This window comes from Nocardioides sp. Z35_8 (assembly GCF_059621125.1).
Window position 1 is genome coordinate 170,687 of record NZ_JCAQIE010000003.1, and the last position, 55,705, is coordinate 226,391.

Annotated in this window: 57 protein-coding genes and 1 pseudogene (2 of these 58 cut by a window edge); 21 read left to right on the forward strand and 37 right to left on the reverse strand. The window is 72.8% G+C overall.

What is annotated here, in order from left to right; genetic code table 11:
- Nucleotides 1-1,054: the 5' portion of a carboxylesterase/lipase family protein gene (locus AC54T2_RS15265; RefSeq protein WP_186341988.1), read on the reverse strand. It extends 413 nt beyond the left edge of the window; only the first 1,054 of its 1,467 coding nucleotides appear in the window; it begins with the start codon at nt 1,052-1,054; its stop codon lies off the left edge, out of view.
- Nucleotides 1,051-1,737, reverse strand: a complete 687-nt coding sequence (locus tag AC54T2_RS15270; RefSeq protein WP_489976107.1) for a TetR/AcrR family transcriptional regulator C-terminal ligand-binding domain-containing protein — start codon at nt 1,735-1,737, stop codon at nt 1,051-1,053. Before AC54T2_RS15270 ends, AC54T2_RS15265 begins: the two co-directional genes overlap by 4 nt.
- A gap of 205 nt (nt 1,738-1,942) precedes the next feature.
- Between AC54T2_RS15270 and AC54T2_RS15275 the strand changes: the two genes are divergently transcribed.
- Nucleotides 1,943-2,581 (forward strand): DUF2867 domain-containing protein, encoded by a 639-nt coding sequence (locus AC54T2_RS15275; RefSeq protein WP_186341986.1) that lies wholly within the window; start codon nt 1,943-1,945, stop codon nt 2,579-2,581.
- A gap of 221 nt (nt 2,582-2,802) precedes the next feature.
- Nucleotides 2,803-3,225, forward strand: a pseudogene (locus AC54T2_RS15280) (GNAT family N-acetyltransferase); the annotation flags it as partial.
- A gap of 77 nt (nt 3,226-3,302) precedes the next feature.
- Here AC54T2_RS15280 and AC54T2_RS15285 read toward each other — a convergent pair.
- The 7 genes from AC54T2_RS15285 to AC54T2_RS15315 all read right to left on the reverse strand — a co-directional run bounded on the left by AC54T2_RS15285 (nt 3,303) and on the right by AC54T2_RS15315 (nt 10,323).
- Entirely contained in the window at nt 3,303-4,196 is an 894-nt protein-coding gene (locus AC54T2_RS15285; protein WP_186341985.1) for an aldo/keto reductase, read from the reverse strand.
- A gap of 771 nt (nt 4,197-4,967) precedes the next feature.
- Nucleotides 4,968-5,336, reverse strand: coding sequence for a cupin domain-containing protein (locus AC54T2_RS15290; RefSeq protein WP_186342304.1), 369 nt, complete (start codon nt 5,334-5,336; stop codon nt 4,968-4,970).
- Nucleotides 5,333-5,659 (reverse strand): hypothetical protein, encoded by a 327-nt coding sequence (locus tag AC54T2_RS15295; protein WP_496666597.1) that lies wholly within the window; start codon nt 5,657-5,659, stop codon nt 5,333-5,335. Before AC54T2_RS15295 ends, AC54T2_RS15290 begins: the two co-directional genes overlap by 4 nt.
- Nucleotides 5,660-5,726: 67 nt before the next feature.
- Nucleotides 5,727-7,307 carry a CHAP domain-containing protein gene (locus AC54T2_RS15300; RefSeq protein WP_186341984.1) on the reverse strand — a complete coding sequence of 527 codons (1,581 nt, stop codon included), beginning with the start codon at nt 7,305-7,307 and terminating at the stop codon, nt 5,727-5,729.
- Between the two features lie 329 nt (nt 7,308-7,636).
- Nucleotides 7,637-8,260, reverse strand: coding sequence for a hypothetical protein (locus tag AC54T2_RS15305; protein ID WP_186341983.1), 624 nt, complete (start codon nt 8,258-8,260; stop codon nt 7,637-7,639).
- A gap of 3 nt (nt 8,261-8,263) precedes the next feature.
- On the reverse strand, nt 8,264-9,262 hold the full coding sequence (locus AC54T2_RS15310; RefSeq protein ID WP_186342303.1) for a potassium channel family protein: 999 nt from the start codon (nt 9,260-9,262) through the stop codon (nt 8,264-8,266).
- Nucleotides 9,263-9,357: 95 nt separating this feature from the next.
- Nucleotides 9,358-10,323 carry a YhjD/YihY/BrkB family envelope integrity protein gene (locus AC54T2_RS15315; RefSeq protein WP_489976110.1) on the reverse strand — a complete coding sequence of 322 codons (966 nt, stop codon included), beginning with the start codon at nt 10,321-10,323 and terminating at the stop codon, nt 9,358-9,360.
- A gap of 110 nt (nt 10,324-10,433) precedes the next feature.
- On the opposite strand from AC54T2_RS15315, the gene AC54T2_RS15320 reads away from it, so the two are divergent.
- Nucleotides 10,434-12,086, forward strand: coding sequence for an acyl-CoA dehydrogenase family protein (locus AC54T2_RS15320; protein WP_496666598.1), 1,653 nt, complete (start codon nt 10,434-10,436; stop codon nt 12,084-12,086).
- 93 nt (nt 12,087-12,179) lie between these two features.
- A complete protein-coding gene (locus tag AC54T2_RS15325) occupies nt 12,180-12,488 on the forward strand; it encodes a hypothetical protein (protein WP_186341980.1) in 309 nt (102 codons plus the stop codon).
- A 23-nt stretch (nt 12,489-12,511) separates the two neighbouring features.
- On the opposite strand, the gene pgm is transcribed toward AC54T2_RS15325, so the two are convergent.
- Nucleotides 12,512-14,155, reverse strand: coding sequence for a phosphoglucomutase (alpha-D-glucose-1,6-bisphosphate-dependent) (gene pgm, locus AC54T2_RS15330; protein ID WP_186341979.1), 1,644 nt, complete (start codon nt 14,153-14,155; stop codon nt 12,512-12,514).
- Between the two features lie 142 nt (nt 14,156-14,297).
- Here pgm and AC54T2_RS15335 point away from each other — a divergent pair, with 142 nt between their 5' ends.
- From AC54T2_RS15335 to AC54T2_RS15350, 4 genes are read left to right on the forward strand one after another with little or no spacing between them, the layout of a single operon-like run.
- A complete protein-coding gene (locus AC54T2_RS15335) occupies nt 14,298-14,648 on the forward strand; it encodes a YciI family protein (RefSeq protein ID WP_496666599.1) in 351 nt (116 codons plus the stop codon).
- Nucleotides 14,649-14,659: 11 nt separating this feature from the next.
- Nucleotides 14,660-15,019 carry a YciI family protein gene (locus tag AC54T2_RS15340; RefSeq protein WP_496666600.1) on the forward strand — a complete coding sequence of 120 codons (360 nt, stop codon included), beginning with the start codon at nt 14,660-14,662 and terminating at the stop codon, nt 15,017-15,019.
- A 31-nt stretch (nt 15,020-15,050) separates the two neighbouring features.
- Nucleotides 15,051-15,404: a YciI family protein gene (locus AC54T2_RS15345; RefSeq protein WP_496666601.1), complete on the forward strand. Its 354-nt coding sequence runs from the start codon at nt 15,051-15,053 to the stop codon at nt 15,402-15,404.
- An 8-nt stretch (nt 15,405-15,412) separates the two neighbouring features.
- A complete protein-coding gene (locus tag AC54T2_RS15350) occupies nt 15,413-16,651 on the forward strand; it encodes an RNA polymerase sigma factor (protein WP_496666602.1) in 1,239 nt (412 codons plus the stop codon).
- Here AC54T2_RS15350 and glgC read toward each other — a convergent pair.
- Nucleotides 16,648-17,895, reverse strand: coding sequence for a glucose-1-phosphate adenylyltransferase (glgC, locus tag AC54T2_RS15355; RefSeq protein ID WP_397180303.1), 1,248 nt, complete (start codon nt 17,893-17,895; stop codon nt 16,648-16,650). The two genes, AC54T2_RS15350 and glgC, sit on opposite strands and share 4 nt — an antisense overlap.
- Before the next feature lie 68 nt (nt 17,896-17,963).
- Here glgC and glgA point away from each other — a divergent pair, with 68 nt between their 5' ends.
- On the forward strand, nt 17,964-19,151 hold the full coding sequence (gene glgA / locus AC54T2_RS15360) for a glycogen synthase (protein ID WP_489976114.1): 1,188 nt from the start codon (nt 17,964-17,966) through the stop codon (nt 19,149-19,151).
- A gap of 300 nt (nt 19,152-19,451) precedes the next feature.
- Here glgA and AC54T2_RS15365 read toward each other — a convergent pair whose 3' ends face one another.
- On the reverse strand, nt 19,452-20,888 hold the full coding sequence (locus AC54T2_RS15365; RefSeq protein WP_186341972.1) for a glycine hydroxymethyltransferase: 1,437 nt from the start codon (nt 20,886-20,888) through the stop codon (nt 19,452-19,454).
- A gap of 102 nt (nt 20,889-20,990) precedes the next feature.
- On the opposite strand from AC54T2_RS15365, the gene AC54T2_RS15370 reads away from it, so the two are divergent.
- The 5 genes from AC54T2_RS15370 to AC54T2_RS15390 all read left to right on the forward strand — a co-directional run bounded on the left by AC54T2_RS15370 (nt 20,991) and on the right by AC54T2_RS15390 (nt 25,371).
- Nucleotides 20,991-21,590, forward strand: coding sequence for a DUF5701 family protein (locus tag AC54T2_RS15370; protein ID WP_496666603.1), 600 nt, complete (start codon nt 20,991-20,993; stop codon nt 21,588-21,590).
- Between the two features lie 308 nt (nt 21,591-21,898).
- Nucleotides 21,899-23,611 (forward strand): nitrite/sulfite reductase, encoded by a 1,713-nt coding sequence (locus AC54T2_RS15375; RefSeq protein ID WP_496666604.1) that lies wholly within the window; start codon nt 21,899-21,901, stop codon nt 23,609-23,611.
- Nucleotides 23,611-23,775 carry a hypothetical protein gene (locus AC54T2_RS15380; protein WP_489976118.1) on the forward strand — a complete coding sequence of 55 codons (165 nt, stop codon included), beginning with the start codon at nt 23,611-23,613 and terminating at the stop codon, nt 23,773-23,775. Before AC54T2_RS15375 ends, AC54T2_RS15380 begins: the two co-directional genes overlap by 1 nt.
- Nucleotides 23,772-24,515 (forward strand): phosphoadenylyl-sulfate reductase, encoded by a 744-nt coding sequence (locus AC54T2_RS15385; RefSeq protein ID WP_186341968.1) that lies wholly within the window; start codon nt 23,772-23,774, stop codon nt 24,513-24,515. Before AC54T2_RS15380 ends, AC54T2_RS15385 begins: the two co-directional genes overlap by 4 nt.
- Before the next feature lie 112 nt (nt 24,516-24,627).
- Nucleotides 24,628-25,371, forward strand: a complete 744-nt coding sequence (locus AC54T2_RS15390; protein ID WP_186341967.1) for a sirohydrochlorin chelatase — start codon at nt 24,628-24,630, stop codon at nt 25,369-25,371.
- A gap of 51 nt (nt 25,372-25,422) precedes the next feature.
- On the opposite strand, the gene AC54T2_RS15395 is transcribed toward AC54T2_RS15390, so the two are convergent.
- The 11 genes from AC54T2_RS15395 to AC54T2_RS15445 all read right to left on the reverse strand — a co-directional run bounded on the left by AC54T2_RS15395 (nt 25,423) and on the right by AC54T2_RS15445 (nt 33,405).
- Nucleotides 25,423-26,118 carry a DNA alkylation repair protein gene (locus AC54T2_RS15395; protein ID WP_496666605.1) on the reverse strand — a complete coding sequence of 232 codons (696 nt, stop codon included), beginning with the start codon at nt 26,116-26,118 and terminating at the stop codon, nt 25,423-25,425.
- A 3-nt stretch (nt 26,119-26,121) separates the two neighbouring features.
- Nucleotides 26,122-26,508 carry a DUF3037 domain-containing protein gene (locus AC54T2_RS15400; RefSeq protein ID WP_186341965.1) on the reverse strand — a complete coding sequence of 129 codons (387 nt, stop codon included), beginning with the start codon at nt 26,506-26,508 and terminating at the stop codon, nt 26,122-26,124.
- Entirely contained in the window at nt 26,505-27,293 is a 789-nt protein-coding gene (locus AC54T2_RS15405; protein WP_186341964.1) for a HipA family kinase, read from the reverse strand. The genes AC54T2_RS15400 and AC54T2_RS15405 overlap by 4 nt, the downstream gene beginning before the upstream one ends.
- A complete protein-coding gene (locus tag AC54T2_RS15410) occupies nt 27,290-28,141 on the reverse strand; it encodes a PPK2 family polyphosphate kinase (protein ID WP_496666606.1) in 852 nt (283 codons plus the stop codon). Before AC54T2_RS15410 ends, AC54T2_RS15405 begins: the two co-directional genes overlap by 4 nt.
- A 43-nt stretch (nt 28,142-28,184) precedes the next feature.
- The gene (locus AC54T2_RS15415; protein WP_496666607.1) at nt 28,185-28,673 is read right to left on the reverse strand and encodes a phosphoribosyltransferase; all 489 of its coding nucleotides are present in this window, start codon (nt 28,671-28,673) and stop codon (nt 28,185-28,187) included.
- A gap of 61 nt (nt 28,674-28,734) precedes the next feature.
- Nucleotides 28,735-29,562, reverse strand: coding sequence for a regulatory protein RecX (locus AC54T2_RS15420; RefSeq protein WP_186341961.1), 828 nt, complete (start codon nt 29,560-29,562; stop codon nt 28,735-28,737).
- Nucleotides 29,552-30,604 carry a recombinase RecA gene (gene recA, locus AC54T2_RS15425; protein WP_186341960.1) on the reverse strand — a complete coding sequence of 351 codons (1,053 nt, stop codon included), beginning with the start codon at nt 30,602-30,604 and terminating at the stop codon, nt 29,552-29,554. The genes AC54T2_RS15420 and recA overlap by 11 nt, the downstream gene beginning before the upstream one ends.
- Nucleotides 30,605-30,822: 218 nt before the next feature.
- The gene (locus tag AC54T2_RS15430; protein ID WP_241005391.1) at nt 30,823-32,046 is read right to left on the reverse strand and encodes an MFS transporter; all 1,224 of its coding nucleotides are present in this window, start codon (nt 32,044-32,046) and stop codon (nt 30,823-30,825) included.
- Nucleotides 32,047-32,072: 26 nt separating this feature from the next.
- On the reverse strand, nt 32,073-32,267 hold the full coding sequence (locus tag AC54T2_RS15435) for a DUF3046 domain-containing protein (RefSeq protein ID WP_186341959.1): 195 nt from the start codon (nt 32,265-32,267) through the stop codon (nt 32,073-32,075).
- Nucleotides 32,264-32,881 carry a class I SAM-dependent methyltransferase gene (locus AC54T2_RS15440; protein WP_496666608.1) on the reverse strand — a complete coding sequence of 206 codons (618 nt, stop codon included), beginning with the start codon at nt 32,879-32,881 and terminating at the stop codon, nt 32,264-32,266. Before AC54T2_RS15440 ends, AC54T2_RS15435 begins: the two co-directional genes overlap by 4 nt.
- Entirely contained in the window at nt 32,878-33,405 is a 528-nt protein-coding gene (locus AC54T2_RS15445; protein ID WP_489976125.1) for a DinB family protein, read from the reverse strand. Before AC54T2_RS15445 ends, AC54T2_RS15440 begins: the two co-directional genes overlap by 4 nt.
- A 43-nt stretch (nt 33,406-33,448) precedes the next feature.
- On the opposite strand from AC54T2_RS15445, the gene AC54T2_RS15450 reads away from it, so the two are divergent.
- The gene (locus tag AC54T2_RS15450; RefSeq protein ID WP_496666609.1) at nt 33,449-33,937 is read left to right on the forward strand and encodes a GNAT family N-acetyltransferase; all 489 of its coding nucleotides are present in this window, start codon (nt 33,449-33,451) and stop codon (nt 33,935-33,937) included.
- A gap of 154 nt (nt 33,938-34,091) precedes the next feature.
- Here AC54T2_RS15450 and AC54T2_RS15455 read toward each other — a convergent pair whose 3' ends face one another.
- From AC54T2_RS15455 to AC54T2_RS15465, 3 genes are read right to left on the reverse strand one after another with little or no spacing between them, the layout of a single operon-like run.
- The gene (locus tag AC54T2_RS15455) at nt 34,092-34,892 is read right to left on the reverse strand and encodes an ABC transporter permease (RefSeq protein WP_186341956.1); all 801 of its coding nucleotides are present in this window, start codon (nt 34,890-34,892) and stop codon (nt 34,092-34,094) included.
- Between the two features lies 1 nt (nt 34,893).
- On the reverse strand, nt 34,894-35,745 hold the full coding sequence (locus tag AC54T2_RS15460; protein WP_241005390.1) for an ABC transporter permease: 852 nt from the start codon (nt 35,743-35,745) through the stop codon (nt 34,894-34,896).
- A gap of 1 nt (nt 35,746) precedes the next feature.
- Nucleotides 35,747-36,673: an ATP-binding cassette domain-containing protein gene (locus AC54T2_RS15465; protein ID WP_489976127.1), complete on the reverse strand. Its 927-nt coding sequence runs from the start codon at nt 36,671-36,673 to the stop codon at nt 35,747-35,749.
- 149 nt (nt 36,674-36,822) lie between these two features.
- Between AC54T2_RS15465 and AC54T2_RS15470 the strand changes: the two genes are divergently transcribed.
- From AC54T2_RS15470 to AC54T2_RS15485, 4 genes are all read left to right on the forward strand, one after another.
- Nucleotides 36,823-37,578, forward strand: a complete 756-nt coding sequence (locus tag AC54T2_RS15470) for a YqjF family protein (RefSeq protein ID WP_241005389.1) — start codon at nt 36,823-36,825, stop codon at nt 37,576-37,578.
- Between the two features lie 133 nt (nt 37,579-37,711).
- Nucleotides 37,712-38,074, forward strand: a complete 363-nt coding sequence (locus tag AC54T2_RS15475; protein ID WP_241005388.1) for a YciI family protein — start codon at nt 37,712-37,714, stop codon at nt 38,072-38,074.
- A gap of 25 nt (nt 38,075-38,099) precedes the next feature.
- Nucleotides 38,100-39,404, forward strand: coding sequence for a sigma-70 family RNA polymerase sigma factor (locus AC54T2_RS15480; RefSeq protein WP_489976128.1), 1,305 nt, complete (start codon nt 38,100-38,102; stop codon nt 39,402-39,404).
- Nucleotides 39,405-39,524: 120 nt separating this feature from the next.
- On the forward strand, nt 39,525-41,630 hold the full coding sequence (locus tag AC54T2_RS15485) for an alkaline phosphatase family protein (RefSeq protein WP_496666610.1): 2,106 nt from the start codon (nt 39,525-39,527) through the stop codon (nt 41,628-41,630).
- A gap of 178 nt (nt 41,631-41,808) precedes the next feature.
- On the opposite strand, the gene AC54T2_RS15490 is transcribed toward AC54T2_RS15485, so the two are convergent.
- From AC54T2_RS15490 to AC54T2_RS15535, 10 genes are all read right to left on the reverse strand, one after another.
- Complete coding sequence (locus AC54T2_RS15490; RefSeq protein ID WP_496666611.1) at nt 41,809-42,585, reverse strand: MBL fold metallo-hydrolase; 777 nt, start codon at nt 42,583-42,585, stop codon at nt 41,809-41,811.
- A gap of 144 nt (nt 42,586-42,729) precedes the next feature.
- The gene (locus AC54T2_RS15495) at nt 42,730-43,053 is read right to left on the reverse strand and encodes a hypothetical protein (protein WP_489976131.1); all 324 of its coding nucleotides are present in this window, start codon (nt 43,051-43,053) and stop codon (nt 42,730-42,732) included.
- A gap of 195 nt (nt 43,054-43,248) precedes the next feature.
- A complete protein-coding gene (locus AC54T2_RS15500; RefSeq protein WP_496666612.1) occupies nt 43,249-45,117 on the reverse strand; it encodes an FtsX-like permease family protein in 1,869 nt (622 codons plus the stop codon).
- Entirely contained in the window at nt 45,114-45,863 is a 750-nt protein-coding gene (locus tag AC54T2_RS15505; protein ID WP_496666613.1) for an ABC transporter ATP-binding protein, read from the reverse strand. The genes AC54T2_RS15500 and AC54T2_RS15505 overlap by 4 nt, the downstream gene beginning before the upstream one ends.
- Before the next feature lie 111 nt (nt 45,864-45,974).
- Entirely contained in the window at nt 45,975-46,652 is a 678-nt protein-coding gene (locus AC54T2_RS15510) for a response regulator (protein WP_277395317.1), read from the reverse strand.
- Nucleotides 46,649-47,896, reverse strand: a complete 1,248-nt coding sequence (locus AC54T2_RS15515) for a sensor histidine kinase (protein WP_496666614.1) — start codon at nt 47,894-47,896, stop codon at nt 46,649-46,651. The genes AC54T2_RS15510 and AC54T2_RS15515 overlap by 4 nt, the downstream gene beginning before the upstream one ends.
- 233 nt (nt 47,897-48,129) lie before the next feature.
- Nucleotides 48,130-48,405: a Fe-S cluster assembly protein HesB gene (locus AC54T2_RS15520; RefSeq protein WP_186341949.1), complete on the reverse strand. Its 276-nt coding sequence runs from the start codon at nt 48,403-48,405 to the stop codon at nt 48,130-48,132.
- A gap of 73 nt (nt 48,406-48,478) precedes the next feature.
- The gene (locus tag AC54T2_RS15525) at nt 48,479-49,072 is read right to left on the reverse strand and encodes a hypothetical protein (RefSeq protein ID WP_496666615.1); all 594 of its coding nucleotides are present in this window, start codon (nt 49,070-49,072) and stop codon (nt 48,479-48,481) included.
- Between the two features lie 73 nt (nt 49,073-49,145).
- A complete protein-coding gene (locus tag AC54T2_RS15530) occupies nt 49,146-49,850 on the reverse strand; it encodes a glycoside hydrolase family 16 protein (RefSeq protein ID WP_496666616.1) in 705 nt (234 codons plus the stop codon).
- Between the two features lie 66 nt (nt 49,851-49,916).
- Nucleotides 49,917-50,141 carry a hypothetical protein gene (locus AC54T2_RS15535; protein ID WP_186341946.1) on the reverse strand — a complete coding sequence of 75 codons (225 nt, stop codon included), beginning with the start codon at nt 50,139-50,141 and terminating at the stop codon, nt 49,917-49,919.
- 138 nt (nt 50,142-50,279) lie between these two features.
- Between AC54T2_RS15535 and AC54T2_RS15540 the strand changes: the two genes are divergently transcribed.
- Complete coding sequence (locus AC54T2_RS15540) at nt 50,280-54,824, forward strand: ATP-dependent helicase (RefSeq protein WP_496666617.1); 4,545 nt, start codon at nt 50,280-50,282, stop codon at nt 54,822-54,824.
- Nucleotides 54,817-55,608, forward strand: coding sequence for a DNA-formamidopyrimidine glycosylase family protein (locus AC54T2_RS15545; RefSeq protein ID WP_496666618.1), 792 nt, complete (start codon nt 54,817-54,819; stop codon nt 55,606-55,608). Before AC54T2_RS15540 ends, AC54T2_RS15545 begins: the two co-directional genes overlap by 8 nt.
- A gap of 6 nt (nt 55,609-55,614) precedes the next feature.
- Here the strand turns inward: AC54T2_RS15545 and AC54T2_RS15550 are convergent, their stop codons facing one another.
- Nucleotides 55,615-55,705: the end of a helix-turn-helix domain-containing protein gene (locus AC54T2_RS15550; RefSeq protein WP_186341943.1), read on the reverse strand. Its footprint extends 206 nt past the window's final position; only the last 91 of its 297 coding nucleotides appear in the window; its start codon lies beyond the right edge, outside the window; the stop codon is at nt 55,615-55,617.

Genomic DNA, 55,705 nt, shown 5'->3' on the forward strand with positions numbered 1-55,705 from the left:
CCTGGAGTGCGACCGCCCGCTGAGGGTAGCCGGGATAGGCGGCAACGACCCGCTCGTAGTCCGCCCCGCACCGGCCCAGTGCGGCCCGCAGCACCGACGGGCTCGTCGGCACGGTCAGGTCGAACTGGAACAGCGTGCACTCATCTCGATTGCTGCCGATGATCAGTGGCACCCGGTGCCCGTCCCCGGCCGCCAGCGCGTCCAGCGGGTTGACCGGCAGAAACTCCCCGTCGACGACCGGCGAAACCGCATACGTGCCTGGGTTGGCGTGCAGGGCCCCCTGCAGCGCTTGGTGCCCGGCGTCGAGCAGGGCCTTGACCGGCGCGGTGGCCAGCGCCTGCCTAGCGGTCTCCCGGCCCACACCGAGACACCCGATGAACCGCCGGGCGAACCGCTGGGCCTCCACGTCACCGATGGCCGCCCAGTCGGCCGCGGTGCTCTGCGCGATCGCCCGGTGAAATAGCCCCTCGGCCGACGGGGTCACCATCAGCGTGAGCACCGCGTCGCCGCCCGACGATTCGCCGAAGACGGTGACATTGTCCGGGTCGCCGCCGAACGCGGCGATGTTGCGCCGCACCCACCGCAGGGCAGCCACTTGGTCGCGCAGCCCCAGGTTGGCGTCGAAGCCGAACTCGCTGAAGTCGAAGTACCCGAGCGCGCCGAGCCTGTAGTTGATCGACACCACGACCACGTCGCCGCGCGCCGCCAGCGACTCGCCGGTGTACCGCGCGCCGGTGTCGAAGACATAGCTGCCCCCGTGGATGTACACCAGCACCGGCCGGGGCCGCGATGACGGCTCCAGCGGCGCGGTCACGTTCAGCGTTAGGCAGTCCTCGCCGGTCGGCCGCAGTCCTACCATCGGGTTGCGCCGCTGCGCCGCAGCGCTGCCGAAGCGCGTGGCGTCGCGCACTCCCGTCCACGGCCGTACCGGCTGGGGAGCGCGAAGCCGCAGCTCCCCGACCGGCGCTGCGGCGTACGGGATGCCGCGCCATTGCCGCGCGCGCTTGCCGACCCGGCCGCGGACGATGCCGTCCGCCGTCTCGACGTCAGTCACGCCGGTACCCGGCCGCTCGCGACCTGGTGGGCGCGACCGACCGGACCAGCGCGTTCGGTCAGGTCTTGGCCGTTCTGCGGCAGAGTTTGTGCGCTGATGAGGGCGAGTGTCGCGTCGAGAAGCGCGGAGGTCAGGGCGGGGAGCTGATCTGGGGATTCGGACAGCAGGAACAGCCAGGCGAAGACGGGGCCGACCAGCAAGGCGTTGAGGGTCGCTAAGTCGGGACGCGTGGTGAGTTCACCGCGTGCGGTCGCGCGGTCCAGGACCTCCGCAAGGGTCTGGCGCTGGGCTCCGAGGTACTTCGCGTCGAACCGGTCCTGCAGTGCGGGGTCGGCGTGAATATCGGCCAGCAGACCTGGAATCGTCCCCGGCGGCGGCGTGGCCATGCTGTCAGCGATTTCGGCGAGCACGGCGGCTAGGTCGGCGCGCAGCGATCCGCGATCAGGTGCAGCGGCCAGGAACCGATTCGGCATGAGAACGTCAAAGATCATTTCCTGCTTCGTGGCATGGCGCCGGTAGATCGCAGCCTTGCCCACGGCGGCTCGCGCCGCCACCTCGGTCACCGTGAGCCGCGTGTATCCCACCTCGGTCAGCAGCTCTCGAACGGCGCAGGCGACGGCCTCGTCGACGCGACTGTCTCGGGGGCGCCCCCCTTGGTTGCGGGCTTGCTTCTCAACGGACATGGATGCAGGATACGAAACTAGGAGTTCCGATACAACCAGTTCCATAAACGTTTGGCCTATTGCGTCCCAAAGGGGCCGTCCGCGGTAGTGGCATGGCTTCACGCCGACAGTGCTGGTCGCCACCGACGACCGGTGCGCGCTGGCGGCGACGCCATCGCCGGGCCCTACCCGACCGGGTGGGCCCACCGCTCGAGAGGAATGACCGATGCGAATCCCGAAAGCAGCCCACACCGCACAGCCCTGGCGGATCCACGAGTTCACTCACGACTTCAAGATCGAGGACGTGTGGTCCTTCCGCGCGCCCGGCGCTGGGCCCGACGACTTCTTGGTGATGCTCAATGCGCTCAGGACGGCATACGACAACCGCAAGGATCCTGCTCCGGTTCGTTTCCTGTTCGCGGTGCGCTGGAAGCTGGGTGCCCTGCTCGGCTGGGACGCCCCTCGGGCGGGCCTGGGTGGTCGGGTCGTCTCGCTGCGGGACCGCCTCCCACACGACCTCGCGCAGACCGCGACCCATGCCGCCCCCTGCACCGACCCGTTCACCGAGGTCTACCAGCTCGACAACGAAGCGGCCCGCGAACTGGCCAACAAAACCGTCCACGACATCATGCATCTGGGCTGGGTGCCATCCGGTGACGGCGCATACGAACTGCGCATGGCGGCCCTGGTCAAACCCAACGGACTGTTCGGACGGCTCTACATGGCCGCCATCGCTCCATTCCGTTACCTCATCGTCTACCCGGCACTGACTCGCCAATGGGAACGTGCCTGGCTTGACCTCGGCCGCCCACACCGACACGCCGTACAGACCGCAGGCAGAGAAGCCGGCAACGCGGATTCCTAGCACGAAGCGAGCGCACGACGCAGGCTATGTCGACGTGCCGTCGCCCCAATCCTGCAACAGCATCGGTCGGACTGCTGCACGGACAGGTGACAGGGTTGGGACACGCCCCGCGTGACGGTCCCGCACTGGTCACGCTCGCGTCAGAGCCACGCTCGGATCGCGGTTCGCGCTCGTGGGAGGGTGTGCTCATGACCGACGGAGCGGCGCAGGGCCCCGAGATCATGCTGGAGACGGATCGCCTGCTGGTCCGGCCGTGGCGGGTTTCCGAGGCCGCCGCTCAGCGTCAGATGTGGGCCGAACGTGATCCACGAGTGCCGCCCCATCGCCGCATCGACGCCAACGGGCGCCCCACGGTCGCAGACTTCGAACAGGCGATTCGTGCCGCCGAGCCGTCGCAGGTCTCCTTGCTCGCAGTCGAGCGGAAGAGCGTTGATGTGGCGATCGGATACTGCGGCCTCGTCGACAGCGGACGCGGGGCGGAGGAACCGGAGCTGGCCTTCGAGTTCCTTCGCCGCTTCTGGGGCAACGGGTACGCGACGGAGGCGTCGTGGGCGGTGCTGGACTGGGCCAGATCGTCAGGCTACGAGCGGCTGTGGGCCACGGTGTGGGAGTGGAACACTGCCTCTCGCCGTGTGCTGGCAAAGGTGGGATTCACGGAGACGGAGCAGGAGGAAGCCGAGTACGGGACGGACGTCGCGGATGGGCGGGCTTGTTGTCGAGTTCAGGATCCAGTGCTCCCGAGCTCAGCAAGCTCCTGGGGCGAGAGCCGCAGACCGCCGGCGGCTACGTTCTCCTCTAGGTGCGCGACGCTGCCGGTGCCGGGGATGACCAACATGTGGGGTCCTTGCTGAAGCGCCCAGGCGAGGCGGACCTGTTGGGTGGTCGCTCCGCGCGCCCGGGCGGCGGCTTGAACGGCAGCGTTCGCCTCCGTGGTCGCCCCCTGCTCACGGGCCGTTCCGGCGAGCGTGAAGAACGGGACGAACGCGATGTCGCGCTCGCCGCAAACGCGTACGACTTCATCATGCTGGCGCCGATAGTCGAGACCATAACTGTTCTGCAGACACACAACGGGGGCGATCGTCTGTGCCTCATCGACGTGATCAAGGGTGGCCGCGGATAGGCCGAGGTGCCTGATCAGACCCTCGGCCCTCATCTCCGCGAGCGCGCCGAATTCGTCCGCCAAGGTGCCATGGCCAGGGCCGGTCAGCCTGAGGTTGACGACGTCGAGATGGTCGCGTCCAAGACGGCGCAGGTTTTCCACCACCTGCGACCGCAACGCCGACGGCGTCCGGGCCCACCCCTCTTCGCCGGGTCCAACCTTGGTAGCTATCACCAAGTCATTCGGATATGGCCACAACGCTTCCCGAATCAGGTCAGTCGCCCATCTGGGAGATCCCGTTCCTACGCCAAGAGTTCCACCGGGTGAGACGTAGAACGCTGCGGTATCGAGATGATTGATCCCGAGCTCGATCGCGCGACGCAACAGTGCGACAGCCCGCGATCGATCGCGGTGAACGGTGATCCGCATGGTGCCGAAGCCCATCCTCCGCACCATCAGATCGCCCCCCAGCGACCAGGACCCGGCCGAGGAGACGCCGTCTTCGACAGTCAGCATTTTGTGTGACTGCTGATGACGCATTACCGAGCGCCGTCATAGGGGTGGCACCGCGTGGGCGAGCCGGCAGACCCATCAACGCCGCAGGTGACGTGTCGAGCGAGGTGCACGGATTCGGCTTCGTTCACTTACATAGCTCCCGTTGTTTGCTGGATACCTGGTCACCACTCGAGCCAAGTCGAGTCGCGCCCTATCGGGACACAAGTCGATTCGGGCCGTCGTCGCGTCGCCCGGACGCGGGCTCATGCGGGGGTAGCAGAGGCAGAGTCTCCGGCAGGACAGGGGCCTTGCGGCAAGCCCCCCACTGTGCTAGATGATAGTTGGAGGGGAGTTCGCATTTGGTGCTGTGGTGCTCCGCGGTTGGGATCTGCCGAGGCGCCCTGCGACTTCCGACGCCATGCTCGTCACCGACAGGCGTACGTCGTCGCCGCCAGCCCAGCCGTTCGTGTTCGAGTTCTCTGCTCGCGTCAGCACGCTCCCCCGGCTTCCGACTCACCCGCGTCCGAACCAAAGCGGATCGCCGCCAAGGCCGGTGTCGCGGCGACACCGCCGAGGCGCTGACCGCCCCGGGCGCACCGGTTGTCCCGCATCCGACACCCCAGCGGGACAACCGGCCACCGATCAGCCAACACTCAGACCGCTGCATCTGCAGAGGTTCGCTTACGGGATCCCGGAAAGCGACTGGACGGACGTTCAGCGTGTCAACGGTCCGTGAACGGCAGCCGCCGCGGAGCGTGACCAGTACGGGATCGGCAATCGAAACGCTTCGACCTATACCAGTGAGTCGTCGTACGCGGCTGTAAGAGTGCCACCAGCGCTTCCGGTGTTCACTACGCCGACGGGTTCGATGAGCACGGCGTGGACCTCGCCGTCAGCGATTGGGCAGTGCTCAACGCCGCGCGGAACGACGAACATCTGGCCAGGACGAAGAGTGACGTCGCCATCGCGCAGTTGGATGGTCAACTCGCCGTCGATCACGAGAAACAGCTCGTCAGTGTCGTCATGGGTATGCCACACGAACTCGCCCTTGAGCTTGACGACCTTGACCTCGTAGTCGTTCAACCGCGCCACCACCTTCGGCGACCAATGCTCGGAGAACGACAAGAACTTCCCAGCGAGGTCTATGGGTACGTTGGTCATGGGCAAGTGTGACACACCAGGTCGGTCAGGCTCGGTCCGTAAGCGGATGGTGAACTGGCTTGCTTGGCGCCAGGCCGAGAGGTCATTCGTCGCCAGGTTCGACAGGGCTTCGGCCATGACCTTGTCGCGGTTCTTGGCCGCGTGTTGGTAGGGCCGTGCTGCTTGATCTCGCGACGTCGGTCAGTGAGCCAGCCCTCGGCATCCTCAGCCGTCTCGAAGGTGACCCGCGCCTTGTGTCGAAGGGTGTCGGGGCCGAGGTAGGAGGCCTGCCACCGTCCAGATGGGAGCTTCCGGATGGCTCCGAAACCGCGCCTGCGGGCCATCCCTGGATCCCCCTCGCGTGCAAATTCGAACCCAGTATCGCCCACCAGCACCGCACGAGAGGCCGGCTCAGCCCTTGCCGCCCGGCACCACGAGCGTCGAGCGCGAGACCGCCGGCCGTACGAGGTCGGTGCCCGCGAAGCGGACGACCACGGGCCTGGTGCCCGGCGCGACGTCGCGGACGACGACGCGGGCCGTCCCTGCGACCAGCTCGCCCTCGACGGTGCGGCGGCCGATGGTGACGGTGATCGCGCCGGACGGCTTGGGTGCTCCCACGGCCCTGACGCGCAGGTCGACGACCACGCGGCCCCGCTTGACCTCCGGGCGGACCCGCAGGGTGGGCACGGCCCTGACGGGGGAAGCCACCGTGAGGGTCTCGGTCGTGGCCCGGAAGTGGCGGCGCGTCATCGTGACCTCGACCGCCAGCGCGTGACCGACGTCGCCCTTGCGGACGGTGTACGTGGCCTTCGTCGCCTTGGCGATGCGTCGCCCGTCGCGGAGCCAGCGGTAGGTGGCGGACGCGTCGCCCGGCTTGGCGCGACCGGGCTCCACGACGAGCCGGCGCCCCACCTGGGCCCTGCCCGTCACCCGGGATGGGCTGAGCAGCGTGACCGGCTTGGCCTGGACGGCCGCGGTCGCCGGTGCGTTCGACCTGGACTTGCGGTAGCCGTTCGCGCTCGCCGTGACGCGTGCGCTGATCTGCTGCCCGATCTGGTCACGGGTGAGGGTCAGGGTGTTGCCGGTGGCGTCGGCGAGGGGCTTGCCGTCGGCGTACCACTGGGTCGTGGACTTCTTCGGCTGCGGGGACCACGTCGACGGGGTGAGCGTGAGGGTCGAGCCGACCTGGGGCTCGCCCTGGATCGTCGGCAGCTGGGTGCGTGCGAAGGTGCCGGGTGCGACCGGAGGGGTCGCCAGGGCCGCGGCGCCGGGGGTGTAGCCGTCCAGCTGCGCCGTCACCTCGGCGGTCAGGGTCTTGCCCTTGACGTCGGGCGTGGGCACGTAGGCGGACCCGGTGGCTCCGGGGATGGCCGCTCCGTCGGCCAGCCAGCGGAAGGTGATGCTCGAGGGCGCGGGCGTCCAGGATCCGACGGCCACCTCGAGCGGCGAGCCGACCATGGCCGACCCGGCGATCGTGGGGGGCGAGGTGGGCTGCACCACGCGGTCGTTGAAGTGGATGAACCCGCTCGGCCAGCCGCCGCCGGTCTTGGTGATGCGGCGCCAGTAGAAATCGCCGCCCCAGTAGTCCTCGGAGACGATGATCTCGGTGTCGGAGATGACCTGCTCCACGATGGCGACGTGCCCGTTCCCGCCGGCCGGCGTGACGTGCGGCCGATACCAGGCGACGGAGCCGACGGTGGGCGTCTGGTCGGTGATGGCGGCCATCGCGACGCCCCAGTTCGACGCGTTGCCGTTGCCCTCCCACGGGCGGACGTCGGGCATGCCCGACTGGATGAGCCGGTAGGCCACGTAGTTCGTGCAGTTGTGCCCGGCGTACATGCGCCAGTACTGCTTCGAGGAGACCTGTCGGTAGCCACCGTCGCCGTACCCCGCGGCCGCGCACCCCTGGTAGCCCGAGCACAGGTAGGTGGACGACGCGAGGGTGATCCGACCCGCGGTGGTCGGCACGACCAGGGCGAGCAGGACGAGCAACCCGGTGAGGAGCTTGGCCGTCCCGAGCGCCCGACCGACGACGTTCCGGACGGTCGTCAGGCGTGCTCGAACCGGGTGTGACTCGTGAGACTCGTGTGACGTTTGGGGCACAAGCGACGATCGTATGGGTCAAATGTCAAGCGCGCCACGCCGATGGGTGAACATCAAACGTGTAATTCGTCGCTCCAGCGGGAATCGACCGCCTCCCGGGGCGGACTTGGTGGGGAAGTCTGACACCTGGAGGCCGTTGCAACCCCCTCCAGGTGTCGGAGTCCCCGCTCGAGCGGGGACTCCGACGGGCGCGAGCGACCTCCGACCACGCCGCCACCTCAGAACCCGTAGCCGAACTCCTCGATCGTCCGGCGGAAGCGGGCGGCCACGATGTCGGCGTCCCCGGGGCCGTAGAGCTCGCGGTAGTGAGGCCCGCTCCCCTGCTTGGCGTGGGGCAGGTCGAGCTCGATGCCGAGGCGCGACGACAGGTCCGCCACCGCGGCGGGCAGCTCCTCGTAGCGGTAGACCCGGTCGACGACGACCCGCCCACCGAGCCGGTAGAGCCGCTCGTTGAGGGCGAGGCGCTCCATCCGCTTCGGGGTGCGGACGAACTCGGCGAAGGTCTTGGTGAACGACGGCTTGCGCGCGCTGTAGCGGTAGGACGAGGCGACCACGTCGAACGGGTTGCGCTCCACGGCGAAGGTGAAGTAGTCGTCCCACGTCTCGCGCCCGATCACCTCGATGACCCGGCGCGCGCCCATGTGGGCGTACGAGCTGGGCTCGGTGTCGTCGTTCTGCGGGCCCACTCCCCCGGCGGCCGCGCGCAGCTCCTCGTCCTCGGGGCTGATCCGGGTGACGATGTCGTCGGGGCCGCAGTGGCGCGACAACGCGATCTCGAGGCTGGTGCCGGCGGTCTTGCGGGTCTTGACGAACACGAAGCGGTGTCGGTGCGAGGCGATCACGGCTCAGTCGTCCTCGTCGGCCAGTTCCTCGCCGTGGGTGCCCGGGCGCGGCGCCCACGGCAGCTCCTTGGCCGGGCGTACGACGATGAGCCGGTCGCCGCGCGCGAGCAGGGACACCACGGGGTCGAAGTAGCGGTAGACCTTCTCGTCGCGGATCACCGCGATGACCTGGTCGGGCAGCCGCTGGGGCTGCTTGCCGACCTCGGCGACGAGCAGGTCGCGCTCGGCGACCTCCAGGCCCTCGCCGTAGGTCATCAGGTCCTCCATCACCGAGCCGAGCATCGGCGACATCGACGACAGGCCGAGCAGCCGCCCGACCGCGTCGGAGGAGGTGATGACCGAGTTGGCCCCCGACTGGCGCATCAGCGGGACGTTCTCCTGCTCGCGCACCGACGCCACGATCCAGGCGTCGGGGTTGATCTGACGGACGGTGAGGGTGACGAGCACGTTGGAGTCGTCGCGGTCGGTGGTGATGATGACGTGGGTCGCCTTCTCCACCCCCGCCTGGCGCAGCACCCCGCGCCGCGTGGCGTCGCCGACGATGGCCACGAGCCGGTCGCGGTTGGCCTCCTCGACGGGCACGGGCTCGGGGTCGACCACCACGATCGACCTGCGGTCGTAGCCGTTGCTGACGAGGGTGTCGATCGCGCTGCGGCCCTTGGTGCCGTAGCCGACGACGACGACGTGCTGGTCCATCTTCTTGTTCCTCCACCGGGAGACCCGGAACATCTCGCGTCCCTGCGAGGCGAGGACCTCGAGGGTGGTGCCGATCAGCAGCACCAGGAAGGCGATGCGCGCCGGCGTGATCACCAGCGCGTTGACCAGCCGGGCCTGCTCCGACTCCGGTGCGATGTCGCCGTAGCCGGTCGTGCTGAGCGTGACGGTCGTGTAGTAGAACGCGTCGAGCAGGGTCAGGTCGCGGCCGGGGTGCGCGTTGTCGCGGTAGCCCTCGCGGTCGAGGTAGACGAGCAGGACGGTGCCGAACAGGATCGCGGCCGCCATCAGGATCCGGCGGCCGAGCTCCCACCAGGGAGACCGTTCGGTCTCCGGGAGGGAGACCCGGCCGACGCCGGGCTCCACGCTGTCAGCAGACACGGTCAGGAGTCTCGCACGCTCCTCCGCTCCCGCAGCCGCTGCACCATCTCGAGCCGCGCGCGCGTCGTGCTCTTCTGCGGGTAGACGGTGTCGAACGCCGCGTTGACCGCCGCCCCTATGAGCACGGATAGGGCCAGCAGGTAGAGCCACAGCAGCACGGCGATCGGCGCCGCCAGCGGCCCGTAGATCGACCGCGACTCCGCCGCGGTGACGGTGAGCACCCAGCGCAGCGTGTAGGACCCGGCGATCCAGCAGAACAGCGCGAAGACGGCGCCGGGCAGGTTGAAGCTCCAGTTGGTCCGCACCGGGACCGACACGTGGTAGAGCGTGGCGAGGAAGCAGATGCACACCGCGAGCACGACGGGCCAGTAGAGGCTGTTGACGAAGTCGAGGCGCTCGGGCACCACCCGGTCGACCAGGCTCGGGCCGGCGACGACGAGCGGGATGCTCACCGCGCCGGTCACCATCGCGAGGACGTAGAGCACGAACGACAGCGCGCGGGTGGCGACGATCCCCCGATGCCCGCCGAGGCCGTGCATGATCGTGATGGTGTCGACGAAGACGTTGAGCGCGCGCGAGCCCGACCAGAGCGCCAGGATGAACCCGATCGAGATCACGTCGTAGCGCCCGCCGTCGAGGACCTGGTCGATCGTCGGGCGGATGATCGTGTTGACGGCCCTCTCGGTCAGGCCCTGCCGCGACATCTCGAGGACGGCATTGCGCACGTCCTCCACCTGGGTGTCGGTGAACCGCTCGCTGACGAAGCCGACCGCGCCGGCGAGGGCGAAGATCAGCGGCGGCACCGACAGCACCGCGAAGAACGCCGCCTCCGCGGCCAGGCCGGTGACGCGGTGCCGCAGGCACGACCCGACGCTCGTGACGATGATGCGCCAGGCCTGCTCCCGCCACCGGCGGAGGAGGACCTCGACGCGGCGCGGGGCAGGGGTGTCCTCCCGCGCCTCGACCATACGGCCACGCTATCGAGCCGGCACGCCCGGCCACCGGACCCACGCGGCGGTTCCGCGTGCGACGTGACCGACCCCTCGTGGAGGGAGGAGCGGGGCCCTACCGTGGCGCCATGAGCGAGCGCCCCATCGTCGACCTCCGGACCGCGACCAACCAGGCGCCGCCCCTCGTCGGGCACAACGTGGTCACCTCCGACGTCGCCCTCACCGACGCGCTGGCCCGACACGGCGCCCCCGGGCTGGTCGACGAGCTCGCCCCGCTGGGCGCCGAGGCGGGCACCGCCGAGGCGCGCGAGCACGGCATGCTCGCCAACCGCCACCACCCCGAGCTCGTGCCGTACGACCGCTGGGGCAACCGCATCGACGAGGTCGCGTTCCACCCCTCGTGGCACTGGCTGATGGAGCGCGCCGTCGGCCACGGCCTCCAGGCCGCGCCGTGGGAGCAGCAGGAGGCCGGCGACCCGCACGCCCACCTGCGGCGCGCGGCCGGGTTCTACGCGTGGTCCCAGACCGAGCCGGGGCACGGGTGCCCGATCTCGATGACGTACGCCGCCGTGCCGGCGCTGCGGGCCGACGAGGCGCTCGCCGAGGAGTGGACGCCGCTGCTGGCCTCACGCTCCTACGACCCGGGTGTGCGCAGCCGGTCGGCCAAGGCCGGCGCGCTCGCCGGGATGGGCATGACGGAGAAGCAGGGCGGCTCCGACGTGCGGGCCAACCAGACCCGCGCGACCCCGACCGCCGACGACGGTTGGTACCGCCTCGACGGCCACAAGTGGTTCACCTCCGCGCCGATGAACGACGTCTTCCTCGTCCTCGCCCAGGCCGAGGGCGGCCTCACCTGCTTCGTCGTGCCGCGCGTGCTGGACGACGGCACCCGCAACCGGATCGACGTCGTGCGGCTCAAGGACAAGCTCGGCAACCGGTCCAACGCCTCCAGCGAGCTCGAGCTCACCGGCACGCTGGCCCGGCGCCTGGGCGACGAGGGCCGCGGGGTGCGGACCATCATCGAGATGGTGGCGGCGACCCGGCTGGACTGCATGCTGGGCTCGGCGGCGCTGATGCGCCACGCCCTGGCCGAGGCGTCCTGGCACGTCGCGCACCGCTTCGCGTTCGGCAGGCTGCTCGCCGACGCGCCGCTCATGCAGAACGTCGTGGCCGACCTCGCCGTCGAGTCGGAGGCGGCGACCGCCCTCGCGATGCGCCTCGCCGCGGCCGTCGACCGGCCCGGCGACCCGCACGAGGTGGCGCTGCGCCGCATCGCGCTCCCGCTGGCCAAGTTCTGGGTGTGCAAGCGCACCCCGGCGATGGTCGCCGAGGCGCTCGAGTGCCTCGGCGGCAACGGCTACGTCGAGGACTCGGGCCTCCCGCTGATGTTCCGGGAGTCGCCGCTCAACTCGGTCTGGGAGGGCTCGGGCAACGTCAACGCGCTCGACGTGCTCCGTGCCCTCGGCCGCGAGCCCGAGGTGCTCCACGCCTGGATCACGGAGGTCGGTGCGGCGCGCGGCGGCGACAGCCGGCTCGACCGGGCGGTCGACGACACCCTCGCCCTCCTTGGCGAGGCTGCCGGTGTCGAGGCGGGCGCGCGGCGGTTGGCCGGCCGGATGGCCGCGTGCCTCCAGGGCTCCCTCCTGGTGCGCTTCGCGCCGGGCGAGGTGGCCGACGCCTTCTGCGGCAGCCGCTTCGGCACGTCGTACGGTGGGACGTTCGGGATGCTGGAGAGCGGATCCCTCCGCGCCGTTGTCGAGCGGGCGACCCCGATGCTGTGACAGGCTCGTCGCGCGCACCGTCAGGACCAGCCCGACGGTGCGCCTAGCCGGGTCCGCGCTGTGGGAGCGCGGGCATGCCGGGAGGGGGAGGCCATGTCGGCCAAGGGCAGCACGTTGTTCACCGTCGGGACCCTGCTGCGGCACGCGCAGGACGCCGGCGCCGCCGTGCGACTGCTCGTCCAGGGCACGTGGCTCGAGGGCCGCATCGTCGGCGCCGACGGGCTCGGGGTGGTGCTCGACGACGGCAACGCCCAGCAGGTGCTGGTCCGTCTCGACGCGATCGTGGCGGTCAGCTTCTCCCGCACCGACATCGACGACCCCGACGGCAAGGACGGCCAGGACGCGCGGTCGCACGGGCGACGGCGCCGCGACCCGATCGAGGCGGGTCCGGTCGGCGGCTGACCTCGCCACCCCGCGGGTGCTCCTCAGCCCAGCGCCGCGCCGACCACCTGACGGGCCTCCTCCTGCACCTGCGCGAGGTGCTCGGGCCCCCGGAACGACTCGGCGTAGATCTTGTAGACGTCCTCGGTGCCGCTGGGCCGCGCCGCGAACCAGGCCGACTCGGTCGTCACCTTGAGCCCGCCGATCTTCGCCCCGTTGCCGGGCGCCTCGGTGAGCTTGCCGGTGATCGGCTCGCCCGCGAGCTCGGTCGCGGCCACGTCGTCGGGGGTCAGGGCGGCCAGCCGGGCCTTCTGCTCGCGGTCGGCCGGTGCGTCGATGCGCGCGTACGCCGGGTCGCCGTGGCGCTCGACCAGCTCGGCGTAGTGCTGGCTGGGCGTGCGACCGGTCGCGCCGAGGATCTCGCTCGCCAACAGCGCGAGCACGATGCCGTCCTTGTCAGTGGTCCAGGTGGAGCCGTCACGCCGCAGAAACGACGCCCCCGCGGACTCCTCTCCCCCGAACCCGAACGACCCGTCCATCAGCCCGGGCACGAACCACTTGAAGCCGACGGGCACCTCGACCAGCGGCGCGCCGATCGACGCAGCGACCCGGTCGATCATCGAGCTCGAGACCAGCGTCTTGCCGATCCGGGCGCCGTCGGGCCAGCCGGGACGCGCCCCGCCGAAGAGGTGGGCGATGGCGACCGCGAGGAAGTGGTTGGGGTTCATCAGGCCCGCGTCGGGGGTCACGATGCCGTGCCGGTCGGCGTCGGCGTCGTTGCCCGTGGCGATGGCGTACTCGTCCTTGCGGCCCACCAGCGAGGCCATCGCGTAGGGCGAGGAGCAGTCCATCCGGATCTTGCCGTCCCAGTCGAGCGTCATGAAGCGCCAGGTCGGGTCGACGAGCGGGTTGACCACCGTCAGGTCGAGCCGGTGCCGCTCCGCGATCTCGCCCCAGTAGGCCACGCTCGCCCCGCCGAGCGGGTCGGCGCCGATGCGCACGCCGGCGTCCCGGATCACGTCGAGGTCGAGGACGGTCGGCAGGTCGTCGACGTAGGTGCCCAGGAAGTCGTAGGACCCGGCGGCGGCGCGGGCCTTGGCGAACGACACGCGGCGCACGCCCGCGACGTTGCCGCGGATCAGCTCGTTGGCCCGCGCGGCGATGACGCTCGTGGCGTCGGTGTCGGCCGGGCCGCCGTGGGGCGGGTTGTACTTGAATCCACCGTCCTGGGGCGGGTTGTGCGAGGGGGTGACCACGATGCCGTCGGCGAGCCCCGCACCGGTCGTACGCCCCCGGTTGGCGCGGATGATCGCGTGGCTGACCGCCGGGGTCGGGGTGAAGCCGTCGCGGTCGTCGACCAGCACGGTGACGTCGTTGGCGACCAGCACCTCCAGCGCCGTGGCCCACGCCGGCTCGGACAGCGCGTGGGTGTCGCGCCCGATGAACAGCGGGCCGTCGTAGCCCTGCTCGCGCCGGTAGTCGCAGATGGCCTGCGTGGTCGCGGCGATGTGCATCTCGTTGAACGAGGTGGCGAGCGAGGTGCCGCGGTGCCCGCTGGTGCCGAAGGCGACCTGCTGCGACACCTCGTCCGGGTCGGGCTCGAGGTCGAAGTAGGCCGTCACGAGGTGGGAGACGTCCACCAGGTCCTCGGTGCGGGCGGGCTGTCCGGCTCTCTCGTGGGTGGCCATGGCCCCATCTTGTCGGGTTTCGCGGTGGGTTCGGCAAGACCCACCCGAGAATGTGCCGTGTCGGCTGTCGATCCGGACGGGGGCCGTCCGTCAGAGTGGTGAGGCCGCAGCCGCGGCCCACGACACGAAGGAGCCACCGGCGATGAGCCGATACCTGATCCTGCTGCCCGCCCCCGAGGCGGCGTGGGACGACCTGCCGCCCGAGGAGCACGAGATGGGGCACCGCTCGCACGGCGAGTACCAGCGCGACCTCGAGGCCGAGGGCCACATCCTCGTCACCGGCGGCCCGCTCGAGCCGTCCGTGCAGGCGACGTCCATGCGCCCCGACGGGGCCGGGGGCGCGCTGGTCACCGACGGGCCGTTCAGCGAGACCACCGAGCAGGTGGTCGGCTTCTACCTCGTCGACTCCACCGACGAGACGGCACTGCGCGCGACGTGCGAGCGGTTCGCCGCCCGCGGCGAGCACATCGAGTTCCGCCGGATGGCGGAGTGAAGGGGACCGACATGAGCCGCTACGTGCTGTTCATCGCCTACGAGTCCTCGGAGTGGGACGCCGCGAGCGAGGAGGTCCGCGAGTCCTACTACCGCGACCACGAGGCGTTCTCCGCCTTCGTCGCCGAGCACGGCACCGAGCACGCCTCGGGTGCCCTCGCCGACGCCGAACGGGCGACGACGGTGCGACACCGCGGCGGCGCCCGCGACGGCGAGATCGTGGTGACCGAGGGCCCGTTCGCGGAGACCGCCGAGCAGCTGGGCGGCTATTACGACGTGGAGCTGCCCGACCTCGACCACGCCGTCCGGGCTGCGGCGCTGCTGCCCGCCACGTACTCGGTCGAGATCCGACCCACCATCTCCATCGGCTGAGCGCCGTGACACGACGACGAGAGGACGAGCGATGAAGTACCTGGTGCTGTTGATGGACGACGGCGACGAGTTGCCCTGGGACGAGCAGACCGACGACGAGAAGGCCGCCACCATGGCGAAGTTCGGCGAGTTCGACGCGGCCTGCGCGGCGCGCGACGGCGTGGAGATCCTCGCCGGCGAGGCGCTCGCCGGCCCGGAGTCGGCGACCACCGTCCGCCCGCGGGGCGGGCGGCTGCAGGTGAGCGAGGGCCCCTTCGCCGAGGCGGTCGAGGCGATGGGCGGCTTCTACCTGGTCGAGGCACCCGACCTCGACGTGCTCCTCGAGGTGCTCCCGGCCCTGCCCGCCTACGACCTGCACGTGCAGCCCGCGGTGGACATGGGCTGAGCGACCGCATGACCCTCCCCCAGGACCCCCTCGCCGAGGTCGTGCGCGAGGAGTGGGGCCGCCTGGTGGCCCTGCTCCTCGCGCAGTTCCGTCGCCTCGACCTCGTCGAGGACGCGCTGGGCGACGCCGTCGAGGCGGCCAGCCGCACCTGGCCGCTCGACGGGGTGCCCGCCAGCCCGCCCGCCTGGCTGATGACCGCCGCGCGCCGCCGGGTGCTCGACCGGCTGCGCACCGAGGACGTGGCCCGGCGCAAGGAGCAGCTGCTGCTCGTCGACGCCGAGCAGCACCAGCAAGGAGCCCGCACGATGGCCGACGCCGGCAGCCTGGTCGAGGACGACGTGCTGCGCCTGGTGCTGATGTGCGCCCACCCGGCGCTGGCGCCGGAGGCGGCCAGCGCCCTCAGCCTCCGGCTGGTGCTCGGCGTGCCGACCGCCGACATCGCACGGCTCTTCCTCGTGCCCGAGCCGACGATGGCCGCGCGGATCACCCGGGCCAAGAAGCGCATCGTCGGGGCCGGCATCCCCTTCGGGGTCCCCGACGCCTCCGTGCTGCCCGACCGGATGGACATGGTCGCCCAGACGGCCTACCTCGCCTTCACCGCCGGCTACGCCCCCGGCACGGGCCCCGACCTGCTGCGCGCCGACCAGGCCGGCGAGGCGATCAGGCTGGTGCGCGTGGTGCTCGCCCTGCGCCCTGGCGAGCCCGCGCTCGTCGCGCTGCTCGCGCTGATGCTGCTGCAGCACTCGCGGCGCGACGCCCGGGTGCGCGACGGGCGGCTGGTGCTGCTCGCCGACCAGGATCGCGACCGCTGGCACCACGACGACATCGCCGAGGCGACGCGGCTGCTCGCCCACCCCGTCCTGACCGGCGCGCTGACCGCGCTCGCCGCGTCCTACGTCCTGCAGGCACGCATCGCCGCCGAGCACGCCACCGCGCCGAGCACCGAGGACACCCGCTGGGACCGCGTCGTCGGCCTCTACGACCTGCTGCTGCGGGTGGCGCCGTCGCCCTCGGCACGGCTGGCGCGAGCGGTCGCGGTCGCCGAGCAGCACGGGCCGGCCGCCGGGCTCGAGGCGCTGGAGGGCCTGGAGATCCCCGCCAGCCACCGTCCGGCCGCCGTGCGCGCCGAGCTGCTCTCCCGCGCCGGCGACACCGACGCGGCGCGGGCGGCGTACGACCAGGCCATCGCCGCCTGCCGCAACGAGGTCGAGCTGGCGTTCCTCGTGGCCCAGCGCGACGCGCTCTAGTCCTCCGGGACCGACTGCTGCTTGGCCAGGACGGTGAGTCCCTCCTCGACGACGAACCCGCGAGCGCGGTCGGCGTCGTGGTCGACGCCGATGTGCACGCCGGGAGGCACGACGACGCCCTTGTCGAGGATCGCGTTGCGCACGACCGCTCCCTCGCCGACCCACACCCCGTCCATCAGCACCGAGTCGGACACCTCCGCGCCGTCCTTGACCCACGCGGCCGGCGAGAGCACCGACCGGTTGACCCGGCCGCCGCTGATCACCACGCCCGGCGACAGGATCGAGTTGAAGGTCGACACCTGGGCGCCGCTCGCGCCCTCGACCAGCTTGGCCGGCGGGTGCGGGCCGTAGCTGGTGTAGATCGGCCACGCGGTGTTGTAGAGGTTGAAGACGGGCAGCGGCGAGACCAGGTCCATGTGCGCGTCGTAGTAGGAGCGCATCGTCCCGACGTCGCGCCAGTAGCCGCGGTCGCGGTCGGTCGCGCCGGGGACCTCGTTGTCCTTGTAGTCGTAGACGGCCGACTCCGACTTGTCGACGAACCACGGCACGATGTCGCCGCCCATGTCGTGCTTGGACTCGTCGCGATCGGCGTCGCGGGTCACGGCGTCGCGCAGCGCGTCGGCGTCGAAGACGTAGTTGCCCATGCTGGCCAGCACCTCGTCGGGCGCGTCGGGGAGGCCGACGGGGTCGGTCGGCTTCTCGAGGAACGCGCGGATCCGCGACGGGCTGGCCGGGTCGACGTCGATCACGCCGAACTGGTCGGCCAGGCCGATCGGCTGACGGATCGCGGCGACGGTGCAGCCGGCGCCGGACTCGACGTGGTCGGCGACCATCTGGGCGAAGTCCATGCGGTAGACGTGGTCGGCGCCCACCACGACCACGATGTCGGGCCGCTCGTCGGTGAGCAGGTTGAGCGACTGGAAGATCGCGTCGGCGCTGCCGAGGTACCACCGCTTGCCGACGCGCTGCTGCGCGGGCACCGGGGTGACGTAGTTGCCCAGCAGGTTGGACATCCGCCAGGTCGTGGTGACGTGCCGGTCGAGGCTGTGCGACTTGTACTGCGTCAGCACGACGACCTTGAGGTAGCCGGAGTTGACGACGTTGGACAGCGCGAAGTCGATCAGCCGGTAGATGCCGCCGAACGGCACCGCGGGCTTGGCCCGGTCGGCCGTCAGCGGCATCAGGCGCTTGCCCTCACCCCCGGCCAGCACGACGGCGAGCACCTTCTTGCGCGGGGGCGTGATGGCCATGCCCCGAAACTAGCCGTCCGGTGGGGACGCGGTCGACCACCCCCGGGGACTACCTTCACCTCATGCGCATCGACGTCCTCAGCAAGGAGTACCCACCGGAGGTCTACGGCGGCGCCGGGGTGCACGTCGCCGAGCTGGTCCGCGCCCTGCGGGTGCTGCCCGACGTCGACGCCCGGGTGCGCTGCTTCGGCGCCCCCCGCTCCGAGGCCGGCACCACGGCGTACGCCGAGCCCGACTCGCTCGCCGGGGCCAACCCGGCGATCCGCACGCTCGGCGTCGACCTCGCGATGGTCGACGACTGCGACGGCGCCGACCTGGTCCACTCCCACACCTGGTACGCCAACATGGCCGGCCACCTCGCCGGGCTGATGCACGGCATCCCCCACGTCGTCAGCGCCCACTCGCTCGAGCCGATGCGGCCGTGGAAGGCCGAGCAGCTCGGCGGCGGCTACGCGCTGTCGAGCTGGGTCGAGCAGACGGCGTACGAGGGCGCTGCGGCCATCGTCGCGGTCAGCGCGGCGATGCGCGACGACGTGCTGCGCAGCTATCCGGCCGTCGACCCCGCCCAGGTGCACGTCGTGCACAACGGCATCGACACCACCGAGTGGGCGCCGCTCGACGACCCCGACCGGGTGCGCGAGCTCGGGGTCGACCCCGACCGGCCGAGCGTCGTGTTCGTCGGCCGGATCACCCGGCAGAAGGGCCTGCCGCTGTTCCTGCGGGCGGCCGCCGCGCTGCCCCCCGAGGTCCAGCTGGTGCTGTGCGCGGGCGCGCCCGACACCCCGGAGATCGAGGCCGAGGTGCGGGTCCTGGTCGAGGACCTCGCCGCCACCCGCTCGGGCGTCGTGTGGATCCCCGAGATGCTCCCCCGCACCGACGTCGTGGCGCTGCTGACCGCGGCGACCGTGTTCGCCTGCCCGTCGATCTACGAGCCGCTCGGCATCGTCAACCTCGAGGCGATGGCCTGCGAGACCGCCGTCGTCGCCACCGCGACGGGCGGCATCCCCGAGGTCGTGGTCGACGGCGAGACCGGGTGGCTGGTGCCGATCGAGCAGGCCACCGACGGCACGGGCACCCCCCTCGACCCCGAGCGCTACGTCGCCGACCTCGCCGCCGCGCTCACCGATGCCGTCAGCGACCCCGACCGCGCCCGCGCCTTCGGCGTCGCCGGCCGGCGGCGCGCCGAGGAGCACTTCAGCTGGGGCTCCATCGCCGCCCGCACGCTCGAGCTCTACCGCTCCCTGATCTGACGGCAGTCGAGTCGGCGCATCCTGACCGCCAGATCGAGTCGAGTCGGCGCATCCTGACCACGAGATCGAGTCGAGTCGGCGCACCCTGACCGCGACGTCGCGGCGAGTCGGCGCATCCTGACCGTCGTCCGCTCAATCTGACATGTCGTGGGCGTTAGGACGAGCCGACTCGACCCCGCCAGAGCGTCACAACGAGCCCGCTCGACCCCGCCAGAGCGTCACAACGAGCCCACTCGACCCCGCCAGAGCGTCACAACGAGCCCACTCGACCCCGCCTGAGCGTCACGACGAGCCCACTCGTCAGCCGAGGACGAGGCCCGGGTAGAGCGGGTGCTTGTCGAGCATCTCGGCCGACCGCTTGGTGACGCGGTCGGCGACGCCGTCGCCGAGCACGTACGACGCCTTGCTGGGCCCGCCGGCCTTGGTGGTGCCTGCCCGGGTGTTGGCCAGCACGTCGACGATGAGCTCGGCCACGGTGTCGAACTCCTCGTGGCCGAAGCCGCGGGTGGTCAGGGCGGGGGTGCCGAGCCGGACGCCGGAGGTGTACCAGGCGCCGTTGGGGTCGGCGGGCACCGAGTTGCGGTTGGTCACGACGCCGGCCTCCAGGAGCGCGGACTCCGCCTGGCGGCCGGTGAGGCCGAACGACGACACGTCGAGTAGGACGAGGTGGTTGTCGGTGCCGCCGGTGACGAGGGTGGCGCCGCGGGTGAGGAAGCCCTCGGCCAGCGACTTGGCGTTGTCGGCGATGCGCTGCGCGTAGTCCTGGAACGCGTTGGTGCGGGCCTCCGCGAACGCGACGGCCTTGGCCGCCATCACGTGCGCCAGCGGGCCGCCGAGCACCATCGGGCAGCCACGGTCGACGTCGGCGGCGAACTCCTCCTGCGCCAGCACCATGCCGCCGCGCGGGCCGCGCAGCGACTTGTGCGTCGTGGTGGTGGTGATGTGGGCGTAGGGGACGGGGTCCTCCTCGCCGGTGAACACCTTGCCGGCCACCAGACCGGCGAAGTGGGCCATGTCGACCATCAGCACGGCGCCGACCTCGTCGGCGATCTCGCGCATCCGGGCGAAGTTGACCCGGCGCGGGTAGGCGGAGTAGCCGGCGACGAGCACCAGCGGCTTGAACTCGCGCGCCTTGGCCGCGACCGCGTCGTAGTCGAGCAGCCCTGTCTCCGGGTCGGTGCCGTACTGCTGCTGGTGGAACATCTTGCCGCTGATGTTGGGCCGGAAGCCGTGCGTGAGGTGGCCGCCGGCGTCGAGCGACATGCCGAGCAGGCGCTGGTTGCCGAACTCGTGGCGCAGCCGCTCCCAGTCGGCCTCGCTGAGCTCGTTGACGTTCTTGGCCTGCATCTTCTCCAGGTAGGGCGACTCCACCTTGTTGGCCAGGATCGACCAGAACGCGACGAGGTTGGCGTCGATGCCGGAGTGCGGCTGCACGTAGGCGTAGGGCGCCCCGAACAACTCGCGGGCGTGCTCCGCGGCCAGCGACTCGACGGTGTCGACGTTCTGGCAGCCGGCGTAGAAGCGGTGGCCGACGGTGCCCTCGGCGTACTTGTCGCTGAACCAGGTGCCCATCGTGAGCAGCACGGCGGGCGAGGCGTAGTTCTCCGAGGCGATCAGCTTGAGGGAGGCCCGCTGGTCGGCGAGCTCCTGCCGGGTGGCCTCCGCGACGCGGGGTTCGACCGAGGCGATGACCTCGAGGGCCTGGGAGTACGCACTGCTGATCAGGGAGTCCGTCATGGCGACAGCCTAGAGCCCGACCGGGCCCGGACCGCCCGCCACTCGCGCGCGCTGGACACCGCGGCACGGGAACCCCGGCGACGGGTGGCGCGTTGGACCCGCATGGCCCTCCCCTCTCCGTCCGACCAGGCCGAGCGGCTCGTCCGGCTCGGCGTCCACGACCTCTCCGGGACCGCCCCCGACCGGCTGCGGGAGGTGGCCGCCGGCGCGCCCTCAGGCGCGCTCCTGGTGACGTCGGCGCCCGCCTCGGCGCTGGCCCCGCTGCTGCGGCGCGGGGACCTGGCCGGCTTCGTCGTCGAGGACATGACCGACGTGGACGCGTTCGCCCCCGTCGAGGAGGTGCCACCGATGCCCTACGTCGCGATCGGTCTCGACCGGGGCGAGGCGTTCCTCGGCCGCACCCCCGCCGAGTCGGTGCCCGAGATCGTCGCCGCGGGCCGCTCGCCCCTCACCCTGGCCGAAGGCCTCCACTGGGTGCTGCAGGAGCCCGACGTGCTGGAGCGCAACGCCTGCTTCATGGCGCCCGGCTCGCGACTGCGTCGCGCCAACGGGACGTACGACGCCCGCACCCCCGCGCTGTGGATCAGCAACGGCACCGGCCGCGACGGCGCGCAGCGCCGCGGCGCCACCAAGCTGGGCTGGTGCTGGTGGGGCAACCACCACACCTGGCTCGGCGTCGCCTCATGCGCGAGCCGCGGCTGAGGACTGGACCACCGGTGTGACCTGGGTCGCACTCCAGCTGCGCGGGGGCGTGACGAACCGGGGCGCGTCTCACATCGTGGCGCTTGGTCTCGATATACGAGATTCCGCCTTGTGGAACATCTGTCCAAGCCCTGAGACTTCTTGACATGGTCACCGCCTGCACCCACGCACACCTTGTGGTCCGACGTCATGTCGACCTCATGCGCGTGGGCAGCGCGACCTGTTGGCATCGCTGAACGCCGCCCAGCACCTCCCCCTCCGCGCTCACCGTCGCGCGCGGCACCATCAGCGAACAGGACTCTCCTGACATGCCCGACCTCCGGTTCACGCCCCAGGCCGCCCAGCGCACCGAGATCCCGCGCCCCAAGCGCGCCGAGGGCCAGTGGGCGCTCGGCTACACCGAGCCGCTCAACAAGAACGAGCAGTCCAAGAAGGACGACGACCCGCTCAACGTGCGCGATCGCATCCTCCACACCTACTCGCGCCGCGGCTTCGACTCGATCGACCCCGCCGACCTGCGCGGCCGCTTCCGGTGGATGGGCCTCTACACGCAGCGCGCTCCCGGCTTCGACGGCGGCAAGACCGCCCAGCTCGAGGAGGAGGAGCTCGACGACCGCTACTTCATGATGCGCGTGCGCACCGACGGCGCGGTCCTCGACGCGGCCGCCCTGCGGGCACTCGGCGAGGTGTCGACGGCCTACGCCCGCAACACCGCCGACATCACCGACCGCAACAACATCCAGTACCACTGGATCGAGATCGAGGACGTCCCGGCGATCTGGGAGCGGCTCGAGGCCGTCGGGCTCAGCACGCTGGAGGCGTGCGGCGACAGCCCGCGACCGTTCCTCGGCTCCCCCGTCGCCGGCATCGCAAAGGACGAGATCATCGACGGCAGCGAGGCGCTGGCCGAGATCAAGCGCCGCGCGCTCGACAACCCGGAGTTCTCCAACCTGCCCCGCAAGTTCAAGACCGCGCTGACCGGGCACCCCAGCCACGACGTCGCCCCCGAGGTCAACGACGTGTCGTTCGTGGGCACCGTCCACCCCGAGCACGGCCCCGGCTTCGACCTGTGGGTCGGCGGCGGCCTGTCCACCAATCCCATGCTCGCGCACAAGCTCGGCGTGTGGATCCCCCTCGACGAGGTCGCCGACGCGTGGGAGGGCGTGGCCGGGATCTTCCGCGACTACGGCTACCGCCGGCTGCGGTCCAAGGCCCGCCTCAAGTTCCTCCTCGCCGACTGGGGCAAGGACAAGTTCCGCGAGGTGCTGGAGAACGAGTACCTCCACCGCGCGCTCGTCGACAACCCCTCCCCCGAGGCTCCCGTCACCCAGGGCGACCACATCGGCATCCACGAGCAGAAGGACGGGCGCTACTACATCGGCGCCGCGCCGGTGGTGGGCCGCATCGACGGCACCACCCTCACCGCGCTCTCCGAGGTGGTCGAGCGCCACGGCGCCCGCGGCGCCCGGCTCACCGCCTACCAGAAGCTGGTGGTGATCGGTGTGGCCGCCGAGGACACCGAGGCGTTCGCCGACGACCTGGAGCGGATCGGCCTCACCGCGCGCCCGAGCAACTGGCGCCGCTCCACGATGGCCTGCACCGGCATCGAGTTCTGCAAGCTCGCCATCGTCGACACCAAGGAGCGCGCCCGCCGCCTGGTCACCGAGCTCGAGAAGCGCTTCCCCGACCTCGACACCGCCATCTCGGTCAACGTCAACGGCTGCCCCAACGCCTGCGCGCGCACCCAGATCGCCGACATCGGCCTCAAGGGCCAGCTCGTCATGGACACCGACGGCCGCCAGGTCGAGGGCTTCCAGGTGCACCTCGGCGGTGCCCTCGGGCTCAACCCCGCGATGGGTCGCAAGCTGCGCGCCCACAAGGTCACCAGCGCCGGCCTCGACGACTACGTCTCCGCCGTCGTGTCGGCCTACCTGCGCGACCGCACCGACGGCGAGCGCTTCGCCACCTGGGTCGCCCGCGCCGACGAGGTGCTGCTGCGCGGGGAGCCGGTGGCGTCCTGATGTCCGAGCGAGCCGTGCCCTTCCACTGCCCCTACTGCGGGGACGAGAACCTGTTCCCCCGCGAGGGCGCAGGTGCCTGGGAATGCCGCTCGTGCCTGCGCAGCTTCACCGTGCAGATGACCGGGATGATCCCGCACCCCGGCACCGACGGAGGCGCGCCGTGAGCCTCTCGACCCGCGCCGCCCGCGCGTTCAAGGGCACCCACACCGAGGGGCGTACGCCCGAGGAGCTGCGCGAGCTCGTCTCCCACGTCGGCGCCGAGCTCGAGCTCGCCCCCGCCGAGGTGATCATCGAGTGGGCCGTGGCGACGTTCGGCGAGCGGTTCGCCATCACCTCCTCGATGGGCGACGCCGTGCTGGCACACCTCGCCTCCACGGTGGCTCCCGGCATCGACGTGGTCTTCCTCGACACCGGCTACCACTTCCCGGAGACCATCGGCACCCGCGACGCCGTCGAGGCCACGCTGCCGGTCAACCTGCTGACCATCACGCCGGTCCAGAGCGTCGCCGAGCAGGACGCCGCGCACGGCACGGACCTCTACCGCACCGACCCCGACCTGTGCTGCGCGCTGCGCAAGGTCGCGCCACTCAACGAGGCCCTGTCGCGCTACGACGCCTGGGCCACCGGCCTGCGCCGCGCCGAGACCCACAACCGGGTCATCGCGCCCGTCGTCGGCTGGGACGCCCGCAAGGGCAAGGTCAAGGTCTCCCCCCTGGCCCGCTGGAGCGACGAGCAGGTGGACCGCTACGTCCTCGACCACGGCGTCCTGGTCAACCCCCTCGTCCACGACGGCTACCCGAGCATCGGCTGCCGGCCCTGCACGCGCCGCGTCGCCCCCGGCGACGACCCGCGCAGCGGGCGGTGGGCCGGCACCGGCAAGACCGAGTGCGGGATCCACGCATGACGTCACCCACGACCCTCGAGACCATCTCCCGCTCGACGCAGCGCGACAACGTCGTCCCGCCGCAGCACCACACCCTGATGCACCGCTCCACTCACGAACGGAGGCACGCCTGATGGCTGCTCCTGCTCTGGTTGCCCTGGCCCACGGAAGCCGGGACCCGCGTTCGGCCGCGACGATCAAGGCGCTCGTCGCCGAGGTCAAGGCGATGCGACCCGACCTCAAGATCGAGACGGCGTTCCTCGACCTCTCCAAGCCGAGCTTCGACACGGTCGTCGACCGGCTGGTGAAGGCGGGCCACGACGAGATCGTCGTCGTCCCGCTGCTGCTCACCGAGGCCTACCACGCCAAGGTGGACGTGCCCGAGGCCATCGCCGCCGCGATGGCCCGCCACGACGGGGTCCGGATCCAGGCCAGCCGCATCCTCGGCATGGAGGCCGCCTTCCTCGAGGTGCTCGACCTGCGCCTGCGCGATGCGCTCAAGGCCGCCCGGGTGCGTGAGCTCGACGCGCTGGTGCTGACGGCGGCCGGGTCGTCCGACCCGCTCGCCAACCAGGCGGTCGCCCGCATCGCCCGCACCTGGGGCGCGCGTCACCGGCTCCCGGTCACCGCGGCCTTCGCCTCGGCCGCTCCCCCGGCCGCCGGCGAGGCGGTGCGTGCGTTCCGTGCCGAGGGCAAGCGCCACGTCGCCGTCGCGTCGTTCTTCCTCGCTCCCGGCAGGCTGCCCGACCGGGCCACCGAGCTGGCCGTCGAGGCCGGTGCCGTGGCGGTCTCCGACCCGCTCGGGGCGCACCCGGCGGTCGCCCGCGCGATCCTCGCCCGCTACGCCGTGGGCGCCGTGGAGCTCGTCCCCGTCTGATCCGGCACGACGTCGTCGCGGTCGGTCGCTCGGGCGACCGGTCACCCGAGGTCAGGTGAGGTGCTTGAGCGCCTCGCGCCGCGACAGCCCGCTCAGCCGGTCGGCGTGGTCCTGCACGAAGGTGCGGACCCACGCCGGGTCGGTGCGCGCATGCTGTCGCAACGCCCACCCCACCGCCTTGCGGACGAAGAACTCGCGCCCGTACGTCGTGTCATCGAGGTTGGCGACGAGCACCCGCTCCAGCAGGTCGGTGTCGGTCTGCTCGCCGTGGCGCAGCTGCGCCAGCACGGCCGTACGCCGCACCCACAGGCTGTCGGGGTCTACCGACCAGCCCTCGACGACCGGCGTGGCCGCACCCCGGTGGTCGAGCAGCACCTGGCCGACGGGCTGCGAGGCGATCTCGTCGACGACGTCCCACCAGGAGCCGAGCCGGACGAGGTGCTCGAGCAGGGGCAGCAGGTCGGGGTCGAGCCACGCGCGGTAGGCCGGGTCGCGCAGCAGCGCGACCGCGGCGTACCACTCCTCGCGGTGCTCGACGTCCTCGAACAGCTCGAGCACCGCGGCCTCCCACTGCGCCCGGTCGACGAAGCGGTGCTCGACCAGCAGGGGCCGCAGCAGGGCCCTGAGCTCCGGCGCCGTCAGGCCGGCGAACGGCAGCGCGGACTTCATGTAGGCCTGCTGCTGGGCCGCGCGCACCGGGTCGCCGGCCACGGCGAGGGCCGCCCGCACCGCACCGACGTACGTCATGGGCTAGCCGACGAGCCGCTCGCGCAGGTGGGCGAGCTGTCGCGCCGGGTCGGCGGTGAGACCTCCGTGCACCGGGCCCGGCTGCAGCACCGTGCTCCGCGGCGCCTTGAGGAACCCGAAGCGCTGCCCCAGCGACTGCCGGGCCGCCTCGCCGGCGCGCTCGTCGCCGCGGCACACCCGGTCGGCGAAGGTGAGGGCCTCGCACACGTGGTCGACGTCGATGCCGGGGTGGAGGGCGCGGAGCCGATCGGCGTCGACCGACCACGAGGCGTCGAGGTAGTCGGCGGCCTGGCAGTGCAGCACGACGCCGACGTTGACGAACTCCTCGCGCTCCGGGCGGGGCACGCACCGCAGCACGACGTACTGGTAGGCCATCCGGCGAGCGGTCATCGTGCGACCTCCGGCAGCCACTGGCGGGTGCCCAGGCGCGCGAGGAGGAACTCGACGTACGCCTCGCGCAGCGCACCGGGCGTCTCCGCGCCGGGCACCGGCTCCAGCCACACGTCGGGGACCGCGGCCAGCACGTCGACGAAGGCGTCCCGGTCGAGCCGGGCGGCGATCTCCTCGTCGAGCTCGCGCGCCCGGCCGGCGCAGGTCTCGAACACGTGGCCGGCGGCGTCCCACGGCTGCGCGGCGAACCGCGCCGGGTCGGTGACGCCCGAGCGCCAGCCGTGGTGGAAGTAGAGCGAGGCGCCGTGGTCGATCACCCAGAGGTCGCCGTGCCACAGCAGCAGGTTGGGGTTGCGCCACGAGCGGTCGACGTTGGCGGTGAAGGCGTCGAGCCACAGCACCCGCGCCCCCTCGTCGTCCGCCGTGCCGACCTGGCCGTCGACGCCGAACGAGCCGGGCAGGAAGTCGATGCCGAGGTTGGGCCCGACGCTGGCGTTGAGCAGGTCCTGGACCTCCTCGTCGGCCTCGTAGCGCGCGAGCTCGGGGTCGAGGTCCAGCACGACCAGCCGCGGGGTGCGCAGGCCGAGGCGGGTGGCCAGGCCGCTGACGATGACCTCGGCGACGAGCACCTTCGCGCCCTGACCGGCGCCGCGGAACTTGCACACGTAGGTGCCGAGGTCGTCGCCCTCCACGACGCCGGGCAGGCTGCCGCCCTCGCGCAGCGGGGTGACGTAGCGGGTGACCTGGACCGTCGGGAGGGGGCCGGTGACTGCGGTGCTCGTCACCGGACCGGTGCCTCCTCGGCGAGCCGCCGGATCTCGGCCGCGACGTCGAAGCGGGCGGCCGGCCAGTGCAGGTCGAGGCCGCGCAGGGTGTCAAGGAGGATGTGGGCGATCGCCAGGTTGCGATACCACTTCTTGTCCGACGGCACGACGTACCACGGCGCGGCGTCCGTGCCCGTGCGCTCGAGGGCGATCTCGTAGGCCTGGCGGTAGGCCGACCACATCGTCCGCTCGTCGAGGTCGCTCGTGTCGTACTTCCAGTGCTTGTCGGGGTTGGCCAGCCGCGCCGCGAGGCGGTTGTTCTGCTCGGCGGCGCTGATGTGGAGCATGCACTTGACGACCGAGACGCCCTCGTCGGTCAGCCGGGCCTCGAAGTCGTTGATCGCGCCGTAGCGGCGCTCGATCTCGGCGGGGTCGGCGAAGGAGCGGACGCGGCCGATGAGGACGTCCTCGTAGTGGGAGCGGTCGAAGACCCCGATGTAGCCGGCCTCCGGCAGCCCCTTCTCGATGCGCCACAGGAAGTCGTGCGCGAGCTCCTCCTCCGTGGGCGCCTTGAAGCTGGTGATGCGGATGCCCTGGGGGTCGACCAGGCCAATGGTGTGGCGCAGCACGCCGCCCTTGCCGCTGGTGTCCATGCCCTGGAGCACCAGCAGGATGCGCCGCTGGGAGCCGGCGGTGCGCTCGGCCCACAGCCGCTCCTGGAGGTCGGCCAGCTCGACCTGCATGTCGGCGAGCGCGGCCCTGCCGTCGGTCTTGGTGCCGTCGAAGCCGGGCGTGGCGTCGGTCGCGATCGTCGTGAGGTCGACGGGTCCGCCCGGCAGGCGGAGCGCGTCGGCGATGGCGGGTCTCATGGGGTCATCATGGCCCACCGGCGCCCGTACGACGGCGTACGCGTCAGTGCGCCATCGCGTCGGGATCCACGACCGGCGGCAGCACCGACCAGGGGAAGTCGATCCAGCGCTCGGTGACCCGCCACGAGTAGTCGGGTCGGATGACCGACTGGGGCTTCTCATAGATGACGACCGTGCGCACCTCGGCGACGTGTCCCTCGGAGAACGCGTGGACGAGCTCCAGCGTGCGCCCGGTGTCGGCGACGTCGTCGGCCACCAGCACCTTCAGGCCCGACAGGTCGACGGCCGCCGGGGTCGGGGGGAGCATGATCGGGACGTCGAGGCGCTGGTCGACGCCGGTGTAGAACTCCACGTTGACCACGGAGATGTTCTTCACCGCCAGCGCGTATCCGAGCCCCATGCCGAGGGCGAGTCCGCCCCGGGCGATCGCGAGGATCATGTCGGGATGGAACCCCGAGTCGGCCACCTCCTGGGCCAGCTCGCGCGTCGCCGTGCCGAACAGGTCGTAGGTCAGGACCTCGCGCTCGCTCACGGCACCATCCCACCAGAGGCGGTCGCCCGTGGGAGAGGCGGGCCCGCAGCCCGGCCCCGGGTCAGAAGTCGGGGTGGGGCTCGTCGACCTCGGCTGCCCCGGCCAGCGCCTCGCGGACGACGGAGAACGCGAGGCCGGCGGGGTAGCCCTTGCGAGCGAGGAGGCCGGCCAGGCGGCGGGTGGCGACCTGGGGGTCGAGCCCTGCCATCGAGCGCAGCTTCTTGTCGACGAGCGCCCGGGCGGCGATGCGCTGGTCGTCCTCGTCGATCTGCTCGAGCGCGGCCTTGGCGTCGTCGTCGCCGACGCCCTTGCGCCGCAGCTCCTGGGCCAGGGCGCGTGGGGCGAGGCCGCGACTGCGGTGCCGGCTCTCCACCCACTGCCGGGCGTAGGCGGCGTCGTCGATCAGCCCGACCTCGGTGAAGCGGTCGAGCAGGCCGGCGGCGAGGTCGTCGGGCACGCCCCGCTTGGCCAGCTTGTCGGCCAGCTCCTGGCGCGAGCGCGCCTGCCCGGTGAGGGTGTCGAGGAGGATCCTGCGGGCCACCGCCTCGGGGTCGGCCTCGACCTCCGCGGCGGCAGCCTCCTCGCGGGCGAGCCTGGCCGCCTCGCGCTCCTCCCAGGTGCGGGTGCGTCCGCGACCACCCGAGCGACGGCCACCTCGACCCCCACCTCGATCGCTGCCGCGCCCAGCGCGATCGCCTCGGGCAGGGCGATCGGTGCCGGGCTCCGGGGTCTCGGCGCCGGTCCCGGTGGGCGTGGGTGGGACCTTCCCCACCCACGCCTCCACGCCGAGGCCGACGTCGCCGACCCACGACGGGGCCGGCCGGGTCTCCGGCCCGACCGCACCCGACGAGGGTCCGGATGCGGAGCCGGGCGCCCGGTCAGAAGTCATTGACCCCGATGGGCTCGTCGCTCAGGTCGTCGGCGGGCTTGTCGACGGCGGGAGTGACGCCCAGCTTCTCGAGGATGAGCTTCTCGATCTCGTTGGCGAGGTCGGGGTTGTCCTTGAGGAAGTTGCGCGAGTTCTCCTTGCCCTGGCCGAGCTGGTCGCCCTCGTAGGTGTACCAGGCGCCGGCCTTGCGGATGATGCCCGCCTCGACGCCAACGTCGATGAGACCGCCCTCGCGGCTGATGCCCTTGCCGTACATGATGTCGAACTCGGCCTGCTTGAACGGCGGGGCCACCTTGTTCTTGACGACCTTGACGCGGGTGCGGTTGCCGACCATGTCGGTGCCGTCCTTGAGCGTCTCGATGCGACGCACGTCGAGGCGCACCGAGGAGTAGAACTTCAGCGCGCGACCACCGGTCGTGGTCTCCGGCGAGCCGAACATCACGCCGATCTTCTCGCGCAGCTGGTTGATGAAGATGGCCGTGGTGCCGGAGTTGTTGAGGGCACCGGTCATCTTGCGCAGCGCCTGGCTCATCAGGCGGGCCTGGAGGCCGACGTGGCTGTCGCCCATCTCACCCTCGATCTCGGCGCGGGGCACGAGCGCGGCCACGGAGTCGATGACGATCAGCGACAGCGCGCCGGAGCGGACCAGCATGTCGGCGATCTCGAGGGCCTGCTCACCCGAGTCGGGCTGCGAGACCAGGAGCGCGTCGGTGTCGACGCCGAGCGCCTTCGCGTAGTCGGGGTCGAGCGCGTGCTCGGCGTCGATGAAGGCGACGATGCCGCCGGCCGCCTGCGCGCTGGCCACCGCGTGGAGGGCGACCGTCGTCTTTCCGGAGGACTCCGGACCGTAGATCTCCACGACGCGCCCGCGCGGCAGGCCGCCCAGGCCGAGTGCGACGTCGAGGGCGATCGACCCCGTGGGGATCACCTCGAGCGGGGCACGCGTCTCGTCGCCCAGTCGCATGACCGAGCCCTTGCCGAACTGCTTCTCCACCTGAGCGAGCGCGGCATCCAGGGCCTTCTCGCGGTCTGCACCAGCCATTGCAGTGTCCCGTCTTGTCGTCGTGTCGTGAGAGGTACGTCTGCGACGCTAGGGCGAGCCACCGACAGTCCCTGATCAGGACGGTCGAACGCTGTGGACAACCTCGCCCCTCGTCATACCTGTGGAAGCACAGTAGCCCGAACAGGTGTTCGATGTCGGCTCCGGGTGCGGCGTGTCGCGCCCGGTTCGTGAGTGGGCGGGGCGGGGTCGGGAGCAGGTCAGGCGTGGCGGTGGGTGAGGGTGCCCGCGACCAGCACCGCGCCCGCCAGCAGCGCGGCGAACATCGCGAGCACCGGATAGCCGAGCGAGCCGACGATGACGCCGGCGAGCGCGCCTCCCCCGGCGGCGGTGAGCGACATCGCCATGTCGGAGGTGCCCTGCACGTCGGTGCGCGCCTCGATGGGCGTGCGGTCGGCGATCACCGTCGACGCCGCGACGGTCGCGCACGACCAGCCGACGCCGAGCAGGAACAGCCCCGCGAAGATCTGCCACGACGTGCCCTGCGGCGACAGGCCGCACAGCGCGAGCGAGACCAGCAGCACGACTCCCCCGGCGACCAGGACCGCGGCGCGGCCGTAGCGGTCGGCGGCCCAGCCTACGAGCGGCGAGAAGGCGAACATGCCGAGCACGTGCACCGAGATCACGAAGCCGATGACCTCGAGGTGCGCACCGCCGTGCTCCATGTGGAGCGGCGTCATGATCATCACGGTGACCATGGCGGCGTGGGCGCAGGCCATCGCCACCACCGCGGCGCCGACCGCCGGCACGTCGCGTACGACGACGACGAACCGACGCCACGACCGCCCGCGCGGCTCGCGGTCGTCGGGCGCGGCGCCGGCCTCCTGCTGCGCGAGCAGCAACGGGTCGGGGCGCAGCCGCCACCAGACCCACCCCGCCGCGAGCACGAGGACGACGGCACCGATGGCGAAGCCGCCGGTCAGCTCGGGCACGCCGATCGACCGGGCGACGCTCGCGCCCACGCCGGTGAGGTTGGGCCCGGCGACGGCGCCGATCGTGGTGGCCCACACCACGACCGACAGCGCTCGGGCGCGGTGCTCCTCAGTGGCGAGGTCGGTGGCGGCGTAGCGCGAGCCGTTGTTGACCGCCGTCGTGGCGCCGAGCAGCACCGCGCCGAGCAGCAGCACCGCCATCGAGTCGACGACGCCGGCGACGACCGCCAGCACCGCGCCCGCCGCGCCCGCGAGGTAGCCGAGGACGAGCCCGACGCGTCGTCCGCGGCGTCGCATCACCCGCGCCAGGGAGTAGGCCGCCGCAGCCGTGCCGAGGACCTGGAAGGTCTGCGCGAGGCCGGCCATCGTCTCGCTGCCGGAGATGTCACGAGCCAGCAGGGAGGCCGTCGCCACGCCGATGGTCACGCCGACGGCGCCGACGGCCTGCGAGACGACGAGGGTGCGCACCGTGCGCCGCTGCACGTCGGCCACGGAGAGGCCAGCCTCCAGCCGGGTGGTCACCGCTCGCTGTCCGGGAGCTCGAGGTGGCGGCGCACCGCGGACCAGACCTGCTTGGGAGGGATGCCGGCGTCGAGCGCCTCGCGCGTCGTGCGCCCGTCGAGTTCGCGCACGACTGTGAGCTCGGCCCAGGTGCGCGAGTAGTCACGCCCGAGGACCTGGTCGAGCCGCGCCCAGAGCTCCGTGTGCCTCATGGGGACACCCCATCACGGACCGCCGACACCTCGAGCCACGACTCCGACCGCTTGCCCGAGATCTCGCCGCGCACCTCGACCTCGGCCCAGCCGGCACCGAGGACGACGGCGCGCAGGGCGTCGGCGCGCCAGTAGGTGAAGTGGCGCCGGTGGCGGATCGACCCGTGCGTCGACCACCCCTCACCGTCACCCTCCTTGAGGGAGATCCGCAGCAGCCCGCCGGGCCGGGTGACCTCGGCGAGGCGCCCGAGCACCGTCGGCAGGTCCGCCCGGGCGACGTGGAGCAGCGAGGCGTTGGCCCACACGGCGTCGTACGGGCCCTCCGGCGAGGTGAGGTCGTCGACGAGCGGGTCGAGGAGATCGGCCTGCCACCCCCGCTGGCGCAGGAGGTCGACGAAGCCCTGCGAGACGTCCGTACGCCGCACCCGCAGGCCGAGCTCCTCGACCAGCCGGGCGTCGCGACCCCCGCCGGACCCGATCTCCAGCACCCGGGCGCCCGGAGCCAGCCGGTCGACGAAGTCCTCGATGTCGGCACGGACCGAGGCCGGCATGACCGGTGACGCGTCGGCGTACGCCGCGGCGTCGAGGTCGTAGGCCCGGACCGTCTCGTTCACCCGAGCCCGGCCCCCACGTCGTGCAGGTGGTGCACGACGTCGTGCAGGTGGTAGGTGCCGAGGGAGGCGACGGTGAAGCGGTCGCCGTTGGAGCGCAGCCCGGGGCGGTCCGCGGCCGCGCCCGTCACACCGGCGTAGAGGTCGGCCACGTCTCCCGCCGCGCGCACCAGCTCGGCGGACACGACGGCCGGCTCCTGACCGGCGTAGTCGCTCTCGACGGCGGTGGTGTCCTGGTCCCAGTTGGCGAAGGTCGGCTCGTCCTCGGTCAGCATCAGCCGCAGCCGCTCGGCGAACAGCACGTGCACGTCGCGGACGTGGCAGCCGTACTCGAGGACCGACCACACGTCGGCGGCGGGCCGCCGGCGCGCGTCGCCGCGGGCGAGCGCCCGGGCCCACTCCGCGGCGCTCGCGCGCACCAGGTCGGGGAGGTCGGCCAGCCCCTGCGCTGCCGGGTCGAACCCGCACTCCGGGCACGACCGCTCCAGGACCCAGGTCCAGTCCTTGGTGTCGGGCGTGATGCTCATGCGTGCCATCCAACCAGCCGCCGGACGGGGGACAATGGCCGGAATGGACATCCGTCGCGCACTTCCCGCCGACCTTCCCGCCGTCGCGGCGATCTACGCCCGCGAGGCGCGCGAGGGCCATGCCACCTTCGACCTCGAGCCCCGGCCGATGGAGCTGTGGGAGGAGCGGCTGGCCGCCTCCGGGCCGCGCGACCACTTCCTGGTCGCCGAGCACGAGGGCGCCGTCGCCGGCTACGCCACCTCGTCGCCGTTCCGGCCCAAGCCGGCCTACTCCCACACCCGCGAGACCACGGTCTACGTCGCGCCCGGGCACCAGGGCCGCGGCGTGGGCCGGCGGCTGTACGACGCCCTGCTGGCGCGGCTCACCGACGACGGCGTGCACCTCGTCGTCGCCGCCGTCGCCCTGCCGAACGACGCGAGCCTCGCGCTGCACCGCGCGTGCGGCTTCGAGGAGGTGGGCGTGATGCGCGAGGTGGGCCGCAAGCACGACCGCTGGATCGACGTGGCGTGGCTGCAGAGGGTGGTGGGCTGACCAGCGGTCAGCCCAGGCCGAGGCGCTGGGCGGACACCTCGCGCATCTCGACCTTGCGCACCTTGCCGGTCACCGTCATCGGGAACTCCTCGACGACCATCACGTCACCGCGAGCGTAGGCGTCCATCGTCCGAACCTAGCCCGCCGGAGCACCTCAGGTCAGCAGCAGCTTGTCGAGCCGGCGGCGCACGACGAGCAACCCGACGATGCCCATCGCGACGAGGTAGACCACGGAGACCGCCGACTCCCAGGTCACCACGCCCGTGGTCAGCTCGCGGCACAGCACGACGCCGCGGTAGAGCGGGGTGGCCTCCACGACCCAGCGGAGCACACCGTCGCCGAACGCCTCGATTGGGAAGAACGTCGCCGAGAAGAGGAACAGCGGCATCTGCGCGAGCTGGATCTTGTCGAAGTCCTGCCATGACGTCATCCACGTCGTCAGGGCCATGCACACGGCCGAGAACGCGAACGCGATCAGGATCGCGGCCGGCAGGGCGAGGACGGCCCACCAGGTGTCGGTCAGGCCCATCAGCGCCATCACGACGAGGAACGCGGCGGAGTAGACCGAGCCGCGCATCAGGCCCCACGTGATCTCGCCGCGCGCGATGTCGCCGGTGGAGAGCGGCGTGGCGAGCATCTGGTCGTAGAGCTTCTCGTAGCGCAGCTTGAAGAACACGTTGTAGGTCGAGTCGAGCAGCGCGCCGTTGAACGCCGACGTGGCGAGCATGGCGGGTGCGACGAACTCCGCGTAGGGAATCGCCTCCCCGTGGAACTCGAACGTGTCGATGAGCTTGCCGACGCCGATGCCGATGGAGAAGAGGTAGAAGACGGGCTCGAGGAAGCCGGTGATGAAGAGCTTCCACGCGTCCTTGTAGACGACGTAGTTGCGCAGCACCAGCACCTTGGTGGCGGCTGCGGGGGTGAGCGGGGCGGGGATCGGGTCGACGAGTGCCATCTCAGACCTCCAGCCGACGGTCGAGGTGGCGCACGGCGAGGAACCAGCCGACGACGGTGAGCGAGACCAGGACCACGACGTGCACGGCGACGAGCGACCAGTCGACCTGGCCCACGCAGAACATCCGCGACAGCGAGACGCCGTGCCACAGCGGGGTCAGCCGGGCGAGCCACTCGAGCACCGGGCCGAGGTTGCTGATCGGGAAGAACGCCCCGGAGAACAGCGTCAGCGGGATCACGCCGAGGCGGAACAGCAGGCCGAATCCCTCCTCCGACCGCAGCCGCGCGCTGTAGGCGAAGACCAGGGTCGCGAAGGCGCAGCCGACCAGCACCTGCGACACCCACGCCAGGATCGGCCCCCACCACGTGGTGAAGACGCCGAACGGCGCGAGGACCAGCATGAAGACCGCGCAGGCCGAGGCGACCCGGAACACCACGAACGCGACGAAGGCGTTGACCAGGTCGCGCACGGCGAGCGGCGTGGCCAGCTGGGCGTAGAAGGTCTTGTGCCACTTGATGGCCCCCATGACGGGGTACGTCGACTCGTTGACCGCGATCGTCATGGCGTGCGAGGCGACGAGGCCGGGGACGACGAAGGCGAGGTAGGACGTCGCGCCGTCGAGCCGGTCGGGGTCGGCCTCGATGAAGCCACCGAGCAGCACGCCCATCGCGACGACGTAGAGCAGCGGGGTGAGGAAGCTGCTCACCACTCCCCCGCGCCAGGTGCGCTTGAGGACGGTGAGCCAGTAGTCGTACTGGCGGGCCATGCCCTCCCACGCCGACAGGGCGCCCGTCGGCGCCGGTCGGGCGGTGGTCACGGCGGCGCCGTCGGGGGCCGTGTGCGGTGTCGTCACGTCAGTCCGCCAGGCTCCGGCCGGTGAGGCGCAGGAAGACGTCCTCCAGGGTGGAGCGGCGCACCAGCGTCGCGATGGGGTGCAGGCCGCGGTCGATGACGGCCGCGACGACGTCCTCGCCGTGGTCGCTGTAGACGAGCAGCCGGTCGGGCAGCACCTCGACGCGCTCGCCGAGGTCCTCGATCTTCTCCGCGAGGGCCTCGTGCTCGCCGACCCCGAAGCGGAGCTCGGCCACCTCGCGGGTCGAGTGGGCGTCGATGAGCTCGCGCGGCGACCCCTCGGCCGCGATGCGCCCCTTGTCCATCACGACCAGGCGGTCGCACAGCTGCTCTGCCTCGTCCATGTAGTGGGTGGTGATGACGAGGGTGACGCCGGCCTGCTTGAGCCGGAAGAGCTGGTCCCACAGGACGTGACGCGCCTGCGGGTCGAGGCCGGTGGTCGGCTCGTCGAGCAGCAGCAGGTCGGGCCGGTTGATGAGGCTGCGGGCGATGGTGAGCCGGCGCTTCATGCCGCCCGAGAGGTTCTCGACCTTCGCCTTGGCCTTGTCGGTGATCTGCGCGAACTCGAGCAGCTCGTTGGCCCGCTCGCGGCAGGTGGCCCGGTCGATGCCGAAGTAGCGGCCGTAGATGTAGAGGTTGTCGAAGACGTTGAGCTCGTTGTCGAGCGTGTCCTCCTGCGGGCAGACGCCGAGCCGCCCGCGGATGGCCGGGCCGTCGGTGGCGGGGTCCATGCCGAGGATCCGCAGCTCGCCGCCGCTCACCGGGCTGACCGAGGCGATCATCCGCATCGTGCTCGACTTGCCCGCGCCGTTGGGGCCGAGGAAGCCGAACGCCTCGCCCCGGCGCACCTCCACGTCGATGCCCTTGACGGCTTCGAAGTCACCGAAGGACTTGCGCAGTCCCCGCGCCGAGATCATCGCTTCTGTCACAGGGGTCGACCCTAGAACAGCACGGGCCCGCCCGACCAACCCGTCACCCACAGGTCGCGCCTCCGGGCCCGCTGCTCGACGCCTGCCGCGGTCGGGTCGAGCCGCGCCGGACTCCTGAGGGCGGGCTCGGCCCGGCCTAGGGTGGGGCCGTGGACGAGGCATGCGTCGAGCCCGTGTCGCCGGAGGCTCCGGCCCTGGCGGGCACCGTGATGATGAGCCAGCAGTGGCGCGACCTCACCTTCCTCCACTGGGCGCTCGACCCCGCCGACGTGGCCCGCCGGATGCCGCCCGGGGTCCGGCCCGACACGTTCCGGGGGCGGACCTACGTCGGGCTCGTCCCGTTCCGCCTGGTCGACGCCGGGGCAGGGCGGGGTCCGGCGGTCCCGTGGCTGGGCACCTTCCTGGAGACCAACGTGCGCCTCTACTCCGTCGACCGCACCGGGCGGCGCGGCGTCGTCTTCCTCGCCCTCGCCGCCGAGCGGGCCGCGGTGGTGCTCGGGGCCCGCTCCGCCCTGGGCCTGCCCTACCGCTGGGCGCGGATGCGCCACCACCGCGACGGCGACGTGCACACCTACGACGCGCGCCTGCGCGGGGCCGGTGCGCGGCCGGCCAGCCACGTCGTCGTACGTGCCGGAGCGCAGCGCGCGCCCACCGACCTCGACCACTTCCTCACCGCCAGGTGGGGACTCCACACGCGGTGGTGGGGACGCACCCTCCACGTCCCCAACCGGCACGAGCCGTGGCCGCTGCACGACGCCGAGGTGCTCGCTCTCGACGACGAGCTGATGGCGTCGCTGGGGCTGCCGGGCCTCGCCTCGCGCCCGCCCGACCACGTGGCCTTCAGTCCCGGCGTGCACGCGGACTTCGCGCTACCGGGCGACGCGGCCCGCCCGCGTCCGCGCTGACGCCTCTTGGCAGGCCGGGCGGGCCGGCGGAAAGATGTGGGACACCGATGTCGAAGCGCGTCGCGCCCGTTCGACGTACGTGCGAGAACACACCGACCCGCACACAGGAGGAGCGATCACGATGCCGCGTTTCATGGGATTCGTCAGGATGGAGGAGAACATCGACATGCCGCCGCAGTCGTTGTTCGACGCGATGGACGTCTTCATCGGCGAGCGGGCCGCCAACGGCTCGTTCCTCGACGGGGGCGGGCTCTACGGCACGGAGGACGCCGTCAACTTCGTCGTCCGCTCGGGCGAGGTGACCCGCGTCGACGGGCCCTACGCCGAGGGCAAGGAGGTCGTCGGCGGCTGGTCGCTGATGGAGTACGCCAGCCTCGAGGAGGCCGTCGCCGACCAGCGCCTCTTCGCCGAGCTGCACGCCAAGCACTGGCCGGACGCCACCGTCGTGGCCACGCTGCGCCAGGTGTCGGAGGGCCCTGAGGCCCCCGGCGACTGAGTCGGGACCGCACTACGCTGGCCGCGTGCCGGCAGGGACGACGTACGACGACCCCTCGGGGCCCCCGGGGCCGGAAGGGGTCGTGATCGCCACGTGGCGGGCCGAGTCGGCCCGCCTCGTCGGCGCCCTCACCCGGATGACGCGCGACGTCGACCTCGCCGAGGACCTCGCGCAGGACGCGCTCGTCGCCGCGCTGGAGCAGTGGCCGGTGTCCGGCGTCCCGGACAACCCGTCGGCGTGGCTGATGACGACGGCGAAGCGCCGCGGCGTCGACCACTTCCGGCGTGCCGACACGCTGCGGCGCAAGGTCGCCGAGCTCGAGCACGCGCGGGGCGGGGAGGAGGCACAGGTGCCCGACCTCGACGACCAGGTCGACCACATCGAGGACGACGTCCTTCGGCTGGTCTTCCTCTCCTGCCACCCCTCGTTGACGCCCGAGTCGCGTGCCGCCCTCACCCTGCGCCTGGTGGGCGGGCTCACCACGGCCGAGATCGCCCGCGGCTTCCTCACCAGCGAGTCGACGCTGGGCCAGCGGATCTCGCGCGCCAAGCGGACGCTCGCCGAAGCCGGCGCCGAGCTCGAGCTGCCCACCGGCGCCGAGCGGACGGCGCGACTCGACGACGTGATGGCCGTGGTCTACCTGATCTTCAACGAGGGCTACACCGCCACCGCCGGCAGCGACTGGATGCGCCCCGACCTGGCGGCCGAGGCCACCCGGCTGGCCCGGATGCTCGCCGACCTCGCCCCCGACGAGCCCGAGGTGCTGGGCCTCCAGGCGCTGCTGGAGCTGCAGGGGTCGCGCACGGCCGCCCGCCTCTCCCCCGACGGCACGCCCGTGCTGCTCGACGACCAGGACCGCACGCAGTGGGACCAGCTGATGGTGCGGCGCGGGCTCGCCGCCCTGCGCGCCGCCTCCCGCCTGGCCGCCGGCGGCGCGCCGGTCGGCCGCTACTTCCTGCAGGCCTCCATCGCCGCCGAGCACGCGAGCGCCGCGCGGGCCGAGGACACCGACTGGACCAGGATCGCGGCGTTGTACGACGTCCTGGCACAGGCGGCGCCCGGACCGGTCGTCGAGGTCAACCGGGCCGTCGCCCACGGACGGGCCCACGGCCCCGCGGCCGGGCTGGCGGTGCTGGCCGCCGTCGACCCGTCGGCGCTGGGCGCCTCACCGCTCCTGCCGAGCGTGCGGGGCGACCTGCTCGAGCTGGCCGGGCGGCACGCCGAGGCGGCCGAGGCGTTCACCCGGGCGGCCTCGCTGACCCGCAACGAGGGTGAGCGCCGGGTGCTGCTGCGGCGGGCCGCGGGCAACGAGGCACGCTCCGCCGAGTGACCCCGGCCCGGCGAGGGCGTTCCGCTGGAGCGCCCACCGGGACATGATGGGACGACCCGGCGTTCGGACGATCGGGCGTTCGGACGATCGGGCGTTCGGACGATCCGGGTGGGAGGCGCCATGACGAGCGACGCACCGGTCTCCCGACGCGCGCGCCGACAAGGTCGAGGCCGGTTCGTCCTCGCCGACCTCGCGCGGCTGCTGGCCACCTGGCTGGTCTCCACCCTCCTCCTGTGGCTGGCTGACGCGCTGCTCCCCGACCTCGAGGCCTCCTCACTCGGGAGCCTGGCGGCGGTCGCGGCGGTCAGCGGTGTCGTCGGCTCGCTGGTGCGTCCGCTGCTGGTGGAGGTCGGCGTCCGCCTCGGCTGGCTGACGGTGCTCCCGCTGGCCTTCTGCGCCCAGGGGGTGGTGCTGCACGTCGCGATCCTCCTCGTCCCGGGGATCACCGCGACCTGGCCGGCCGCCTTCTGGGCGAGCTGGGTGTCCGCCGCCGGCGCGACGATCGCGGCCTACGTCCTGACCGCCGGCACCGACGAGTCGCTCACCACCGCCCTCGCCCGTCGGGGCCGGCCGGTGCGGCCGACCGACCCGGAGGTCGACGGCCTGGTCGTCGTCCAGCTCGACGGGGTGCCGTTCCCGGTGCTGCGCTGGGCCGTCCAGGCCGGCGGGGTGCCGACGATCCGCCGGTGGGTGACCACGGGCGCCTACCAGCTCCGCGAGTGGACCCCCCAGCTGCCGTGCACCACCCCGGCCAGCCAGCTCGGCCTGCTGCACGGCACCGTCGCCGGCATCCCGGGCTTCCGGTGGTACGACCGCGAGCTCGGCCGCGTCCTGGTCGCCAACCACCCCGGCGACGCGCGCATCATCGAGGAGCGCGCGCGCGACGGCCGCGGCCTGCTCTGCGAGGACGGCGTCTCGATCTCCAACCTCTTCTCCGGCGACGCGGACAACGCGCTGCTGACGATGAGCCGGGCCAGCCCCCGGGTCGGCTCGGCCCAGACCAGGAGGGCGTTGGCGTGGTTCATGCTCACCCCCACGGGCTTCTCCCGGAGCCTCACCCGCACGCTCGGCCAGGTGGCGAAGGAGCGCTGGCAGGCGCGCGCCCAGGTGCGGCACGACCTGGTGCCCCGCGTCCCCAGGAGCTGGACCTTCGCGCTGCTCCGGTCCGTCACCAACGGCCTGCTGCGCGACCTCAACACCGCGCTGATCGCCGAGGAGATGCAGGCGGGGCGCAAGGTGATCTACGTCGACTACGTCGACTACGACGAGGTCGCGCACCACGCCGGTCTCTTCCGGCACGAGTCCCTGGACGCCCTCGAGGGCCTCGACCGGGTGCTGGGCAACCTGGAGCTGCTCGCCGCGCACGCCGCCCGCCGCTACCGCCTGGTCGTCGTCTCCGACCACGGCCAGGCCCAGGGCCAGCCGTTCGCCGACCGCCACGGCGTGGACCTGCCGACCCTCTGCACCCGGCTGATGGGCGAGGACGTCCACGACTTCGAGGAGACCGACGAGGGCTGGGGCAGGGCCCACGCGCTGGTGCAGGACATCGGTGAGGAGGGCGTCGCGGGCCGGCTCACGGCTCCGGCCCGACGCCGGGTCGAGAGGGAGGGCGAGGACCGCGACGGCAGCCGTGCTCCGGACCGCCCGACCACCCGGCCCGTGGTCCTGGGCTCGGGCAACCTGGGACTGTTCTACGTGCCGGGCCCGACCCGTCAGAGCCTGGACGCGCTCACGGCTCGCTGGCCGCGCCTGCTCCCCGGACTGAGCGAACACCCGGGCGTGGGGTTCATCGCCGGGATCGACGACCACGGGGTCCCCTGGGCCCACGGCGACGGCGGCCGGGTCGACCTGGCCTCGGGCGCCGTCACCGGCACCGACCCGTTGGCCCGGTTCGGCGAGCACGCCCGGCGGGTGCTGCTGCGGGCGGTGCTCGACCCGCGGGCCCCCGACCTCTACGTCAACAGCTCGGTGGACGACCACACCCTCGACATCGCGGCGTTCGAGGAGCTGGTCGGTGCGCACGGCGGCCTGGGCGGATGGCAGGACAGTGCGGTCCTGCTCGCGCCGCAGGACCTCGCCGCCTCCGTGCCGGAGCGCGTCGAGGGCGCCGAGCAGCTCCACCAGGTCCTCCTGGGGTTCCTCCGGCAGTCCGGCCAGCGCCTCGAGTCCGGGCCGCCGCACCCGGCCGTACCCGGCGGCGAAGGCGTACTTGGCGGGGAAGTCTGACACCTGGAGGGGGTTGCAACGGCCTCCAGGTGTCGGAGTCCCCGCTCGAGCGGGGACTCCGACAGCGCCCGGCTCCGACAGCGCCCGGCTCCGACAGCGCCCGGCTCCGACAGCGCCCGGCTCCGGCAGCGCCCGACCCGCCCCGGACCCGACCCGACGAGCGAGACGTACGCCCTGGTCAGGTGTCGCCCGCGGGGGACCAGGTCTCCCCGTGCTCGACGGTGATCACCCGGCAGTCCGGCGCCGTGGCCGCGACCTCGGCCTCGAAGGCGGCGAGGGGGCGTTCGAACCAGTCGCCGAAGGTCGTCATCAGGGGCGCGTGCAGGGTGCCCCAGTGCACCGGCAGGGCGTAGCGCGCCCCGGTCGCGGCGCACGCCCGCGCCGCCTGCGCCGGTCCCATGTGGTTGGCCGACAGCCGCGGGCCCCACCCGCCGATCGGCACGATCGCCACGTCCACCCGCTCGGCGCCGGCCAGCGCGGGCAGGTCGGCCATCCCGTCGTACCAGGCGGTGTCCCCCGCCACCCACAGCGTGGTCGCGTCCGAGCGCACCAGGTGCCCGTGCGCCTCGTTGGGACGGTGCGGCATCGGGCGGCCGTGGTGGACGGCGCGCACCAGCCGCACCTGCACGCCGCCGACGTCGGTCCAGTCCTCCGCGCCCTGGCCGAGCAGGCCCTTGCCTCGCAGCCAGGCCGCGTTGCGGCTGCCGGTCAGGACGGGCACTCCCGCCACCATCCGCAGCGACCGGACCTCGGCGTGGTCGAGGTGCAGGTGGGAGAGCAGCACCGCGTCGGGGTCCGCCCACTGCTCGCGACTCGGCGGCACGGCCCTGCGGCGGAGCACGTTGTTGTGGGTGCGCAGCAGGGGGTCGGTCAGCAGTCGGCAGCCCGCGAGGTCGATCACCACCGTCGAGTGGCCCAACCACGTGAGCCTCAGCCGGTCGCCGGACGCGCGCACCTCATCGAGACTAGCCCTCGCCCGGCGGGCTCGCCGTACGACGTCATGGGGCTCAGCCGTCCGAACCGCGGATCCTCATGACGTCCCGCGCCGTTCGGCGACCAGCGCGACCCGACCTGCCACACGCCCGCGAGCCGCGGCCGGTCAGTCGACGACGTCGCCCGAACGGTCACCTGCCGCGTCGAGTGCAGCGGTCCCGGCCGTGTTGTGGGCGATGCCGACGAGCAGTCGGAGCGTCTCCTCCAGCCAACCGAACGTGACGTAGATCGACACCACGGCGACGAAGGCCCACAGGACCAGCACCGGCGCGGCGTCCGACCCGAGGTTGAGGACGGCGCCCAGGACCGCCATTGCGATGAACAGGATCTTGGCGGTCCCGATCGCGTTGGCGAGGCGCTTCGCGGGCAGCACGTAGGCGTGGCCGGCGTACGGCTCGGCATCGATTCGTGGCGTGGTGGTGTCCCCCATGGCAGCACCGTAGGGGAAGCAAGACGCACGGGCGGACGGAATCGCCGCCACCGACCCGACGGCCGCCGGGGGCGTACGCCCGAGCAGGGCGCCGCGGCCCGCTCGGGCTCGCGACGCCCCCACTTCGGGGCCCAGCGGCGTCATCTCGCGACGAGGCCGGGACCGTGCCGTGGTGACGCGATCCGTGCGGCGCCCTCAGCGCGCCGGACGGGTCGAGGTGCCCACGGTCCGCCCGGCCGTGACGAGGGTGGCGACGACGGCCAGGGCGACGACACCCGCGCTCAGCGCGAGGTAGGCCGGGAGGTCGACGACGGGGACTCCCCAGCCGACGAGCCCGACGCTCGTGCCGAGCACGGCGGGCAGGACGGACACGGTGCCGATGACCCACGCCGCCAGCCCGGTGAGCACCGACTCGGCGCCGGTCATCGCGAGCAGCTGCCGCGGCGTCGCGCCGGTGCGGTGCAGCAGGCGGAACTCCCCGCCGCGGCCGGCCGTGAGCAGCACCAGGGCGTTGAGCGAGCCGAGCCCCACGAAGAGGAGCAGCATCAGGGTGAGGAGCGTCGAGAGGCGCTGGGCGCCCGCGTCGGCACTGGCGGCCGTGGCCACGTGGCGTGCGGTCGGCACGACCTCGACACCGTCGACGCGCACGGCCGCGTCCGCGGACACCAGCGCCAGGTCGGTCGTCGCGTCCACGCCGAGCCCGGCCGGCGTGGCCGGACCGACGATGTGGGGTCCGAGCCCGAGCCCGCGGTCGTACACCGCCACCACGCGCAGGTCCGTCTCGCGACCGTCCGACCGGACCCGGAGCGTGTCGCCCACGCCGGTGCTCGTCTCGAACGAGCTGTCGGAGCTGACGGCCACGGTGCCCGGCTCGGCCAGGTCGGCGAGGTCCCCGCTCACGACGCCGGGGTCCAGCACGGCGCGCTCGACGTCCGGCGGCACGACCAGCAGCCGGGTCGCCTCCCAGGCGAGCGCCTCGGGTCCTTCGTCGTCGACGCGGACCTCGGCCGGGGCGCCCGCGAGGGGGACGACGCCCGTGACGCCGGGGGCGCCGGCGAGGCGCGCGAGCCGGTCGGCGTCCAGGCCCCGGTCGGACGTCGCCACCATGCTGGTGCCGATGGCGTCCCCGAGCTGCCGGGTCGCGGCCTCCTGAAGGGCTCGGTCGACCGTGGTCTGCGTGGTGCCGACCGCCACGACGAGCGCCAGCGGGACGACCACGGCGGTGAGGCGGCGCGAGAATCCGTGCAGGTTGCCGACGGCCAGTCGGGTGCTGGCGCTGCCGCGACCGCCCGACACGGCCGCGGCGCGGCCGAAGGTCCACTCGACCAGCAGCGGGCCGGCCAGCGCGGCGGCACCGATCAGCAGGAACGCCGAGCTGGCGGCGAGGGCGCCGCCCATGGCGCCGGGCAGCACGGCCGGCGTCAGCGCGGCGGACAGCCCTCCGACGGCGGTCACGACCGCGGCGACCCGGCGCACCGGGCCGACCCGGCGCGAGTCCGCCGCGCTGTCGCGTACGGCCGTGGTGGGCGCCGTGCGCAGGGTCTCGCGTGCGGCGAGCCGTCCGGCCAGCAGCGCGGTCGGGACGACGACGAGGACGGCCGCGAGGACGGGGAGCGGCGAGAGGCTCGAGGTGTACCCGGCGTCGACGAGTCCCGCGTCCCGCAGCGCCTGGTCCAGCCAGCGGGCGAGGAACATCCCGGGGACCGCGCCGAGCGGCGCGGCGACCGCGCTGAGCAGCAGCAGCTCGGTGGACACCTGGCGGCGCACCTGGCCGCGGGTGGCGCCGACGACGCGCAGCAGGGCGAACTCGTGCCGGCGCCTGCGCAGCGCCAGGGTCGTCGTCGCGGCGACGACGAGGACGACGAGGACGAGCGCGGTGCCGGCGAACGACGTGCCGAGGGCGACCAGCATGCCGCCCTCCGATCCGGGCAGCCGCAGCCCCGACTCGATGAGCACACCGGTGACGGTCACGAGCGCCGATGCGAGACCGACGACGAGTCCGGTCCCGACCGAGCCGGGCAGGTCGGCGCGGGCGCCCGAGGCGGCCAGCCGCAGCGCGCTCATCGGCTCGTCTCCAGCACCCGGGCGTTGACCTGCTCGGCACTCGGCGCGACGAGCGCGTCGACGACCAGGCCGTCGGCCAGCACGAGGACCTGCTCGGCGCTCGCCGCCACCCGGCTGTCGTGGGTGACGACCACGACGGTCTGCTCGAGGTCGCGCGCCGTGCTGCTCAGCAGCTCCAGCACGGCCGCGCCGGTCGCCGAGTCCAGCGCTCCGGTCGGCTCGTCGGCGAAGACCACCGTCGGGCGGGTGATCAGGGCGCGGGCGATCGCCACGCGTTGGGCCTGGCCTCCCGAGAGCTCCCCGGGCCGGCGCTCGAGCAGCCGCCCCAGGTCGGTGCGCGCGAGGAGGTGGTCGGTCCACGCCGGGTCGGACCGGCGGCCCGCGAGCAGGAGGGGCAGCTCGAGGTTGTCCCGTACGCTCAGGTGGCCGACCAGGTTGTAGGACTGGAAGACGAAGCCGACGTGCTCGCGGCGGAACCGGGTCAGCGCGTCGTCCGACAGGGTGCTGATGTCGTGCCCGCCGACGACGACGCTCCCGCTCGTGGGGCGGTCGAGCCCGGCGGCGCAGTTGAGCAGCGTCGACTTGCCGGAGCCCGACTGGCCGACGATCGCGGTGAGCGATCCCGCCTTCAGCGTGAGGGAGATGCCGCGGAGGGCAGGGGTCGGTTCGGGACCGCTGTCGTAGCTCTTGTGCAGGTCGTGCAGCTCGATCGCGGTCCCCGTGCGTGGGGGTGTCGTGACGGTCATGGCGGTGCTCCATCGGTGCGGTGGGTGGTGACCACCACGCTAGGAACAACACCGCGCGGCCACGAGCCGCGCAGGATGCAACTTCCGGGCTTGCACCTTTGGGTGCAAGCCTCAGCCGTCGACCTCGACCACACCGTTCTGATAGGCCCACACGACCGCCTGCAGCCGCGACTTCACGCCCAGCTTGGGCAGCATCCGGGCGAGGTGCGACTTCACCGTCGAGGTCTCCACCACCAGCGTGCGGGCGACCTCGTCGTTCGACATCCCCTGCGCCAGGAGCAGCAGGATGTCGAGCTCGCGCGGGGTCAGCAGGTCGGTGGCGCGGGCGGCGACGACCGGCTGGGTGCGTCGCCGGGTGACCATCTCGGCCACGACCCGTCGGGTGAGGCTGTTGTCGAGCGTGCCGTGCCCGCCGGCGACCGCGCGGACGGCGTCGACGACGGTCTCCGGCTCGGCGTCCTTGAGCAGGAACCCCGAGGCGCCCGCCTCGAGCGCACCGAACAGGTAGTCGTCGACGTCGAACGTCGTGATGACCAGCACCGGGATCGGGTCGGCCACGTCCGGGCCGCACAGCTCGGCCGTCGCGGTGATGCCGTCGGTCCCAGGCATCCGGATGTCCATGCAGACCACGTCGGCGGCGAGGGACCGCGCGGCGTCGACGGCCGCCCGGCCGTCGGCCACCGCGGCCACCACCTCGAGGTCGGGCTCGGCGCCGATCATCGTCGTCAGCCCCGCGCGTACGAGCGGCTGGTCGTCGGCGACCACCACGCGGATCACGGCGTCGCTCACCGGTCCTCCTCCTCGCGCGGCACGGTCAGGGTGACCACGAAGCCGCCGTCGGGCGTCGGGCCGGTGACGAGGTCGGACCCGGTGAGCTCGGCCCGCTCGCGCATCCCGAGGATGCCGAACCCCCCACCACCACCGGGCAGCGGCGCCGAGGAGGGCGCGACGTTGCGGACGGTGAGGACGAGCGCGGCCGGGTCGCGGGCGTCGACGACGACCTCGCACGCGGCGGCCGGCGCGTGGCGCGCCGCGTTGGCCAGCGCCTCCTGCACCGTGCGGTGCGCCGCCAGCTGGGCCAGCGGCCCGACGTCCAGCTCGGCGAGGCGGTCCGTCGCCGCGCCCAGCACGGTGAGGGTGACGTCGCGACCGGCGGCGCGCGCGTCGCGCACCAGGCGCACCACGCCGTCCAGGGTCTCCGGCTCCACCTCCCGCGCGCCCTCGCCGGTGCCGCCGTCGTCGTCGCGCAGCAGCGCCACGAGTTGTCGTAGGTCCTTGAGCATCGCCGTGCTCTGCTGCCGGACCTGGCGCACCGCCACCTTGGCCCCGGCCGGGTCGGTGTCGATCTGCCGGTCGAGCGCGGCGGTCATCACCGCGATGCCCGAGAGGTGGTGCGCCGCGATGTCGTGCAGCTCGCGCGCCATCGCCGTGCGTTGCCGGGCGACCGCGGCCTGGGTGAGCGCGGCCTGCTCCCCCGCTTGGGCCCGGGCCTGCGCGGCGCGGGCCACGACGGCGTCGCGGCGCGCGACGACGACCGCCCCGACCACCGCGGCGAGCGCCACCGTCCCCACGCCCTGCGCCACCGCCAGACCCACCGATCCCGTCGTGAGTCCCTCGTCGCGGCTCGCGCGCACGACCTCCCCGAGGGCGAGCAGGATGCCCGCTCCCGCCAGCACCGGCACCGCCCGCCCCCACGCGGTCGTGAGCACCACGGCGTACGCCGCGACGAGCGCCGCGACCGTGGTGACGCCGGTTGCCACCCCCAGCCCCGCGGCTGCCGCCAGCGGCACGATCGCGCAGACCGCGAGGAGCGCCACCGCCGCCGACGTACGCCGTTGGACCAGGCCCCGGAGCAGCACGGCGGCCTGGGCGGTGATGGCGACCAACCCCACGACGAGGGTGGCGAGCGTCGGTGCCGACTGCCCGTCCAGCGCGCGGGGCGACGAGGCCCCCACCACCCCGACACCGGCGAGGAGGACCAGCGCCACAGCCCACGCACCGACCACCGTCACGGGACGGAGCTGACTTGCCACAGCGGCGAGCCTACCCAGTGCGGCACCCCCCGGACCGGACCGCCCTCCTCGCCCCGTCCGCCCGGGTAGTGAGGGACGGAACGGGTGGTCCGGGGGCCGATTTCCGACCAGACCGTCCCTCACTACCCCGAAGCGGGACGAGGCGGGCGGCCGCCGGAGACAACGGAGTCCTGGGCCCCCATGGGCCCAGGACTCCGTCGGTTCTGGTGTCGGCCGGGTGCCGGCCGGGTGGGTCAGGCCTGCTGGCCGAGCGCGAACTGGATGTTGCCCTCCTCGTCCACGCCCCCATCGAGCACCTTGTCGGCGAGGAACTCCGATGCCGGCCCGTCGACGTAGATCGTGGCTCCGTCCTGCTCGACGACCAGGTCGTCGGCCTCCGCGTGGTCGGCGGGGCTCACGGACAGGGACTGCCCGTCCGCCTCGGTGGCGATGCGGAGTGCGGAGATCTCCGGCACCTCCTCGGCGAGCCTCTTGACGATGTCGGTCACGTTCTCGGTGAGAGCAAGCACGAGCTCTCCTTCCGTAGGGAGAATGTGTCTGCTCCACCCTTGCTCGCACACGCGGGTCATGCAAACGGGCAGGTCACGAGGCGCTGTCGAGCACCCGCCGCACCACGCGCCGCCGCAGGGTGGGCGAGGCCACCACCTCGTAGCCGGCCTCGAGGAAGACCTGCACCAGGCCCACCGAGGCCTCGTCCCAGATCACGGTCTTTCCCGCCGGGGGGTCGATCGGGTAGCCCTCCAGGACGCGGGCGCCGACCTGCTCGCCGTACGCCACGGTGGCAGCGGCGAGCTCGTAGGTCAGTCCCGCACGTCGCCAGCCCTTGCGCACGACGAAGCAGGTGACCGACCAGACCCCCTCGAGGTCGGGGTCCATCCGCATCCAGGCCTGCTTGCGGCTCCACAGCCGGGGGTAGTTCTCCCGCGGCTCCACCGCCACCCACCCGGCCGGCTCGCCGTCGACGTACCCGATCAGCCCGGACGTCGGACCGGCGGTGCCGCAGGCGGTCTGCTCGACCAGCGCGGTGTCCCTCTGCTCCTGGGTGGTGTCGCGCCAGATCCAGCCCGGCACCTTCATGGCCTGGCAACGGCACTTGTGAGCTCCCCCGGTGGCGAACACCGCCTCGACGTCCTCAGCCGTCGCGCGGTTGGCCGGGAGCCAGGTGAAGTCGGACATGGGCCGACCCTACGACCGGCCGGGCCCGTGCGCGGGACGGATCGGAGACAGGGCGGGCGCCGGCGACGAGACCCTAGGGGAGCGCCTCGACGCGGATCCGGTCGACCAGGAGCACCGCAGGGAGCTCCGGGTCGTCGGTGTCGTGGCCGGGCCAGTCGCCCCCGATCGCCAGGTTGACGAGGAGGAAGAAGGCATGGTCGAACGGCCAGGGGCCGGGGACGTCGGCCGGCGCCACCCGGTGGTGCTCCCGGCCGTCGAGGCGCCACGTGATCCCGGACCGGTCCCAGACGACGGCGTAGTCGTGGAAGTCCTCGGACAGGTCCGTGCCTGCGTCCATCGCCGAGCCGATGCCCCCGCCGATCCCGCTGAAGCCCGGGCCGTGGACCGTGCCGTGCGCGCGCCCGGGATCGGCTCCGACGTGCTCCATGACGTCGATCTCGCCACACCCGGGCCAGCCGACCTCGTCGATGTCGGTGCCCAGCATCCAGAAGGCGGGCCACGTGCCGCGGCCACCCGGCACCTTGATGCGCGCCTCGACCCGGCCGTACGTCGTGGCGAAGCCGGTGCGCGTCGTCAGCCGTGCCGAGGTGATCGTGCCGTCGGGCTCGCGCCGCGCCGTGATCGCGAGGTGCCCGGCGCCGTCGAGGGCGGCGTTGGCCACGTCGTCGGTGTAGACCTGTCGCTGCCGGTCACCCCAGCCTCCGCCGCCGAGGTCGTGGGTCCACACCCGCGGGTCGGGCCGCTGCCCCGCTGCCCCCGCGAAGTCCTGGACCCACATCGGCCCAGTATGGCGGTCCCGGCGACCTCACGGGCCGGGGCGGAGCGGCGCGCAACGGCTGCGGCTTCACCCGGACGTCGAGCACTCCAGCTCCGCGATCCGCACCCGGAGACACCGCTCCGCCGTACGCCAGAGGGTGGCGGAGTGCGCGTGGCGGTGCTGAACGGCGGTGCCGGGTCGCGCCCGGTCGCGGCAGGCCTCCTGCTCCTCGGCCCGCGCCGCGAACGAGTCGGCAGCGACAGCCAGCTCACGGACCACCGTGGCCGTCTCGTCGAGAAGAACTGCCGTCATGGCCCCACTCTGCGCGCGTGGACGCCGCACGCGCGGCTGTCGGCGCGAACATCCACCATTTGGTGGGGGCGGCGCCGGACGGCCGCGCACCGCCTTCAGGGCGGGTCCGGTGTCGGGCCTCGGTGCAAGACTGCAGGCATGACCGCCCTCGACCGCTTCAGCGCGCCCACGCGCGCGTGGTTCGAGGCGTCGTTCGCGAGCCCGACCCCGGCGCAGGAGGGCGCGTGGGACGCCATCGCCGCCGGCAAGCACGCGCTCGTCGTCGCCCCGACCGGCAGCGGCAAGACGCTGAGTGCGTTCCTCCACGCCATCGACCGGCTGCTCAGCACGGAGCGCCCCGACGACAAGACCCGGCGCACCCGCGTCCTCTACATCTCCCCGCTCAAGGCGCTCGGCGTCGACGTCGAGCGCAACCTCCGCGCTCCCCTGACCGGCATCCGCCACACCGCCGAGCGGCTCGAGACCACGGTCCCCGACCTCACGGTCGGCCTGCGCTCCGGCGACACCAGCCCCGCCGAGCGGCGCAAGCTCGGCACCACCCCGCCCGACATCCTGATCACCACGCCCGAGTCGCTGTTCCTGATGCTCACCAGCCAGGCGCGCGAGACGCTGCGTGGCGTCGACACGGTGATCATCGACGAGGTCCACGCCGTCGCCGGCACCAAGCGCGGCGCCCACCTCGGCATCAGCCTCGAGCGCCTCGACGCCCTGCTCGACCGGCCCGCCCAGCGCATCGGCCTCAGCGCGACGGTGCGTCCCCTGGAGGAGGTGGCGCGGTTCCTCGGCGGCACCCAGCCCGTCGAGATCGTCGCCCCGCCCAGCACCAAGGAGTGGGACCTGCGGGTCGTCGTGCCGGTCGAGGACATGACGATGCCCGAGGAGTACGACGAGGAGTCGGGCGACCCGGGTCGCTCGACCAGCATCTGGCCGCACGTCGAGGAGCACGTCGTCGACCTCGTCGAGCAGCACCGCTCCACGATCGTCTTCGCCAACTCGCGCCGCCTCGCCGAGCGGCTCACCGCGCGGCTCAACGAGATCGCCACCGACCGCGCCGAGCGGGCCGCCGCAGGAGTCGGGGAGGCCGACGGCCGGGAGGCTCCCGGCCACGGACCGCCGGCCCAGGTCATGGCCCAGTCGGGGCAGAGCAGCGGCGCCGGCACGATCATCGCCAAGGCCCACCACGGCTCGGTCTCCAAGGAGCAGCGCGCCGTCATCGAGGACGACCTCAAGCGCGGGCGGCTGCCCTGCGTGGTCGCCACCAGCAGCCTCGAGCTCGGCATCGACATGGGATCGGTCGACCTCGTCGTCCAGATCGAGTCCCCGCCGAGCGTCGCCAGCGCGCTCCAGCGCGTCGGTCGCGCCGGCCACCAGGTCGGCGAGGTCAGCCGCGGCGTGCTGTTCCCCAAGCACCGCGGCGACCTCGCGCAGACCGCCGTGTCGGTCGAGCGGATGCGCTCGGGCGCCATCGAGCGGATGGCGGTGCCGACCAACCCCCTCGACGTCCTCGCCCAGCAGGTCGTCGCCGCCCTCGCGATGGAGGAGTGGCACGTCGACGAGCTGTTCGCCCTCGTCACCCGCTCCGCCTCCTACACCCAGCTCCCCCGCTCGGCGTTCGACGCCACCCTCGACCTGCTGAGCGGGCGCTACCCCAGCGAGGAGTTCGCCGAGCTGCGCCCCCGCATCGTGTGGGACCGGGTGACCGACAAGCTCAGCGGACGCCCCGGCGCCCAGCGGCTCGCCGTCACCAGCGGCGGCACCATCCCCGACCGCGGGCTGTTCGGCGTCTTCCTCGTCGGCGAGAAGGCCAGCCGGGTCGGCGAGCTCGACGAGGAGATGGTCTACGAGTCGCGCGTGGGCGACGTCTTCGCCCTCGGCGCCACCAGCTGGCGCATCGAGGACATCACCCACGACCGCGTGCTCGTGACGCCGGCGCCCGGCATCCCGGGCCGCCTGCCGTTCTGGAAGGGCGACGCCCTCGGCCGCCCCGCCGAGCTCGGCGCGGCCGTCGGCGCGTTCACCCGCGAGCTGGCCGCCAAGCCGGTGGCCGCGGCGATCGCGAGTGTCCGCGAACGGGGCCTCGACGTCAACGCGGCCACCAACCTCGTCACCTACCTCGGCGAGCAGCGCGAGGCCACGCAGGTCGTGCCCAACGACACCCAGATCGTGGTCGAGCGGTTCCGCGACGAGCTCGGCGACTGGCGCCTGGTCGTCCACTCCCCCTACGGCACCCCGGTCCACGCCCCCTGGGCGCTGGCCATCAACGCCCGGCTGCGCGAGCGCTTCGACATCGACGGCCAGGCGGTCGCCTCCGACGACGGCATCGTCATCCGCATCCCCGACACCGACGCCGAGCCGCCCACCGGCGAGGTCATCGTCTTCGAGCCCGACGAGATCGAGCAGCTCGTCACCCAGGAGGTCGGCGGGTCGGCGCTGTTCGCCAGCCGCTTCCGCGAGTGCGCCGCCCGCGCCCTGCTGCTCCCGCGCCGCGACCCGGGACGGCGCAGCCCGCTGTGGCAGCAGCGCCAACGCAGCGCCCAGCTCCTGGAGGTGGCGAGCCGCTACCCCGCGTTCCCCATCGTGCTGGAGGCCGTGCGCGAGTGCCTGCAGGACGTCTACGACCTGCCCGCCCTGGTCACCCTGCTGGGTCGCGTGCAGCGGCGCGAGGTCACCGTCCTCGACGTCGCGACCACCCAGCCCAGTCCGTTCGCCCGCAGCCTGCTCTTCGGCTACGTCGCGCAGTTCGTCTACGAGGGCGACTCCCCCATCGCCGAGCGCCGCGCCGCCGCGCTGTCCCTCGACCAGGGTCTGCTGGCCGAGCTGCTCGGCCGGGCCGAGCTGCGCGAGCTGCTCGACCCCGAGGTGCTGACCGAGGTCGAGGCCGAGCTCCAGTGGCTCGCCCCCGACCGTCGCGCCCGCGACGCCGAGGCCGTCGCCGACCTGCTGCGCCTGGTCGGACCGCTGTCGACCGACGAGATCCGGGCGAGGGCGGTCGACGGCGCCGACGTCGAGACGTGGCTGTCCTCCCTCGACCGCCGGGTCGCGCTGGTCCGGATGGCCGGGGAGGACCGGTGGACCGCGATCGAGGACATCGGCCGGCTGCGCGACGGCCTCGGCGTGCCCGTCCCGGTCGGCACCCCCGAGGCGTTCCTCCAGCTGCCCGACGACCCGCTCGGCGACCTCGTCTCGCGCTACGCCCGCAGCCACGGCCCGTTCACCACCGCCGAGGTCGCGACCCGGCTCGGCCTCGGCGAGGCGGTCGCGCGACAGACCCTCCAGCGGCTCGCGCACCGCGGGCGGGTGCTCGACGGCGAGTTCCGACCCTCGGGATCGGGCACCGAGTGGTGCGACGCCGAGGTGCTGCGCAAGCTGCGTCGCCGCTCGCTCGCCCGCCTGCGCCAGGAGATCGAGCCGGTCGGCCACGACGCGGTCGCCCGCTTCCTGCCCGCGTGGCAGCGGGTGGGCGGCTCGCTGCGCGGGGTCGACGGGGTCGTCGCCGCCATCGACCAGCTGGCCGGGTGTCCCGTCCCCGCCAGCGCCCTCGAGCCGCTGGTCCTCGCGGCCCGCGTCCGCGACTACGAGCCGTCGATGCTCGACGAGCTCACCGCCTCCGGAGAGGTCATCTGGACCGGCCACGCGCCACTGCCGGGCAGCGACGGCTGGGTCAGCCTCCACCTCGCCGACCAGGCGCACCTGACCCTGCCCGAGGTCGAGGGCGACGAGCCCGACGGCCTCCAGCGGGCCGTCCTCGACGCGCTCGACCCGGGAGGGGCCTGGTTCTTCCGCCAGCTCGCCGACCGGGTCGGCTCCACCACCGACGCCGAGCTCAGCACCGCCCTGTGGGAGCTGGTGTGGAAGGGCCTGGTCACCAACGACACGCTCGCCCCGCTGCGTGCGCTCGTCCGCAGCGGCACGCCCTCCCACCGCACCCGGCGTACGCCACCGCGGATGGGGCGCACGACCCGGGGCCGGATGCCGGTGCGCACCGGCCCGCCCGAGACCGCCGGCCGCTGGGCGCTGCTTCCCGAGCGCGACGGCGACCCGACCCGACGCGCGCACGCCCGCGCCGAGCACCTCCTCGAGCGGCACGGCGTCGTCACCCGCGGCGCCGTCGTCAGCGAGCGCGTGGCGGGCGGCTTCGCGGGCGTCTACAAGGTGCTCAGCGCCTTCGAGGACACCGGCCGCTGCCGCCGCGGCTACTTCATCGAGGGCCTGGGGGCCGCTCAGTTCGGCACCGCCGGCGCGATCGACCGGCTGCGCACCTTCGCCGAGCCCGACAGCGCCAGGCCCGGCACCAAGCCGTCGGTCGTCGCCCTCGCGGCCACCGACCCGGCCAACGTCTACGGCGCCGCCCTGCCGTGGCCCGACGCCGGCGACCCCGAGCGCGCCGGCCACCGGCCCGGCCGCAAGGCGGGCGCCCTGGTCGTGCTCGTCGACGGCGCGTTGACCGTCTACGTCGAGCGCGGCGGCCGCACGCTGCTCACCTGGAGCGACGACCTCGACGTGCTCACGCCGGCGATGGCCGCCCTGGCCGAGGCCGCCCGCCGTGGCGCGCTCGGTCGGCTCACCGTGGAGAAGGCCGACGGGCAGGCGCTCATCGGCAGCGGCCGAGAGACCCCGATCCGGCTGGCGCTGACGGCGGCGGGGTTCGTGGCGACGCCGAAGGGGTTGAGGCTGCGTGCCTGAGGGGGACACCGTCTACCGGGCCGCGGCCAGGCTCGACCGCGCGCTCACCGGTCACCGGCTCACGCTCACCGACTTCCGCGTGCCGGCCTTCGCCACCGTCGACCTCCGCGAGGGCACCGTCATCCGCACCCTGTCGCGCGGCAAGCACCTGCTCACCCGCGTCGACCACGAGCGCGCCTGGACGATCCACACCCACCTCAAGATGGAGGGCTCGTGGCACGTCTACCCCACGGGCGAGCGGTGGCGACGTCCCGACGCCCAGGTCCGCCTGGTGCTGGGCATCGCGGGCCGCACGGCGGTCGGTTTCCAGCTCGGCGTCGTCGAGCTGGTGCCGCGCGAGCAGGAGGCCGGGCTCGTGGCGCACCTCGGCCCCGACCTGCTCGGGCCCGACTGGGACGCCGACCGTGCCCTGGCCAACCTGCGGTCCCAGCCGGCTCGCCCGATCGGCGAGGCGCTGCTCGACCAGCGCAACCTGGCGGGCATCGGCAACATGTACATGGCCGAGCTGTGCTTCACGATGGGTGTCAACCCCGCCGACGCCGTGGCGACGGTCGACCAGCTCCCCCGGCTCGTGCGCCGCGGCCAGCAGATGCTCCAGGCCAACAAGGAGCGGGCGATCCAGACCACGACCGGCGACCTCCGTCCCCGGGAGCGGATGTGGGTCTACCGGCGCGACCGCTCGCCGTGTCGGCGCTGCGGCACGCCGATCGCGGTCGCGATGCTCGGCGACCCGGGGCGTGAGCGGGCCGCCTACTGGTGCCCGAGCTGCCAGCCCGCGCGATGAGCCGGGTCAGGCGGCGGAGGCCACCACGTCGCGGGCCGGGCGGGCGCTGACGACCATGCCGAGGGCCGCCTCCTCGATCGAGACCGCGTCGGCGACC

Coding starts and splice junctions, on each gene's coding strand:
- AC54T2_RS15270 (WP_489976107.1), bottom strand. CDS start 1,737: ATGTCCGTTGAGAAGCAAGCCCGCAACCAAGGGGGGCGCCCCCGAGAC.
- AC54T2_RS15275 (WP_186341986.1), top strand. CDS start 1,943: ATGCGAATCCCGAAAGCAGCCCACACCGCACAGCCCTGGCGGATCCAC.
- AC54T2_RS15285 (WP_186341985.1), bottom strand. CDS start 4,196: ATGCTGACTGTCGAAGACGGCGTCTCCTCGGCCGGGTCCTGGTCGCTG.
- AC54T2_RS15290 (WP_186342304.1), bottom strand. CDS start 5,336: ATGACCAACGTACCCATAGACCTCGCTGGGAAGTTCTTGTCGTTCTCC.
- AC54T2_RS15295 (WP_496666597.1), bottom strand. CDS start 5,659: ATGGCCCGCAGGCGCGGTTTCGGAGCCATCCGGAAGCTCCCATCTGGA.
- AC54T2_RS15310 (WP_186342303.1), bottom strand. CDS start 9,262: ATGGCGGCCGCGATCCTGTTCGGCACCGTCCTGCTCGTCTACCTCGAC.
- AC54T2_RS15315 (WP_489976110.1), bottom strand. CDS start 10,323: ATGGTCGAGGCGCGGGAGGACACCCCTGCCCCGCGCCGCGTCGAGGTC.
- AC54T2_RS15320 (WP_496666598.1), top strand. CDS start 10,434: ATGAGCGAGCGCCCCATCGTCGACCTCCGGACCGCGACCAACCAGGCG.
- AC54T2_RS15325 (WP_186341980.1), top strand. CDS start 12,180: ATGTCGGCCAAGGGCAGCACGTTGTTCACCGTCGGGACCCTGCTGCGG.
- pgm (WP_186341979.1), bottom strand. CDS start 14,155: ATGGCCACCCACGAGAGAGCCGGACAGCCCGCCCGCACCGAGGACCTG.
- AC54T2_RS15335 (WP_496666599.1), top strand. CDS start 14,298: ATGAGCCGATACCTGATCCTGCTGCCCGCCCCCGAGGCGGCGTGGGAC.
- AC54T2_RS15340 (WP_496666600.1), top strand. CDS start 14,660: ATGAGCCGCTACGTGCTGTTCATCGCCTACGAGTCCTCGGAGTGGGAC.
- AC54T2_RS15345 (WP_496666601.1), top strand. CDS start 15,051: ATGAAGTACCTGGTGCTGTTGATGGACGACGGCGACGAGTTGCCCTGG.
- AC54T2_RS15350 (WP_496666602.1), top strand. CDS start 15,413: ATGACCCTCCCCCAGGACCCCCTCGCCGAGGTCGTGCGCGAGGAGTGG.
- glgA (WP_489976114.1), top strand. CDS start 17,964: ATGCGCATCGACGTCCTCAGCAAGGAGTACCCACCGGAGGTCTACGGC.
- AC54T2_RS15365 (WP_186341972.1), bottom strand. CDS start 20,888: ATGACGGACTCCCTGATCAGCAGTGCGTACTCCCAGGCCCTCGAGGTC.
- AC54T2_RS15370 (WP_496666603.1), top strand. CDS start 20,991: ATGGCCCTCCCCTCTCCGTCCGACCAGGCCGAGCGGCTCGTCCGGCTC.
- AC54T2_RS15375 (WP_496666604.1), top strand. CDS start 21,899: ATGCCCGACCTCCGGTTCACGCCCCAGGCCGCCCAGCGCACCGAGATC.
- AC54T2_RS15380 (WP_489976118.1), top strand. CDS start 23,611: ATGTCCGAGCGAGCCGTGCCCTTCCACTGCCCCTACTGCGGGGACGAG.
- AC54T2_RS15390 (WP_186341967.1), top strand. CDS start 24,628: ATGGCTGCTCCTGCTCTGGTTGCCCTGGCCCACGGAAGCCGGGACCCG.
- AC54T2_RS15395 (WP_496666605.1), bottom strand. CDS start 26,118: ATGACGTACGTCGGTGCGGTGCGGGCGGCCCTCGCCGTGGCCGGCGAC.
- AC54T2_RS15400 (WP_186341965.1), bottom strand. CDS start 26,508: ATGACCGCTCGCCGGATGGCCTACCAGTACGTCGTGCTGCGGTGCGTG.
- AC54T2_RS15410 (WP_496666606.1), bottom strand. CDS start 28,141: ATGAGACCCGCCATCGCCGACGCGCTCCGCCTGCCGGGCGGACCCGTC.
- AC54T2_RS15420 (WP_186341961.1), bottom strand. CDS start 29,562: ATGACTTCTGACCGGGCGCCCGGCTCCGCATCCGGACCCTCGTCGGGT.
- recA (WP_186341960.1), bottom strand. CDS start 30,604: ATGGCTGGTGCAGACCGCGAGAAGGCCCTGGATGCCGCGCTCGCTCAG.
- AC54T2_RS15435 (WP_186341959.1), bottom strand. CDS start 32,267: ATGAGGCACACGGAGCTCTGGGCGCGGCTCGACCAGGTCCTCGGGCGT.
- AC54T2_RS15445 (WP_489976125.1), bottom strand. CDS start 33,405: ATGAGCATCACGCCCGACACCAAGGACTGGACCTGGGTCCTGGAGCGG.
- AC54T2_RS15450 (WP_496666609.1), top strand. CDS start 33,449: ATGGACATCCGTCGCGCACTTCCCGCCGACCTTCCCGCCGTCGCGGCG.
- AC54T2_RS15455 (WP_186341956.1), bottom strand. CDS start 34,892: ATGGCACTCGTCGACCCGATCCCCGCCCCGCTCACCCCCGCAGCCGCC.
- AC54T2_RS15475 (WP_241005388.1), top strand. CDS start 37,712: ATGGGATTCGTCAGGATGGAGGAGAACATCGACATGCCGCCGCAGTCG.
- AC54T2_RS15485 (WP_496666610.1), top strand. CDS start 39,525: ATGACGAGCGACGCACCGGTCTCCCGACGCGCGCGCCGACAAGGTCGA.
- AC54T2_RS15495 (WP_489976131.1), bottom strand. CDS start 43,053: ATGGGGGACACCACCACGCCACGAATCGATGCCGAGCCGTACGCCGGC.
- AC54T2_RS15500 (WP_496666612.1), bottom strand. CDS start 45,117: ATGAGCGCGCTGCGGCTGGCCGCCTCGGGCGCCCGCGCCGACCTGCCC.
- AC54T2_RS15505 (WP_496666613.1), bottom strand. CDS start 45,863: ATGACCGTCACGACACCCCCACGCACGGGGACCGCGATCGAGCTGCAC.
- AC54T2_RS15525 (WP_496666615.1), bottom strand. CDS start 49,072: ATGTCCGACTTCACCTGGCTCCCGGCCAACCGCGCGACGGCTGAGGAC.
- AC54T2_RS15530 (WP_496666616.1), bottom strand. CDS start 49,850: ATGTGGGTCCAGGACTTCGCGGGGGCAGCGGGGCAGCGGCCCGACCCG.
- AC54T2_RS15535 (WP_186341946.1), bottom strand. CDS start 50,141: ATGACGGCAGTTCTTCTCGACGAGACGGCCACGGTGGTCCGTGAGCTG.
- AC54T2_RS15540 (WP_496666617.1), top strand. CDS start 50,280: ATGACCGCCCTCGACCGCTTCAGCGCGCCCACGCGCGCGTGGTTCGAG.